General features: G+C 61.9%; 46 protein-coding genes and 5 pseudogenes. 24 read left to right on the top strand and 27 right to left on the bottom strand.

Translation table 11 applies throughout. The annotated features are described in order from the left end of the window. Positions 1–143 precede the first annotated feature (143 nt). A pseudogene (locus EN745_RS36770) lies at positions 144–382 on the bottom strand (P-type conjugative transfer protein TrbG); the annotation flags it as partial. On the opposite strand from EN745_RS36770, the pseudogene EN745_RS02940 reads away from it, so the two are divergent. The 3 pseudogenes from EN745_RS02940 to EN745_RS02930 all read left to right on the top strand — a co-directional run. Further along, positions 379–1,055 (top strand): annotated as a pseudogene (locus tag EN745_RS02940) (class I tRNA ligase family protein); the annotation flags it as partial. The pseudogenes EN745_RS36770 and EN745_RS02940 overlap by 4 nt on opposite strands. 13 nt (positions 1,056–1,068) lie before the next feature. Continuing rightward, a pseudogene (locus EN745_RS02935) lies at positions 1,069–1,954 on the top strand (MFS transporter); the annotation flags it as partial. Positions 1,955–2,720: 766 nt separating this feature from the next. Beyond that, positions 2,721–3,691 (top strand): annotated as a pseudogene (locus tag EN745_RS02930) (aldehyde dehydrogenase family protein); the annotation flags it as partial. A gap of 47 nt (positions 3,692–3,738) precedes the next feature. Here EN745_RS02930 and EN745_RS02925 read toward each other — a convergent pair. Genes EN745_RS02925 through EN745_RS02910 form a run of 4 tightly spaced genes read right to left on the bottom strand, consistent with a single transcriptional unit; the run spans position 3,739 to position 6,868 of the window. Then, a complete protein-coding gene (locus EN745_RS02925) occupies positions 3,739–4,986 on the bottom strand; it encodes an ATP-binding protein (protein WP_127420514.1) in 1,248 nt (415 codons plus the stop codon). Beyond that, positions 4,983–5,495 carry a hypothetical protein gene (locus EN745_RS02920; protein ID WP_145991974.1) on the bottom strand — a complete coding sequence of 171 codons (513 nt, stop codon included), beginning with the start codon at positions 5,493–5,495 and terminating at the stop codon, positions 4,983–4,985. Before EN745_RS02920 ends, EN745_RS02925 begins: the two co-directional genes overlap by 4 nt. A gap of 34 nt (positions 5,496–5,529) precedes the next feature. After that, positions 5,530–6,234 carry an FkbM family methyltransferase gene (locus EN745_RS02915; RefSeq protein ID WP_127420512.1) on the bottom strand — a complete coding sequence of 235 codons (705 nt, stop codon included), beginning with the start codon at positions 6,232–6,234 and terminating at the stop codon, positions 5,530–5,532. A 4-nt stretch (positions 6,235–6,238) separates the two neighbouring features. Next, complete coding sequence (locus tag EN745_RS02910) at positions 6,239–6,868, bottom strand: response regulator (RefSeq protein ID WP_126092765.1); 630 nt, start codon at positions 6,866–6,868, stop codon at positions 6,239–6,241. Positions 6,869–7,012: 144 nt separating this feature from the next. Here EN745_RS02910 and EN745_RS02905 point away from each other — a divergent pair, with 144 nt between their 5' ends. Then, entirely contained in the window at positions 7,013–7,360 is a 348-nt protein-coding gene (locus EN745_RS02905) for a hypothetical protein (protein ID WP_127420511.1), read from the top strand. Here EN745_RS02905 and EN745_RS35910 read toward each other — a convergent pair. Genes EN745_RS35910 through EN745_RS02895 form a run of 3 tightly spaced genes read right to left on the bottom strand, consistent with a single transcriptional unit; the run spans position 7,357 to position 8,697 of the window. Then, entirely contained in the window at positions 7,357–7,521 is a 165-nt protein-coding gene (locus EN745_RS35910; RefSeq protein ID WP_189362939.1) for a hypothetical protein, read from the bottom strand. The genes EN745_RS02905 and EN745_RS35910 overlap by 4 nt on opposite strands. Next, complete coding sequence (locus EN745_RS02900) at positions 7,518–8,018, bottom strand: thermonuclease family protein (RefSeq protein ID WP_127420510.1); 501 nt, start codon at positions 8,016–8,018, stop codon at positions 7,518–7,520. The genes EN745_RS35910 and EN745_RS02900 overlap by 4 nt, the downstream gene beginning before the upstream one ends. Positions 8,019–8,055: 37 nt before the next feature. Next, a complete protein-coding gene (locus tag EN745_RS02895; protein WP_127420509.1) occupies positions 8,056–8,697 on the bottom strand; it encodes a hypothetical protein in 642 nt (213 codons plus the stop codon). 67 nt (positions 8,698–8,764) lie between these two features. Here EN745_RS02895 and EN745_RS02890 point away from each other — a divergent pair, with 67 nt between their 5' ends. From EN745_RS02890 to EN745_RS02835, 12 genes are all read left to right on the top strand, one after another. Beyond that, positions 8,765–9,442, top strand: coding sequence for a lytic transglycosylase domain-containing protein (locus EN745_RS02890; protein ID WP_127420508.1), 678 nt, complete (start codon positions 8,765–8,767; stop codon positions 9,440–9,442). A 17-nt stretch (positions 9,443–9,459) separates the two neighbouring features. Next, positions 9,460–9,774, top strand: coding sequence for a TrbC/VirB2 family protein (locus tag EN745_RS02885; RefSeq protein ID WP_127420507.1), 315 nt, complete (start codon positions 9,460–9,462; stop codon positions 9,772–9,774). 3 nt (positions 9,775–9,777) lie between these two features. Then, complete coding sequence (locus EN745_RS02880) at positions 9,778–10,071, top strand: VirB3 family type IV secretion system protein (protein WP_127420506.1); 294 nt, start codon at positions 9,778–9,780, stop codon at positions 10,069–10,071. Then, a complete protein-coding gene (locus EN745_RS02875; RefSeq protein ID WP_127420505.1) occupies positions 10,068–12,470 on the top strand; it encodes a VirB4 family type IV secretion system protein in 2,403 nt (800 codons plus the stop codon). The genes EN745_RS02880 and EN745_RS02875 overlap by 4 nt, the downstream gene beginning before the upstream one ends. After that, complete coding sequence (locus EN745_RS02870) at positions 12,454–13,614, top strand: lytic transglycosylase domain-containing protein (protein ID WP_127420504.1); 1,161 nt, start codon at positions 12,454–12,456, stop codon at positions 13,612–13,614. The genes EN745_RS02875 and EN745_RS02870 overlap by 17 nt, the downstream gene beginning before the upstream one ends. Positions 13,615–13,625: 11 nt before the next feature. Further along, positions 13,626–14,360 (top strand): type IV secretion system protein, encoded by a 735-nt coding sequence (locus EN745_RS02865; RefSeq protein ID WP_127420503.1) that lies wholly within the window; start codon positions 13,626–13,628, stop codon positions 14,358–14,360. A gap of 220 nt (positions 14,361–14,580) precedes the next feature. Continuing rightward, positions 14,581–15,573 (top strand): type IV secretion system protein, encoded by a 993-nt coding sequence (locus tag EN745_RS02860; protein WP_189362938.1) that lies wholly within the window; start codon positions 14,581–14,583, stop codon positions 15,571–15,573. 81 nt (positions 15,574–15,654) lie between these two features. After that, entirely contained in the window at positions 15,655–16,365 is a 711-nt protein-coding gene (locus EN745_RS02855; protein WP_127420501.1) for a type IV secretion system protein, read from the top strand. Then, positions 16,362–17,165 (top strand): TrbG/VirB9 family P-type conjugative transfer protein, encoded by an 804-nt coding sequence (locus EN745_RS02850; RefSeq protein WP_189362937.1) that lies wholly within the window; start codon positions 16,362–16,364, stop codon positions 17,163–17,165. The genes EN745_RS02855 and EN745_RS02850 overlap by 4 nt, the downstream gene beginning before the upstream one ends. Further along, positions 17,166–18,638, top strand: a complete 1,473-nt coding sequence (gene virB10, locus EN745_RS02845) for a type IV secretion system protein VirB10 (RefSeq protein ID WP_127420499.1) — start codon at positions 17,166–17,168, stop codon at positions 18,636–18,638. Then, positions 18,635–19,657: a P-type DNA transfer ATPase VirB11 gene (gene virB11 / locus EN745_RS02840; RefSeq protein WP_127420498.1), complete on the top strand. Its 1,023-nt coding sequence runs from the start codon at positions 18,635–18,637 to the stop codon at positions 19,655–19,657. The genes virB10 and virB11 overlap by 4 nt, the downstream gene beginning before the upstream one ends. Before the next feature lie 12 nt (positions 19,658–19,669). Then, positions 19,670–21,835 carry a type IV secretory system conjugative DNA transfer family protein gene (locus EN745_RS02835; RefSeq protein WP_127420497.1) on the top strand — a complete coding sequence of 722 codons (2,166 nt, stop codon included), beginning with the start codon at positions 19,670–19,672 and terminating at the stop codon, positions 21,833–21,835. Between the two features lie 227 nt (positions 21,836–22,062). On the opposite strand, the gene EN745_RS02830 is transcribed toward EN745_RS02835, so the two are convergent. From EN745_RS02830 to EN745_RS02815, 4 genes are all read right to left on the bottom strand, one after another. After that, entirely contained in the window at positions 22,063–24,318 is a 2,256-nt protein-coding gene (locus EN745_RS02830) for a relaxase/mobilization nuclease domain-containing protein (RefSeq protein ID WP_127420496.1), read from the bottom strand. Continuing rightward, entirely contained in the window at positions 24,315–24,728 is a 414-nt protein-coding gene (locus tag EN745_RS02825; protein WP_127420495.1) for a hypothetical protein, read from the bottom strand. Before EN745_RS02825 ends, EN745_RS02830 begins: the two co-directional genes overlap by 4 nt. Positions 24,729–25,223: 495 nt before the next feature. After that, positions 25,224–25,631, bottom strand: a complete 408-nt coding sequence (locus EN745_RS02820; RefSeq protein ID WP_127420494.1) for a hypothetical protein — start codon at positions 25,629–25,631, stop codon at positions 25,224–25,226. Beyond that, positions 25,628–26,365, bottom strand: coding sequence for a ParA family protein (locus tag EN745_RS02815; protein ID WP_127420493.1), 738 nt, complete (start codon positions 26,363–26,365; stop codon positions 25,628–25,630). Before EN745_RS02815 ends, EN745_RS02820 begins: the two co-directional genes overlap by 4 nt. A 28-nt stretch (positions 26,366–26,393) precedes the next feature. On the opposite strand from EN745_RS02815, the gene EN745_RS35815 reads away from it, so the two are divergent. After that, entirely contained in the window at positions 26,394–26,594 is a 201-nt protein-coding gene (locus EN745_RS35815; RefSeq protein ID WP_145991972.1) for a hypothetical protein, read from the top strand. A 10-nt stretch (positions 26,595–26,604) separates the two neighbouring features. Beyond that, positions 26,605–27,036 (top strand): hypothetical protein, encoded by a 432-nt coding sequence (locus EN745_RS02810; RefSeq protein ID WP_245487614.1) that lies wholly within the window; start codon positions 26,605–26,607, stop codon positions 27,034–27,036. Between the two features lie 284 nt (positions 27,037–27,320). Here EN745_RS02810 and EN745_RS02805 read toward each other — a convergent pair whose 3' ends face one another. From EN745_RS02805 to EN745_RS02795, 3 genes are read right to left on the bottom strand one after another with little or no spacing between them, the layout of a single operon-like run. Beyond that, positions 27,321–27,668 (bottom strand): hypothetical protein, encoded by a 348-nt coding sequence (locus tag EN745_RS02805; protein WP_127420492.1) that lies wholly within the window; start codon positions 27,666–27,668, stop codon positions 27,321–27,323. A gap of 26 nt (positions 27,669–27,694) precedes the next feature. Next, entirely contained in the window at positions 27,695–28,009 is a 315-nt protein-coding gene (locus tag EN745_RS02800; protein ID WP_127420491.1) for a single-stranded DNA-binding protein, read from the bottom strand. Positions 28,010–28,064: 55 nt separating this feature from the next. Continuing rightward, positions 28,065–28,640, bottom strand: a complete 576-nt coding sequence (locus EN745_RS02795) for a hypothetical protein (protein WP_127420490.1) — start codon at positions 28,638–28,640, stop codon at positions 28,065–28,067. Positions 28,641–28,743: 103 nt separating this feature from the next. On the opposite strand from EN745_RS02795, the gene EN745_RS02790 reads away from it, so the two are divergent. Further along, positions 28,744–29,301, top strand: coding sequence for a helix-turn-helix transcriptional regulator (locus tag EN745_RS02790; protein WP_127420489.1), 558 nt, complete (start codon positions 28,744–28,746; stop codon positions 29,299–29,301). A 60-nt stretch (positions 29,302–29,361) separates the two neighbouring features. Here EN745_RS02790 and EN745_RS02785 read toward each other — a convergent pair whose 3' ends face one another. Next, positions 29,362–30,111: a hypothetical protein gene (locus EN745_RS02785; protein WP_127420488.1), complete on the bottom strand. Its 750-nt coding sequence runs from the start codon at positions 30,109–30,111 to the stop codon at positions 29,362–29,364. A 432-nt stretch (positions 30,112–30,543) separates the two neighbouring features. After that, complete coding sequence (locus EN745_RS02780; protein WP_127420487.1) at positions 30,544–30,870, bottom strand: DUF736 domain-containing protein; 327 nt, start codon at positions 30,868–30,870, stop codon at positions 30,544–30,546. Positions 30,871–31,568: 698 nt separating this feature from the next. Between EN745_RS02780 and EN745_RS02775 the strand changes: the two genes are divergently transcribed. Continuing rightward, positions 31,569–31,823 (top strand): WGR domain-containing protein, encoded by a 255-nt coding sequence (locus EN745_RS02775; protein WP_127420486.1) that lies wholly within the window; start codon positions 31,569–31,571, stop codon positions 31,821–31,823. Positions 31,824–32,054: 231 nt separating this feature from the next. Here the strand turns inward: EN745_RS02775 and EN745_RS02770 are convergent, their stop codons facing one another. Continuing rightward, complete coding sequence (locus tag EN745_RS02770; RefSeq protein WP_127420485.1) at positions 32,055–32,753, bottom strand: RES family NAD+ phosphorylase; 699 nt, start codon at positions 32,751–32,753, stop codon at positions 32,055–32,057. Further along, complete coding sequence (locus EN745_RS02765; RefSeq protein ID WP_127420484.1) at positions 32,747–33,160, bottom strand: MbcA/ParS/Xre antitoxin family protein; 414 nt, start codon at positions 33,158–33,160, stop codon at positions 32,747–32,749. Before EN745_RS02765 ends, EN745_RS02770 begins: the two co-directional genes overlap by 7 nt. A gap of 431 nt (positions 33,161–33,591) precedes the next feature. Here EN745_RS02765 and EN745_RS02760 point away from each other — a divergent pair, with 431 nt between their 5' ends. Beyond that, positions 33,592–33,909: a hypothetical protein gene (locus tag EN745_RS02760; protein ID WP_189362936.1), complete on the top strand. Its 318-nt coding sequence runs from the start codon at positions 33,592–33,594 to the stop codon at positions 33,907–33,909. Between the two features lie 356 nt (positions 33,910–34,265). On the opposite strand, the gene EN745_RS02755 is transcribed toward EN745_RS02760, so the two are convergent. Continuing rightward, positions 34,266–34,667 (bottom strand): single-stranded DNA-binding protein, encoded by a 402-nt coding sequence (locus EN745_RS02755; protein ID WP_127420483.1) that lies wholly within the window; start codon positions 34,665–34,667, stop codon positions 34,266–34,268. Between the two features lie 248 nt (positions 34,668–34,915). On the opposite strand from EN745_RS02755, the gene EN745_RS35905 reads away from it, so the two are divergent. Further along, positions 34,916–35,092 carry a hypothetical protein gene (locus EN745_RS35905; protein WP_189362935.1) on the top strand — a complete coding sequence of 59 codons (177 nt, stop codon included), beginning with the start codon at positions 34,916–34,918 and terminating at the stop codon, positions 35,090–35,092. Positions 35,093–35,410: 318 nt separating this feature from the next. Here the strand turns inward: EN745_RS35905 and EN745_RS02750 are convergent, their stop codons facing one another. Continuing rightward, complete coding sequence (locus EN745_RS02750; protein ID WP_066991432.1) at positions 35,411–35,689, bottom strand: DUF2285 domain-containing protein; 279 nt, start codon at positions 35,687–35,689, stop codon at positions 35,411–35,413. Between the two features lie 97 nt (positions 35,690–35,786). Continuing rightward, positions 35,787–36,713, bottom strand: coding sequence for a zincin-like metallopeptidase domain-containing protein (locus EN745_RS02745; protein ID WP_127420482.1), 927 nt, complete (start codon positions 36,711–36,713; stop codon positions 35,787–35,789). A 1,301-nt stretch (positions 36,714–38,014) separates the two neighbouring features. On the opposite strand from EN745_RS02745, the gene EN745_RS02735 reads away from it, so the two are divergent. Together EN745_RS02735 and EN745_RS02730 are read left to right on the top strand one after the other, a co-directional pair. Next, positions 38,015–38,317 carry a type II toxin-antitoxin system Phd/YefM family antitoxin gene (locus EN745_RS02735; RefSeq protein ID WP_065006339.1) on the top strand — a complete coding sequence of 101 codons (303 nt, stop codon included), beginning with the start codon at positions 38,015–38,017 and terminating at the stop codon, positions 38,315–38,317. Next, complete coding sequence (locus EN745_RS02730) at positions 38,314–38,787, top strand: type II toxin-antitoxin system VapC family toxin (RefSeq protein WP_127420480.1); 474 nt, start codon at positions 38,314–38,316, stop codon at positions 38,785–38,787. Before EN745_RS02735 ends, EN745_RS02730 begins: the two co-directional genes overlap by 4 nt. An 81-nt stretch (positions 38,788–38,868) precedes the next feature. Here the strand turns inward: EN745_RS02730 and EN745_RS02725 are convergent, their stop codons facing one another. From EN745_RS02725 to EN745_RS02705, 5 genes and pseudogenes are all read right to left on the bottom strand, one after another. Continuing rightward, positions 38,869–39,456, bottom strand: coding sequence for a hypothetical protein (locus EN745_RS02725; protein ID WP_065006341.1), 588 nt, complete (start codon positions 39,454–39,456; stop codon positions 38,869–38,871). Positions 39,457–39,934: 478 nt separating this feature from the next. Beyond that, a complete protein-coding gene (locus EN745_RS02720; protein ID WP_127420479.1) occupies positions 39,935–40,267 on the bottom strand; it encodes a hypothetical protein in 333 nt (110 codons plus the stop codon). Then, on the bottom strand, positions 40,264–41,151 hold the full coding sequence (locus EN745_RS02715) for a hypothetical protein (RefSeq protein ID WP_127420478.1): 888 nt from the start codon (positions 41,149–41,151) through the stop codon (positions 40,264–40,266). The genes EN745_RS02720 and EN745_RS02715 overlap by 4 nt, the downstream gene beginning before the upstream one ends. After that, positions 41,151–41,621, bottom strand: a complete 471-nt coding sequence (locus EN745_RS02710; RefSeq protein ID WP_127420477.1) for a hypothetical protein — start codon at positions 41,619–41,621, stop codon at positions 41,151–41,153. The genes EN745_RS02715 and EN745_RS02710 overlap by 1 nt, the downstream gene beginning before the upstream one ends. A gap of 90 nt (positions 41,622–41,711) precedes the next feature. Then, positions 41,712–42,141: pseudogene (locus EN745_RS02705) on the bottom strand (plasmid partitioning protein); the annotation flags it as partial.

Below are 42,141 nucleotides of genomic sequence, written 5' to 3'. Positions count from 1 at the left end.
TTGCCCGAATCCAATCCTATTGACCTATAACAGACACGAATTCTAGTATGGCTCAATGGTATTTTGTTTCAAAAGTCCCGACGGCACCGAGGAGCCAGCCTCAGTTCGCCCTAGGTGATCATGGAAGAGCGCACCGCTCGAATAGGATAGATTTGCACGGCGTTGATGAAGCCGGCGCGCACCGGCTGATGCGGGCCGCGGAATTGGCCCGGTTGACACGCACAGTTGGATTGGCTGCTTCAGGGGTCGTCTTGCCACCCGCTAGCGGCTTCAACTGCCCGGGCTGCGGCAAGGGCTTGGGCAACTCGACGATTTTGACCGGCGCTGGCGGACCGGCGGTGAGCTTCGCCGGTGCTGCGCTGTCATAATCGATGTTCGGCGGACCCGACTGCCGGAACGGGCGCAGTCAAGATGACCCCTGCGCATGATTTCAACGACTTTGAAGTTGGCAAGCGTTGCGGTCTGCGTCTGGTCAACATCCTGACACCCGAGGCGCGGATCACCTTCAAGGACAATAGGATTTCCTCGAAGGTCTCGATCGTCCCGCCGCCCTGCATGGCGCCTGGGATGAACTGGAGGGCAAGGATCGTTTCGAGGCTCGCAAAATCGTCGTGCGCATCATCGAAGAGGCAGGCCTGCTCGACAAAGTCGAGCCGCACAAGCACATGGTCCCGCATAGGGACCGCGGCGGCGTGCCGATGGAGGCCAGGCTGACGGAACAGTGGTTCGTCGATAACAAGACCTTGGGACAGCCCGGGCTGGAATCGGTGCGCGAAGGACGAACCAGGTTCGTACCGCGCAGCGGGAGAACACCTATTTTAACTGGCTGGAGAACAGCCCTGGTGGACCTCGCGCCAGCTCTGGTGGGGTCACCAGATACCGACATGGTATGGACCGGACGGCCAAGTCTTTGTCGAAAAAACCGAAGAGGCGCTGCAGGCGGCGATCCAGCATTACTTGGCCTCGAAGGGCCTTGGAAGGCCTGGGTCGAGGACAAGCTCAAGAATTTTCAGCCGGGCGAAATTCTGACCCGGGACGAAGACGTGCTCGACACCTCCAGCCTCAAGGTTGGTCCGCGACCAGCTGGCGGGCGGCCCCATTGTTTACGGCGTCCTGTTGGCCGGCTTCGGCGCTGGCCCTTTGTCGCGGGTGACAGCAACGGCCACTTGAGACGCATCGCTTCGCAAGAACTATTGATCGCGCTTTCGTGCATAGGCTGCGCAACGTGCTGCCTTTTTGCTGGCCCTCACCTCATCGGTGGCTGTCGCGGCGATTGCGCTCGCGATCGGTGGCGCAGGCTGGGTTGTGACCTGGACCGGAACCGACGTGTGTGCAGTTGGCAAGCCCCAGGTGGGTCGTTGGTCGTACCCTATCGATCTACTACGCTTTGACCTACGGCGGCATGGCAGCTGGCAGTTGGGTCTGGGGTGCTGTCGCGCAGAACTATTCAATCGCGTGGGCTTTCGAAGGCGCTGCAGTGGCACTGCTGCTGGTCGCAGCAGCGGGAAAGATATTGCCCATCCGACTTTGGGAAGAATCGGATCAGGGCGCGTCCGAGTTCACTCCACCAGAACTGGCACTCACTGTCAGGCCGAGGAGTGGTCCGATCGTGGTCAAGGTGGAGCATTCGATCCCCGAAGCCAACATCGAGGCTTTCCTGCGTTGCATGCACCAAAGGCGGCGCGTCCAGAGCCGTGCCGGTGCGCGCAACTGGACGCTACAGCGAAACCTTCTGAAGCCGACGCTGTGGACCGAGACATGCCGGACGCCCACATGGAGGGATTATCTTCGTCTAAACCACCGGCTGACCGTGGCTGACAGGGAGCTGCGCGAGCGCCTTGCCGCTCTGCAGGTCGGTGATTGTCCTCCTCGTTTGACACTTTCCATCGAGCGGTCGACAAGCTCGGCCACCGACAGGCAAGTTCAGCCTGTGCCGTTTGTGTCGCGTCCCTAAGTTCGTCCGAAAGAGCACCACTCTCGGCGGGAAGGACTGCCGTTTCCCCATTTTTAGAGTCGCTGAAAAAGCCCTTCGCCTAAAGCGGATTATTGTGGGTCTCTGTCGTATTTGCAATGCGCATTGCCGGGTAGAATGATGGCAGTGGAACCGCTCAGAAAGGGGCAATGGGGCAGCTAGCCGCCCCGACAGCTCACAGCTGGCCATTCATTCCGCAGCCCAGGTAGTGCCGTTGGGAAGCGGTAACCAGCGGTAAGGCGGCTCAGACCGTCACGCTCCCACAGCCATTCTCCAGCGGGATGATCATCATCGGCCCGGAGGTCAGGAGGGTCAGCCGCTGAAAGAGGACAATGGCAACCCCGCAATCACAAGACCGACGGTACGATACGGCCAGTTCACGGCTCGCCTGCCAAAATGGAGGGCCGGCTTCGGAATCGGGGCACCGTCACGTGCTGTTCGCGGCCCCGGAGGCTTTGCGGCCTGCTATCCCCAGAGCGAAGCCCGCAGGAACTGAGCCTTGCCCGTTTCGTGCGCCAGCATTTTGTGTGGGGCCAGCCAGATCGGCCGAGAAACGCTCCGCTAGGTTTTTGGGTTTCATCTCCGGTGATCGCCACCTCGGTGATCGCGCCGCGCTGCGTGCGGAGAGCCGTCGGTTGGGATTCCCAGCCCGACCTAAGTTACCAATATCTGTCGAAGGGGCTTTCCGGCAGCGAGATCGTGAGTTCGGACGGTGCGGAGGAGCATCCCGTTATAATCGGATTGATTAAAGCCTTCGGAGAAGACGTCGCTGACTGCCCTCGCATCGCAGGCGATCCTCGAACGCGCGATCGCGCGCTTCGGCGAAGCTCCGGCGAACCTCTCCTTGTCGGCGACCGCTCCATAGGCGAGATCCTCTTTGATCACCCGACGGTGGCGCTGGTTTCCGCAACCGGGTCGACCCGCATGGGCAGAGAGGTTTGGCCCCGCCTGGCGCATCGCTTCGCACGCTCTATCCTTGAGCTCGGCGGCAACAACGCTGGCATCGTATGCCCGTCTGCCGATCTCGACATGGCGCTCAGCGCGCTAGCGTTCGGGGCCATGGGTACGCCCGGACAGCGCTGCAACGCTGCGCCGCCTGTTCGTGTAGGAGAGTGTCTACGATAAGCTGGTTCCGCGCCTGACGAAGGCTTACCAGAGCGTCTCGGTAGGCAACCCCCTGGAAACGTCTGCCCTCGTCGGTCCTCTGATCGATAAGCAAGCGTTCGAAAACATGCAGAAGGCGCTCGCTTCGGCGAAGGCCGAAGCGGTTCGGTGACCGGGGGCGACCGTGTCTTCGATGCCGGCAGCGACAGCGCCTATTACGTGAGGCCCGCGTCGTCGAGATGCCGAGGCAGTCCGGACCGGTGGTCGATGAAAGGTTCGCGCCGATCCTTTACATTATGAAGTATTCCGATTTTGACCGGGTCATCGCGGAACACAATGCGGTAACCGCCGGCCTCTCGTCCTCGATCTTCACGCTCAACATGCAGGAAGCCGAACGCTTCCTCTCCGCCGACGGCTCGGACTGCGATATCGCCAATGTCAATATCGGCACCTCGGGAGCCGAAATAGGCGGCGCGTTCGGCGGCGAAAAGGAGACGGGCGGCGGCCGCGAGTCCGGCTCGGACGCCTGGAAGGCGTACATGCGGCGCGCGACCAATACCGTAAACTGCTCCAATGCACTGCCACTCGCCCAGGGTCTTGTTCGACATCGAGTGACACGCATGAAAGGGAAGAGCCAGGCCTATGCCCCATGAGGCCAACCATTATGCACCGATTGGAATGCGGACCTTGACGACAGTGCCCGCTCCGGGTTTGCTATCGATGAAAAGCCTCCCATTGAGTGTGGCGACCATCTGGGAACAGCCGGTGAGGCCCAGGCCGACGTGATTCCCGGCCCGGGTCGAAAAGAAGGGCGTCTTTGCTTTGCGCAGGACTTCTGGCGTCATGCCGACACCGTTGTCTGCGACCTCCAGGAACAGAACGTTGCGGCGAAAAAAAGGCCGGTGCACGACCGATGCCTTTACGACAACGCTCGGCCTGTCGGTGTTTTCGACCGCCGTGAGCGCGTTCTGCACGAGCTCGCTCAGCACCAGTTGAAACTGGGTTGCCGGCACGGCTTGTGTTCCCGCCTCGGAATCGACTGACAGCTGCACGATGCCGTCCCGACCTTTGAGGTCCAGCAAAAGCTTGGCGAGCGGCAGGACATGCGAATCTCGTTGCAAAAAGGCGATCTTGAGCAAACCGTCATTGATGGATTCGAGCTCATTCGCCGCACTGCGGGCAGCCTTCAACATCTCTTCTCTCGGAGGTTGCTCCGAACCAGTGCCCTCCAGAAACAGTCGCAAAGCGGTGACGCGGGAGCGCGTCATATGCGCGAACAGCGAGGCGAATGAGCGCATGTGTCGATCGCGACGGCTGACGTAAGCGTGACGCTGATGGGTTATGAGATAGAAGATCGCGATCAGTCCCAGCGCAATCGCGAACATGAACCAGTTGCGGGATGCGGCTATATCGATTTGAGCAGTTTCCTGGAGCGTCGTGCTGTGATCAACGGTGGCGCTAGAGATCTCGTACATGTCCTGTTCGAGATTGGTCATGTGGTCGAGGGCATCCGCATAATTGGAACCAGCTTCGACGACCGGCGCGACGTTTTGCTCGACTGTCCGACGCACGTTTTCCAGGAGTTCGATGTCTTTCTGCGGGAAGAAATGCTGCAGGTACGGCAGCGCCAGAAGCTGAGCGATGTTGACGCTCACAAGAGCCATTTGCCGGTTGATGTCAGGATCGAGCTTGCCGGCTTCGTCGGCAAGACGGATATAGCCATGGACCCTGACAAGCCGCTCGCGCACCTGGGTCGCACGCCACTGAATCTCGTAGGTCTGGTTGAGGATCTCGTCCGTCTCTTGCCTGTAGCGGTCCGATCGGACGAACGCCCAAGTGCTGAGGAGGAGGGCGAGCGCCAGCCCGAGATAAGGCAAGGCAGCAAAAAAGCGGCTGGTTCCGAATCTCATTGGTCCGCGCGCAGCACCACCGGGAAGAAGACCCAGATAGCATTACGGGCTGGGACATAGGAGGCGGGCAGGCGATCGAAGGGCCAGACCATGAAGATCGGGCCTTTCTCGTTCATGGTGATGGGGCGGAACTGCTGATCGCCTTTGCATTGTCCTTGGCTTCGGTCATCCTTTGTACATTGGCGCTCGACCGCCAGGATAGGCGCATATGACTGGATCTCGTCCATGCGGAGTTCAGACACGAAGTCGTCGTAGGCGACCACCTTGACTTTAGCGACCTTGGCGAGCCCGGTTTTCGCCCATATGTCCTTCAGCAGGGGCCCCCGATAGACGATCTTCTCGTCCTCTTTCGTCCAGGGCGTGCGCGTATCGTAGGTCTGTTGCGGAAATTCGGTCTTCAACTGCTCGACGGTAAGGGTTTGGATGGCCTTGCCCGATGCATCTTCGAGCGTGAGTGTATCGGGATCCGCGAAGGCGCCGTTGCCGGCCGTTGGCCCGGCAACAGTCATGGCGACTGCGAAGGCAAGACAAGGAGCAAGAGTATCACGCCGCATCTGGTTCAACCTCTTCATATTCGCGTGGGCCGTCGTCCTTGGCGAAAAGCACGCACGGTCCGCGGGAGCCGCGGGGATCATAGGCATAGCCTTTTAGCGCCAATGCCTGGGTGATATCGCGGATTCCGTCCAGTCCATACAAGTGATCATGCAATTCCAGGAAGACGCGCTCGATGCCCGGGAGCTTGGCGTGCTGCAAGAGTTCCCTTTCGGCGCCTTCTATGTCCATAACAAGGACGTTGGCGCCGTGCTGGACGATAAAGTCGTCGGCGTCAGTCGAGACAATCGTCATTTCGCGCTCGTACGGCCCCTGATCTTTGTCCATCGAGGACATCCAGAGGTCCTTGCGGAGATAGAAGGTGAATGGGCGTGGCGGACCGGCTGCAAGAATCCCTTCCAGTAGGACCACGTTGTCCAGATCGTTGGCGTCAACGACGCGCTTGGCAAGGGCGACCGACGCCGGATTTGCTTCGAAGGCCCACACCTGAACGTCCGGGATCTGAGCGATAAGCGAGGTGATGATGCCTATGCCTGAGCCGAGTTCCAGAACCCGATCACCGGGCTTCACGGCCTTCGATATCCACTTGGCTTCCTTGGCTTCATAGGTTTCATTATCGAGGGCCTGCCAGATGACAGGCGAGACGTCGTCGGGGCGCAGGGGCACCTTGATCCCATGGACGGTCATCAATGACATTCGGTTATAGGCCCTGCGGTAGCCTGTGGCCGTTCTTCATTAATTTTGCCCGCGCCTGTTTGTAGTATTTTTCCGCCGAGCTGGGATCGATGCCCAGGCGACCTGCCATCACTTGGTAAAACTGCGTACGCGTCATGCCTGGCTCGCGACGGGTCATCATGTCGATAATCTCCTGTTCTCTTGGCGTCAGGACGGAATAGCGAACGTCGGGCATGGTCATCGCCACACGCGAAAGCCGAACTGCAAATCCGTTGGTGGAAATGTCGTCGAGCACGTCATTGAACACGCCGGGCTCCAGCCCGGTCTTACCGAGATAGCCGGCCGCGCCTATTTGCCGAAAAATTTCGGCCTCAGAATCTTTGTCTGAGCCTGTTACGACGATGTGGATCGCGCTTGGCGAGGCTTCGATGATTGTGCCGACGACGGCCACGCGATCAGCGTCCAGCGTCGGGTCGAAGCCGGGAAGTCCCGGATCAATGACGACCAGATCGAACTCAGCGCTCCGAAGCTCGCGCGCAGCGATTTCCAACGTCTCGGCCCCAAGGACGACACAATTTCCGAGACTCGCCCGAATCTGGTCCATAAGCGCCAGCCGCATCAGATTCTGATCTTCGACAACGAGCGCACGAAACACTGGCAGCAGGTCCTCACTGATCGCTTGGCAGGCAGGTTTTCATCTTTCGCGACAGAAAAATAGGGATGCCATCATCCCTTTTTTCCCCGGCGGGACCGGGACAGTCTTGTTATGCGGGAGGAGCCGAACCACTCGGAGCAGTCGATGCCGATCCAACTTGTGTGCAGCAGCGATGGCGAGCCACGAGAGGCTGATGGAGTCTTGGATCTGATCGCGGCGCACCGCCGCGCCATTTCAGAGCTGCAGTGTCTTGGAAAACGTTTGATGCACGCCGGAGAGGCCGAGGCGGAGCTGATCGGTCCGCGGCTTGACGCTGCCATGAAGAACGAGACGATTATTCGACGGCAGGCAGCGATGGCGCCGGTGGCGGATGTTGGCGAGCTGAAAATCAAAGCCGCATATTTTAAGCGGCTCATCAACAACGGTTGGTGCGACGTGGATGCGGACGACCTGCATGAGCTGCTGCGATCGTTCGCCGAGTTGCCGACCTAAGAAAAGAGAGCGGAAATCCAAGACATGAGCGCATGCCACGCGGCGTAGGCCAGCGCCGGCACCACGATGATGGCGATGAATGCGACGGCGCCGACTATCGCACCGTCCGTGCGGCCCTCGACAGGGTAGTAGTAGCGGCTCGATTGATCCTCGTGGTTCATTGCTTGCGCTCCCCTGCCCGTCTCAGCAGAAGTTCAATGGGATGTTGAAACGTCGTCGCCCACAGACCATCAGCTTTCATCTTCGCGTTGAGCTCAGCCACCAGATAGTTGGCGCTGACGGCGTTTCCTTTCGCATCGGTGGCGGCGAAGGCGTAGCCGGCCGCGATGAGGGCGGTGCCGAGGTCGATCGTATTGCCGTCGAGTTTCGCGCCACACACCACAAAGGTCGCTCTATCGAGCGCCAAGGCAATAGGCTGACAAGTCACGGCCGTCGTCGAAAACAAGGCGGCCAGGTGGGCGAGCGAGACGTTGCCGCAATCGAGCTCTTGGCCATTGGCATCCAGGGCGACCGTGCCGCGCAAGCATGATTGCACGCCATAAAGCCGGTAAAGCTTACTGCCGTCGCGCCACGTATCTCCGGTCAGCAGCTCGACGCTTTTCGACACCAGGAAGGGCGCGGCTGTCGGGCTTGCTGGCACGGCGTCTTCGGCGCTCACGGCGTGGGCGGTCGCGAGTATGATAAGCGCTGCGAGGCTAGTTCGCTTCATCGGTCTGGAACTGCTTGCCGAGATCTAAGGCATGTTCGAGATCCGGTCGCAGCGATTTGCCGTCCTTGTTGCGGCCGATCGCAGCCATATCGAAGAAGACCATAGAATCATCGTCATAAGAGACCGAATAGGGGTCGTTGGCATTGCCAGCCCCGACGAGCGCAAAGCATGAAACCGCGTCCGCTACCCCGGACTGGCTTTTGAGGACCAGCGTCTTGCACAACACGACGGATGCGCGGCTGTTATAGACAGCGTCGTCGTAGTCCCGCACGGCCTTCGTGCAATCCCATTTCTCAGCCTTGTAGGTGATATTGGGTTTCGGGCAGGCCGCGAGCCCACGCAGCCTGTAGATGACGCCGTTGATGACGCGTTCCGTCGCGGACGTGATCTCCACCGGTTTTGCGAGCGGTGTCACCTCGCGCTGAAAAAGGCCTCCGCGTGCGTCATAGCGCTCGTAGACGAAGGTCTTTTCGCCAGGCTTGGCGAACTTTTGCAGATACGCGGTCGAGGGCTGCTCGAACGGATGCGGCTCGTTGGTGCCCAGATCGGCGGCGCGAACGACGGTGCTGTGGAGCAACAATGCCGCGAGGAAGAAAAACAGCTTCATCGGAAAATTGGCCTCGATCATGCTTCTCGTATTGACACTTTACTTTGGCTCCATGTACCCATAGTAAAGTGTCAACCTTGGTAGCGCAATGAAAAACCGGATCGCGCTTGCGCTTTCTCTCTCAGCCGTCATGGCGCCATTCGGCGCCCATGCGGATAACACGAGTTCGACGCGCATCGCGGCGGCGTTTGCACTGCCGGCCCGCCTGGCGGTTTCGACCCGTTCGGCCGCTGAGAACGGTTCGCCGATCGGCGGCGGGTGTGCGCCGACGGATCGCGGGCGGGCCACGGCCTTGGTGCGCCAGATTGCTGAGGAAGAGGGCTTCGATCCCGATCTTACCGAGGCGGTTGCGTGGGCGGAAAGCGACATGGGCGGCAATCAAGGCCCGTCTCGCGCGGGCGCTCTCGGCATCATGCAGCTCATGCCGGCGACAGCGTCGCGTCTCGGTGTGACCGACAGATGTGACGCGAAAGCCAATATCCGTGCCGGCGTCCGCTATCTGAAAGCGCTTTATGACGAGTTCCATGATCCGCTTTTGATGTTGGCGGCCTACAACGCAGGCGAACAGAACGTCTATAAGGCCAAGGGCATCCCGGGGAACGACGAGACCACGAAATACGTGGTCAAAGTGCTCAATCGCTGGAAGCTCGGCAAGCTGATCAAGGCTCCCATACCCAAGCACGTTGACGATCATCACGCAGCCGCGACCGGCGCGGTCGATGGCGTCGCCTGGCAAGACGGTCACGTCATCGATTTTGGCAACTGAATAGGAGTGAGACGAGGATGGATTACAAAAAGGCGGGCAAATTCGCCCTGCAGTTTATGGCCGCCGCGGCGATCGGAATGGCGCTGGCGCCGGCGAGCGCATACGCGCAATCAGCTGCCCCGGTCGAGGGCGTGCTGGAATGGTTCGTCGGCGTGCTCCAGGGCAGCATTGCTCGATCTTTCGGGATCATAGCAGTTTGCTTTCTCGGCTTCCTCGCCATGACCGGGAGACTGGTCTGGATGATGGCGCTTTCGATCATCATCGGCATCGCTCTGGTCTTTGGCGCCGCAGCTCTGGTCGATTCCATCCGATCGACCGCTGGAGGCGCGTGACCGATGGAGGATGAAGAGGTCTATGTCGAACCGGTAAGCCTGCCTTTTACGCGCCCGCCGATGAAATGGGGTGTGCGCTACGAGGTGTTCGCACTTAACGGCATGGCTGCCGTCATCGGATTCATCGCGACCAGCAGCTTCACGCTCGGCCTCGGCCTGTTCAGCGCGACGCATCTGATCAGCGCCTATCTGTGCCAGCGCGACCCATACATTTTTCACATAGTCGAGCGCCGGCTGTCGAAGCGGGGCGCGGTCGCCAACTCAGGCTTTTGGGGCGCGAGGAGCTATTCGCCGTGACCGTAACCGCCGACCTGAAATTCGCTAAAGCGCGTAAACGGGAAAAGCCTGTCGAGGCGCATGTCCCCTATTTGCGCCATATCGACGACAATCTGGTGGTCACCAAAAGCGGCTTTCTCGTCGGGGTCATTCAGCTCAGCGGCCTGCCTTTCCAGACCATGGATCAGGCAGAGCTCAACAACCGCCTGTTCAATCGCAACACGACATTCCGGAATCTCTCCACCTCCCGTTTTGCCGCCTATGCGACCATCATCCGGCGTCACGTCACACCGGAGATCGAAGGGGATTTCGACAACCCTTTCGTGGCGGAACTCGATGCCCGCTACATGGACGAGCTGGGCTCAAAGAACCTGTTCGTCAACGAGGCCTTTTTGACGCTGATCCGCCGGCCGATGGTCGGGCGTGTCGGCTGGGTCGACAGGGCGCTCAACGCGTTCCGCATCAGCACGGCCGGCGAAGAGACACGTGAAGAGGCCATGGCCGAACTGCACGATGTCCTCAACGGCGTGGTCAAGGACTTTTCCGCCTATGGCGCGCGGCTCTTGGGCGTGGTGACACGGCGCGACAGCCTGTTTTCCGAACCCGCCGAATTCATCGCCAAGATCCTTGCCGGCGGCGCTGATGTCGAAATGCCGCTGCCGCGCATGAGCTTGGCGAGCGCCTGTGCGACCCGGCAAATCTTCTTCGGCAAGTCCGCTCTGGAGATCAGTGGAGCGCAGCCAACCAAGATTGGCGCCATGGTGTCGATCAAGGAATACCCTCCCTTCACGGCACCCGGGTCGCTGGACGGTCTGTTGCGGCTGCCGCATGAATTCATCCTGACGCAGTCATTCGCGATTGAGGATCGCGTGACGGCCATGCGCCGCATCAACACGATCTCGAACCAGGTCAGCGGTTCGGATGAGGCCGGGACCACGGTCGAGGATTCGGTGCACGCCGGCGCTGACAAGCTTGCCGGTGGCGAGGTTGTTTTCGGGCAGCACCACATGACGGTGATGGCGCTGGCTGCCGACATCCAAGGGCTCAACCGCTCCCTGTCCGACATCACGGCCGAACTGGCGCGCATGTCGATCGTGCCGGTGCGGGAAACGCTCAACACCGAACTTGCGTTTTGGGCACAGCTGCCCGGCAATTTCAGCTACATTGCGCGCCGCGCCCTCATCTCGTCGCTGAACTTTGCCGGGTTGTTCTCGGGTCACAATTTTCCCTCAGGCCAGCGTGAGGGACTGCACTGGAAGCGGCCAATCGCGCTGCTCGAGACGACCAGCCAGACAGCCTATTATTTCAACTTTCACGTTCACGACGTCGGCCATTTCACTGTTTTCGGTCCGACCGGTTCGGGCAAGACGGTCGTGCTGTCGTTCCTGATGGCGCAGGCAATGAGGATTTCGCCGCGACCGCGATGCGTCTACTTCGACTATATGCGCGGCGCCGAGCTTTTCATTCGCGCGCTCGGCGGCCGCTACGAGGTCATGGAGCCGATGCAGGCCACCGGCTTTGCGCCGCTCCAGTTGGAAGACACTGCAGAAAACCGCACGTTTCTGGAAGGGCTGCTACGCTACTTGCTCACCCCTGACGACGCTTCGCTCGACGTGGCGGAAATGCGCGTGATCAACACGGCCGTCGACAAGGTCTACAAGATCCCGCGCCAACAGCGCACGTTCGAGTTGCTGCCGGAAGTGCTGCGCGGCTCGCTGGCGCCAGGAATGAACGATCTCGCGGCGCGGATTGAACCGTGGCTCGACCCTGGCGACAAGGGCTGGCTTTTCAACAACCCCGTCGATCTCGTCGATTTCTCGAAGCCGGTGGTCGGGTTCGACATGACAAAAATCCTGGCCGACAAGAAATTGCGCTCGGCCGCCCTGCTCTACATCTTCCATCGGCTCGAAGAGATCATCGATGGCACGCCGCTTCTGATGTTCCTCGATGAAGGCTGGAAGCTGCTCGATGACGAGGTGTTTTCCGCCTTCATCAACGAGACGCTGAAAACGATCCGCCGGCGCAACGGCGTCGTCGGCTTTGGCACCCAGACGGCCGAGGATGTGGTCAACTCGTCGATCTCGTCCTCGCTGATCGAGCAGACGAAAACCAACATCTTTTTCCCCAATCCGAAGGCGAGCAAAGATACCTACATGGCGCGCTTTTCGCTGACGGCGAAGGAGTTCGAATTCGTGCGCCGTACGCCCAAGGAAACGCGCACGTTCCTGGTCAAGCACGACAGCGATTCCGTCGTGGCGAAGCTCGACCTCTCGGCCATGCCCGACCTCGTCAAGGTGCTGTCGACCAACGAAGCCAGCATCAAGGAATGCGAACGGCTGCGCGAGACTTACGGGCAAGAGCCGGAAGCGTGGCTGCCATACCTTTGCGGATGGGAGAGAGAGCATGAAGAAGCGGCTTAGCACCCTGATCGCCGCTGCCGCGATCATGCCTGGGCAGATGGCGGCTCTCCCGGCGCTGGCCCAGATCGCCGTCATCGACAATTCCAATCTGGATCAGCGCGCGCAGGACGAAGAGCACAGCACGAAGTCGGAAGAAACCAAATCCGACGAGAAGGAGAAGAAAAAGAGCCTCGTTTGCACCTATACGAACAAGTACAGGTCGCAGATGTTCAGCCGCTCGCCTGGCGAGGCGCTGAGCCGCGACGCCGAAAACGCAAAGCTCATCCGTCACTATGCGCAAAAATATGGCGTTCCGGAGGGGCTGGCGCTGTCGGTCGCCTACCAGGAATCCCGCCTGGACAGCTGTGCCGGCTCGCACACCGGCGTCAAGGGCGTGATGCAACTGACAAAAGGAACTGGCAGGCAGCTCGGCTTCGATCGCGACATCAACGAGCAAAACATCGAGGGCGGCGTCAAATATCTCGGCAAAGGCGTCGCGCAGTGTGGCGCCAGCAACTACAGCTGCCTGGCGAGTTTCTATAACGGCTCCAATGCCGCCGAACAGGCTGAGTGGGCCTCGGGCGTCGGCCGATGGCACGGCACCTTCGACAATTACGTCTCCAGCGGACAGGCGCCGCCGGCGGCCCCGCCGGCGGTCAGCATCGTGACCTCGAGCGGACCGGGCGGGGCCGCTCAAAGCGGCGCCCTCGATTCCGTCTCCACAGCCGCGGCCGACCTCGACACCAGCTCCGCACAGGTGTCGGCCAATTCCTCGCGGATCGACGCGCTTGCCGGCGGCGTCGGACAGGTGGGTGACTACAAGGACGCCTGGGAGCTCAACTCGTCCGCTCGAAGTCTTAATGCCGGTGTGACCGGCCAATATATCGGTCAGGCCTCGGACTTCACCGCCCTGCTCGGTCAGTTTCTTTCGTTGAACAACGTCGGAGCCTCGCAGACCGCGCGGACCATCACGCCGCCGCAAGGTGGATCCCCAAATCCATTTTCATGCGACCCGGCCGAGCTGCAACGGCTACGGATCGATCGAAGCCAATGGCTACCCTGTGCGGGCCTGGGCGCCGAGGGCGTTTCGGGGAACGCGCAGTCGGTGCAGATCAACGCCGATCCGACCGGCGCGGCGCGCGCGATTGAAGCAATCCAGGAATAGGAGGTCTGAGAGTGAGAAAAATCTTTATCGCAGCAGGGATGGCATTTTTGGCGAGCGCCGCTCATGCGCAGATCGCCGTCATCGACAATGCGAATTTGGACATTGCCCGCCAGAACGCGGACAACACCAATTCGATCATGGGCTCCAACAAGGACATCCTCGAGAAGAGCAATCAGATCCTGCAAGCGTTGACGGGCAGCCGCAACGGCTCTCTCGGCATCGGCCAGATGGGCCTGGGCGGCAACATGTCGATTGCGCAAGCGCCGAGCTTCGGATCGATCCTCAATGGCGGCGCGCTGTCTTTCGGCGGGCTGTCGCCGCAAATCCAGAAGATCGCCGGCGCGGTCATCAACGGCCTGCAGCTGGTCAAGCAACTCCAGCAGATCAGTGGCAACGGCAGCAGTGCCGTCAACACTGCCTATAGTGGCAGCGTCAACGTCGCCTCGCTGTTGAGCGCCCTCACCTCGCAGGCCTCACAAGGCGTCGCGCAACGCGAACAGTCGTTGCAGTCGGCCAGCGGCCAGATCGGACAGTCCGAGGACGTCAAAGGCTCGGTCGATCAAAACACGCGCATGCAGCTCGAGAACGCACGCGCGGTCAACGAGCTCATCGGCGTCCAGAACGGCGCCGTCGCCGCGCTCAACGAGGAAATGAAGACCCGGCTGTTGCGGCAAAGCCAGGTGCAAAAGCTGATGACGCCGGCGCAAGTCAATCCGTTCGAAAATTTCGGCACAAGCGGGAACTGATCGTGAGGTGCCGAGCGAAACGGATGCCAGCCTGGTGGCGGCGGGTCGGCGTGATCGCCGCAACGGTAGCGAGCGTCATGCTGGGCGGCTGCGCCGGGCCAGGTCGCGAGCTCAAGGCGCCTTGCGCGCCGTTGGCCTATGCTGGCGATACGAGCTGCGGACCCCTAAAGCCGGTCAACGCGCCGCTCTTCGATCGTGTTGTCGAGGCTGGATGAACGGGTTGGCGACAAGCATTCTGGGCGGCATCGATGACGTCGGACGGGGCTTTGTCTCCAGCGTCTACATGCAGCTCGGCTATGCGCTGGGGAATGTCTTCGCGCTCATGCTCACCCTCTATATCATCTGGTGGGGCTACTCGATCCTCAGCGGCCGCGAGGCGATCTCTCCGATCGAGTCGGCGTACCGCCTCGGTCGTGCGGTCGTCATCTATCTGCTGCTGAATGGATGGGGGACGTTCTCCGAGACGATCTACAAGCTCGTGCAAGCCGTGCCGAGCGAAATCGGCAAGATCATCGTCGGTGCCGTCTCGCGCGCCACCGGCAACCAGCTCTCGGATCAAGATGCGATCCCGGCACTGATCGACAATCTCTACCGCGGTGCCCAGGATGTTGCCAATGAGGTCTACAGCGGCACTTTTTACGACATATTCGGCGCGCTGCTTTCCACCATCGTGCTTCTGGCCGCCATCATCTTCTCGGCGCTTGCCATCGCGGCAATCATCGCGGCCAAGATCATGCTGTTCATCACTTTGGCGCTGGCGCCGGTCTGGATTGTGCTTTGGCTCTACCGGTGGTCAACCCGGATGAGCGAGGGATTCATTTCGCTCACCACCTATCTGATTATCCAGCAAATCCTCATCTACGGCTTCCTGGGCTTTTATTTTTCGCTGGTCAATCTGGCCTTGAACACTGCCACCTCGGGAGGCGCCAGCGTCGACAACAAGATGTCGATGGTCCTGCCACTGGTCCTGGTCACGATCATCGGCATCTATGTGCTGATGCAGATCCCGGCGATCGCCTCGATCCTGAACGGTGGCGGGTATCTAAGCACCGTCGGCGCATACCGCTCCTATGGCAATGTGCCCGGCAATGTCGCGCGTGGCACGCGGTTTGTCGCCAACCGGTGGCAGCGGCTGAGATTATCCCGCACCAGCGAGGCGGCGCGATCATCCATTCAGCAAGCGGCGCGCGATAACGCGAGGCCGTTGGCCTAGAGGCGCAAACATCCGCCTGAGAAGTGCTGCTCGAGGGCCGCAGTGGGAGCTTGGACGTGAGGCTAAAGTAAAGTGACAAAAATGCAGGCAAGCATCCCCGCCGAGACCGGCAAACTCGTTGACCAGCGCTACTATCAGGCCGGCGCAACATGGGAGGACGACACACACCGGTCTATCAGACGTTCGCGCACGCTGGCGTGGCTTGTCAGCGGCGTCGCGAGTGTGGTTGCGGGCCTGTCATTGCTAACGCTCGTGCTCATCCTTCCGCTCAAGCAATTCGAGCCCTATGTCATCGAGGTCGACAAGACGACCGGATATCTCGAAGTTGCGCGCGCGCTGAAACCCGGCGATCTGTCGCAGAATGAGGCGGTCACGGCCGCCAATCTCGTTCGCTATATTCGCGCTCGCGAAACCTATGACGCGCGCGAGATCAAGCAGAACTACGATCTGGCGCAGCTTTATTCGACGGGAACGGCGTCCAGCGATTTGACTTGGGCTTACACGCCGTCCAACGCGCAGTCGCTCGACAAGGTCTACGGGCGCAACGTGACCATTTCCGTCGACGTCAAGTCGGTGTCGCTGCTCAACAGCACGACGGCGTCGGTGCGGTTTTCGACCACGACGCGCCGCGAGAATTCTTCCACGACCGACAATTGGGTGGCCGTGGTCAAATTCCGTTACACGACGACGCCGATCAAAAACGAATGGCGCTTCGACAATCCGCTTGGCTTTCAGGTGACGGAATACCGTCGCGATCAGGAGTCCGCGCCGACGGCAGGGAGCGCGCAATGAAGACCCACATTGGCGCCGCCCTGTCGCTGCTGATTTTGCTTGGCTCGGCCAGCTCCGCTGCCGCGCGGGACTATCGCATCCGCTACGTGCCTTTCGACAATGACAATGTGACCACGGTCAACGCCGCGCTCGGCGTCTCGACGATGATTGAGCTCAGCGCGTCCGAGGTGATCGAGACCGTTTCGGCTGGCGACACGAAAGGCTGGTCGATCGTGCCCAAACGCGGCTCGCGGTTTCTCTTCATCAAGCCGCTTGAACGGGATGCCTGGACGAATGTCAACGTCATTACCGACCGGCGCGTCTATTCGTTGCTGCTCAAAGCCACCGACAGCGAGCGCGATCGTGCGTCGTTCCAGGTCCGGTTCAAATACGCGGATGAGGATCAAAACGCGCGCCTGCTTTCCGAGGCCCAGCAAAGTGCTGCCGATCCCGATCTCAAGAACCTCAACTATGCCGATCTCAACTACGATTACGTCTATGCCGGCGATGATGGCCTTAAGCCGCGCGTTGCTTTCGACGACGGCACCAAGATGTTCCTGGAGTTCACGGGCGACATCCCGGCCATCTTCGTCGTCGACGAAAAAGGCCATGAATCGCTGGTCAATCAACGGACCCAGGGAAAATACACGATCGTCGACAAGGTCGGCCGGCAATTTACGCTGAGGGCCGACGGCAAAGCGCTCTGCCTCTACAATCGAGCCCGGCCGTCCAAGGCGGATCCCGTCTCCGCCGTCTACGGGCCGAAGAAGCTGGTGCGCGGGTCCGGCCCCTTCACTTCCCCGACCGCGAGGGGACGATAGATGAGCAACATCGACTATAACGAGCTTGATGGCGGTCCGACCGTTGCGAGACGCTATGCCGGAACAGGCACAAAAGTCGCCATGGTCGCCGCGGGGCTGATCGTGGCCATCGCGCTCATCTGGATCAATTGGCCCCGCGAGCCGCGTTCTCGCGATGCGGCCTCGGATGCCAACGACAATTTCAACCCGCCTGAATTTCGCCCGCCGGCGCTGGCCGAGACGCCACAAGCGGCTGACAAGACAATCGATCAGATTGTCGTTCCGCCGCCCGTGGAAGGCGAAGCCAACAAGCAACAGGCCGACAATGTCGATCAGACGGTTGAGCAGGGCGCCGATCTCGACGCGCAGCGGCGCGCGATCGAAGCCCAATTGGCGGCCGAGCAGGCGCGCCGCAAAGCCGAAGAAGAGGAGGCCCGCCGCAAGCAAGCGGCCGACGAGGAGGCGCGCCGGAAGGCGGAGGAGGCTGAGCGGCAAAAGGCAATGTGGGAGCGCCTGCGGTCAAACCAGATGATTACCAGCGAGCAAGCAAACCCGGCCGCCGGGCACGATCAGCCGGCCCAGGCACAGATCGCCGCCGACGGTCAGCTTGTTCCAGTGCCGGGCGCCGACAACGATCCGAACAAAGCCTTCCTCGCGCAATCGGAAACCCATTCGAACGCGACGGCGAAGGCGCGGGTTTTCCGTCGCACCGATGCGTTGATCCCTGAAGGCACGATGATCCGCGGATTTCTGGAAACCGCCATCAACACCGATCTGCCCGGCATGGTTCGCGCGGTGGCGCGCGAAGACGTCTATTCGCTCGACGGCCGCCGCATTCTGATCCCAAAAGGCTCTCGGCTCACCGGCGAATATCGTTCGGGAATCGCGCGCGGGCAAAAGCGTGTGTTCATCGTCTGGAACCGGGTCATACGTTCCGACGGCGTGTCGGTCGACATTGCCTCGCCTGGCGCCGACCGTCTCGGACGGGGCGGTCTCGGCGGCCGCGTCGATACGCATTGGCTCGAACGCTACGGCAACGCGATCATGCTTTCGGTCGTTGGCGGCTTTTCGGAGTACCTGTCCTCCCTTGCCAACAATGGCAGCGACAGCCAGGAACGGCAGGTGACGACCGTTGACCCCGTCACAGGGCAGACGGTCACGACCACCTATGGCGGCTCGGGTTCACAACGCGATGTCCGCGGCATCGCCTTCGACAAATCCTCGACGGCGCTGCAGCAGCTGGCGCAAGAGGCGTTCCGCGACACACAAAACATCCCGCCGACCATCTACGTTGACCAGGGCACGCCGATCATCGTCTTCGTGCGCCGGGATCTGGATTTTTCCGAGCTCTATGCCGATCCAGTAGAAGAGGAGCTGGCTCGACTGAAGCGCGGCGGAAAGCCGGCAAAGGCGCTCGATCCGACGCCGCTCTTCATGACGCCGAAGGCTGAGGCTGATCCGGACTATCCAGAGTATGGGACTCCGGCCAGATGAATGTGCAGCCTGTGCCGAACCCTTGGGCGCGCGCACCGGTGCTGCGCGCAGAACTCGAACCGATCTGGCCCTACATGGAGGAAGAAGCGGTTTCTGAAATCGCCATCAACCGACCCGGCGAAGTTTTCATCGAGCGCCTGGGTACAAAGGAGATGGAGCACGTCGTCAAACGCGAGCTCACCAGAAACTGGATTCGCTCGGTCTCAGTCGGCGTCGCTTCGGCCACCAACCAGGTCGTCAACGAAGTAACGCCGGTCTTGTCGGCCGCTCTCCCCTCGGGCGAACGTTTTCAATGCGTGCTGCCGCCGGCGGCACCAGATGGCGGCGCGATCTCCATCCGCAAGCAGGTCATCATGGACATGACGCTTGGCGACTACGCAAAAATGGGCGCCTTCGAACAGACCGAGATGGGCAGTGGCCTCGCGCTCTCCGCTGAAGAAAAGCAGCTCGCCGAGATGCTCAACGACACCTCGCCGTTTGAATTTCTGCAATATGCGGTTCGCAATCGCATTTCATTGATTGTCGCCGGCGGCACGTCGACCGGCAAGACAACCTTCCTCAATGCGTTGTTGAAGATCATTCCCTCTCATGAGCGCATCATAACCATCGAGGATACCCGCGAACTCAAGCCGGCGACTGGCAACACCGTGACGCTGCTCGCCTCGAAAGGCGACCAGGGCCTTGCCAGGGTTACGCCGCAACAGTTGCTCGAGGCGTCATTGCGCATGCGGCCCGACCGGCTGCTGCTTGGCGAGCTGCGCGGTGCCGAGACATTTTCCTTCCTGCAAGCCATCAACACCGGCCATCCTGGTTCGCTGACAACCGTTCACGCCAATTCGGCCCGCTCGGCCTATGAGCGCCTGGCCCTCATGGTTATGCAAAGCAATGTCGGGCTCTCTCGCACCGAGATCCTTGACTACCTGCGCGAGGTGATCCCGGTGGTCGTGCAAATGGTGCGCGGCGAAGGCGGAAGCCGATCGATCAGCGAAATCAAATTCACAAAGGCTGAGACGATCTGACGGGGGCGCACTATGGAAAAGATCGCCGGCAGGATCTTCCTGGCCTTGATGGCCGTGGCGCTGGGCGCCTTGCTGTTTGTGGTCGCATACGCGGCGACCGACTGGTACAGGACCGGATCGCATTTTCTCTTCGACAGCATCAACGCGGACCCGCGGCCAGTCTTCGGCTACGCCTGGACGGACCTGAAAGCTGGTCGCTTCGCAAAGCTTCAATATGCCGGCGCCGCGGCCCTATTCGGCTTCGTCCTGCCACTCGCCGTCGCATTCTTTATGCGGCCACCCAAGCGCAACGACGCAAAATTCATGTCGATGGCGGACGTTCGCCGGGCTGGCCTGCTGAAGCCGAGGGGCATCTTCATCGGACGCGCCGGCGGCAGACTGGCCAACGTCTTCGCCCCGCACCGCGATCGGCGCACCGGCAAATTGCGCCTGACGCGCCCGAAAGTTCGCGGTGGCAAGAAACTGTGGATCGACGGCGATGACGTCGGCGGCTTCGTCATCGGACCGCCAAGGTCGGGCAAAGGCGCAGCGCTGATCATCCCCAACGCGCTGATGTGGCCCCATTCGCTGGTCGTGCTCGATCTGCGCGGCGAGACCTATGAAGCCACGGCCGGTTATCGGGCCACCTTCAGCCAGGTCGTCCGCTTCGCGCCGGCCGACCGCGACGGCAACACCGCCTTCTATAACCCGATGGACTTCATTTCGCTCGATTCGGCCCAGCGGGACATCGACCTGCGCAACATGGCGGCCGCGCTCTTTCCGCGACCGCCTGCGAACGCTGATCCCTATTGGGTCAACGATGCGCGCCTCCTCTTCACCGGCATCGCCTCTTACGTCATGGAGTCCCCGCAGATCGCCGACGAAAACCGCAGCTTTGCCACCATCCTCAGGATCATGAACGGCGCCGATGAGCCGATCCTGGAGTTCCTGGCAAGCCTGCGCGACACCCGCCGGCAGGAAGTCTCGAATTTCACGCTGCAGACGCTTCTGCCCTACGCGGATATGGCGGAGAAGCAGTTTTCCGGCCTCTATGCTGGCGTGCGCACCGGCATGGCGCCATTCCTGAACGAGCGACTGATGCGGGCAACTGCGCGGAGCTCCTTCGACATCCGCAATCTCAAGAGCAAACGGGTTTCGCTCTATCTCGATTTTCGGCGCGAGCAGATGGCTTCGCTGGGCCCGCTGTTCAACGTGCTCATCACGCAGATGATGAACTTCATGTCCGAATCCATGCCGCGCCCCGGCGAGCACCAGGTGCTTGTCCTGCTCGATGAATTTCAGAACCTCGGCAAGCTTGAGAATGTGACGGACATGGCGACCGTGCTTGGCGGCCACGGCGTGCCGATGTGGTTTTTCGTCCAGTCGCTCAAATCGATCGACGAGATCTACCGCAAGGAAAGCCGCGAAACGCTGATCAACGCTGCCCGTGTCCAGATCTTCTTCGGCGCCCAGGAGACCGACGATCTGCGCTACGTCTCCGAGCAGATAGGCGAAACGTCCGAACCCCAGAAGGACGTCACGAGGACGCAGGCCAGCCTTTTCGACACCTATTACACGCGCTCCGTTCACAGCAAGCAAGTGCGTCGGCCACTGATGCGTCCGGACGAGATCCGTACCATGGACAAGAGCAAGGTCGTCATTCTGCCGCGCGGCGAAAACGCAATCCTTGCAACCCGGAATTTCTATTTCGCGGATCGGGAGCTCTCCAAGCGGGCTTTCATGGTGCTGCCGGAAAGGACGGATGCAAAGGGAACCAAACCCGTCGCTGCCCCCGCTGCCCTCCCCTCCCGGCCCGTCCAGTCGATCGTGCCGGTTGGGCCACGCTACCGCTCCGGCATCACACGGTCGCGGCTGCAGCGCGGTGCGACGTTCGCTGCAAAGGTTGGGCGTGCCGAGCCGCCAGTCGCTCGCCGTCGCTTGTCCGCCTCGCAAAAGGCAGCCGGGATTGAGGCGAGCCATATCCCGTCGGCAGCGGCGCCCGTTGCTTCACAGGCTGTCGACTTTTCGGCTTTGGCTGCCCGGGCGGCGGCGACCAGGATCTCGCCGCAAAAAGAGGCCATGATTGCGGCCATTCTCGCCGAGGCTAAATCTTTCCGTCCGCAGTCGGCCGATGCCGAAACTTTCGACCGCAATTTAAGCGTCGTCGCGGAAGCATTGCCGGATGTCGTGGACGAGTGATCCCGTCCGACAACCGCGCGGCGGCGGTCATTGTTGGTGGTCCAACAAGCTCCGTTTCCGCTGAGAAGAGTTGACTTTAGGCGGCAAAGACCCGGCCATTGGGTTTGGCGGCGCGCGGTGGCCGCACATAAAACAGGGCGCCTGAAAAGGACTCGCGCGCCCTGTCTAAGGGCTTGAATTAAGCATGTCTTCTCCCGAAACCGGGCCTACCTTCGAAGGATAAGCGCTCAGCGCTCGTATTCGTTGTCCTGGCTGCGCTGTGTCTTGCGGTCCTGATCATCGGCCTGCCGGCCCTTTTGCTTAGCTAAGTCTTTCTGCTGCTGAACGCGTTGCCCCTCCTTCTCGGCATGTCGCGCCGAGGTCTCGGGCTGACGCGTGTCTTCTCGGGCCGGCAAATCGCGGCCGCGCGCCTCTCTTTCAGGCGCGGCCTCCCCACCTCCGCCCGCGCCCTTTTGCTGCTCGAACTGGAGCCGGGCGAGACGATCGTGCATTTTGTCGCTCACGCCCTCGCGGTATTGCTCGAAACGAGGTTGCTCAGCGTTTGGGAGCGTGTCCCGCATCTGATCCAATGCCTGGTTCACACGCGCCATCTTCTGCCGCATTTCCAAAGGTGTCTGCGCCATTTCGGTAGCTCCTATCAGCCTGGTCAATTCTTTCATGCCGGGATGGGACAAGAACGACGGGGTCCGCCCCGGTCCTCCGCCATCTTTGGAGACGCCAGCAGCAGGCTTCTCGCCTGCCCTGCGCGCATGAATCTGGAGGATAGTGTTGCCGATCGCCTCGGCTGCAGTCAGGGCTTGGCCGGTGACGCCAGCCGCCCGCATCACGGCGGCCGTCTGCTGCCACACGACGGCGATCACTCCGCCATTGGCGACCAGCAATCCGCGATCCATTCGACGCTGCCGTTTGTCCTCCACGCGCGCGACGGTCTTGTCACTGACCTGGTAGCGCGGGTCGTTCTGCGCGCGCTTGTAGGCGCCCGCATGTTCCTTCGTATACGGTCGGCTCATTGCGTGATCGTACCGGCGGGTTGCGACCATCGCTATGCCATGTTCGCGCGCCTTCTCCGCGTAGGCTTCCCGCCAGGCGTGGAGATCCGCCTTGTAGAATGTCAGCCGCTCGCCGTCGGCCGACCGCGCCTGCACCATGGCGTGGATATGGACGTGCTTCGTCTCGGCATGGTGGGCGAGCACGAATTTGTGCCCGGGCGCGCGCTCCTCGAGCACCGCCCGCGCGACCGCCATGATGGCTTGCGCGTCCGTACCAGCCCGGGCAGAGAAAAGCAGGTGATAGGCATTGCGCCGCTCCCGGCCGGAAAGTTGTGGCCGCCATTGCTCATAGATCGTCGCGGCCGCCTTCGTCGGCTGTTTGCTGGAAACCGCCTGTCCATTCGCCTGGCGAACCTGATCGTGCGATCGAATGAATTTTTGCAGAAAGTATTGCGCCTTGCGCTCGTTACCGACGGCTGCGGTCACTTCCGCTGCCGCGCGAATTCCGGCCTTCCCCATGGCTTCGTCCAAGCCGGCTTCAATCTTGTCGAGCGCTTTGCTGCGCGAGTTTGCACGCCCCGCGGCCAAGATCTTGGCAAGCGGTCCGGCGCGTTCTCCTGTGTGGCCATAAACGGCGACGCTGTCGCCGGTGCGAGCATAGACGAAGGGCTTTGATCCGAAGGCCCCATTCAACGCCTGGCCAAGCGCTTGGTCCGTGACGTCGCCGGGGAGCTCGAACCGCACCTCAATGAAATTCGTATTCTCAAGCTGCGGCTCGAAGGTCTGGCTGAATTGGTGCAGGAAGCCGCGACGGTCCTGCGCGTTGGCGACCCCCTGTCCGCTATCGGTGAAGATCTCGATATCGCGCTTCTCGCCCTGTTCATTGGCGCGTGTGCCGATATAGGTAAGCAGGGCGCCAGCCTGTTTACCATTGGCCACGCTCGAAAGAACCTTGAACACGGCCGGCTGTGCCCCCGCGGCATAGGCCGCTCGCGCCGCAACCGCTCTCGCCTCAAGCGTCGACCGGGCGAAGTGTCGAGCGGACGGGAGCGCGCCCGACCTTCCGCCGCCCCCGCCACGGCGCCGCCATTCTTCTTCCTCTTCCTTGACGAAAGCGCCGAGTGCGAGGTCGAAAATCGCTATGGCGCCTTTTGCGTCGCTGGTTGAGCGCAAGCTCCCGCTGGTGCCCACAGACGGCGGTTTCGCGCTGGGCGGTCCGCCTCGACCTGAGGACGAAACAGGTGCCTTCGCGACGCGGGGGCTCGCTCCCGGGTGCCTTGCGCTCGCCGTCGACCATTGCGCACCAGCCATAGGCGACGCCGAGAGGGCCGGGGCGAGCCCGCTCGCACGGATGTTCATCGCTTGACGATCGGCCGTCTCCCGGCCGGCCGATTGCAAAGGCTTATCCTCCTCGAGGTCCTCGAGATCGCCGGCGCCGGGTACGCGCAAATAGCGTTCGATCTCGGCAGCGTATCCGACGAGACGGCCACTCATGCCTTGCCCTCGCTTCGCTTGCGCGGCCTCGCAATCATCGCCTTTAGTTCTTCGCGGAAACGACGCACGAGCTCGCCAACGGCGATCAAGGCGTGCTCGAGGTCTGCGTCATACGGCACCCGGCCCTCGTTCATCGCGCGGACCGCCTGGTTGAAATTCACACCGACACGGCGAAGCTGGTCGGTGGCCTCCTCGATGGATGGTCGCAGTTCCCCCGTCGCTGCCGGCAGAAAGCCCGCCTCGGACCTCACAAGGCGGCGAACGACTTCGCTGACCGTCACCGATTCCCCATCAGCCATAGTGCGCAGCCGCTCCAGTTCGAGGCTTGAGAAGCGCACATGCAGGACTTCGCCATAGCGACGGGATGCGTTCTGACTTTCTGCTTGGCCACTGTTGGGTCTCATCTTCAAGCCCGCTTGCGGGCGCTAAGGCCCTTGGGCCGCGCCGCTATTTTTTCGTGTGTAACACAAAAAAGGCTATCCTGCCAAAGACAAAAACCAACATTACAGAAATACCTTTGAGGTCTCATTCTGGCTGCCCAGAGCTTTCCTTTCGAAATAATCTGTAAACATTAGCAAGGAAACACGTTTCCCCAGAGACATTTTGCATTTTCAACTTGGAGACAAGCCAACTTAGCGACATGTCTCTAACTCAACATGTTGCCTTGCTGCGGAAATATCATGCTAACATGGAGACAAATCGCATAGAGCAGGGAACGTGAGCGCGAGCGACCGGGAATCGCGGGACCCTTGTGGGTTAGGTAAAGCGCATAAGCTGAGTCACGCGCCCCAGGCCGGCGAGCACGGCTGATTTGCCCCGGGCCGAGCATCGATGGCCCGGCCTCGGCCGTGTGGCCCGCAGCGCTCTCTGGAACCTTGTGGGGACATGCCCCGGGGCGGGCTGTCCTAATCGTTCGGCAGCTTGTGCTTATGGGCCTTGATGTAGTCCTGCACCGCTTGGCGCAGCAGCTCGGTCATGCTGTGGCCGTTGCTGATGGCGAGCAGCTTAAATTGCCGCTGTTCGCCGGCCGTAAGGTAATAGCCGCAGCGCACCATTTCCTCTTCGCGGATCTTCTTGCCGGCAACCGGATCCTTTTTCTGGCCCTGTCGCAACATTTTACGGAAGTCCGGCCGATGAACCGCCGGCGCAGCTTCAGCCTCCGATGCCACCGCAGATGCGGCGGCAAGCGGCTGGGGGGCGGAATCGGATTTCGGAGCGATGAACATGCTCGGAAGCGCCGGCGGCTCAGTTATCGCTCGCATCATGCGAGCCTTCTTGTCGTTTTGTGTGTCCGGGAGGCCTTTCTCGGTCATGCCGCCTGCCTCATTGCTTCGGTGAAGGTCTTGAGGACATCGTCGAAGACCCCTTCACTTTCGGCAATCGCCTTCGGGTCGGGCTGGTCTGGGCTGTAGAGTGTCTGGCCGCTTTGCAGGTCCCGATAGGCGACACGGTTTTGCAGCGCATGGTCGGCGATCGGCGTGCCGTTCGCCTGAATAATTGCGCGCAGTTCGCTCAAGGCTCTCGCCTTCGCATCGATGATGGTCTGTTTCGTCAGGACAAACACGGCTGGCAGCGGTCGGCCGCGTGTTTCGACCGCGAGCGGAATGTAGTGGTCGGTGATCTGGATTGCTGCGGTCACGTCATCGAGCGCGAAGAAGATCGGCACCACCACGATATCGGCGGCAAATAGCCCGGCCATGAGGTTGTCGTTCGTGGTGCCTTCGGTGTCGATCAGCACCACGCTACGCTCGCCATTATGCAGTTCTGCCGCCTCCAGGATCTCGCGCGGCGTCGTGGCGCTGACGAGCTGGAGTGTCTCGGGACGATTGCCGGCCTCCTTGAGCATCTGAGCCCACCGGCTCATGTTCTGGCGAACGTCGCCGTCGATGAGTGTCACCGCGTAGCCGCGATTAAGGGCGACCGAGGCGAGCGCGCGCAGCAGGGTCGATTTGCCAGTGCCACCTTTGGCGATAGCGGCAGATATGATCATAGCTCGGGGTCCTCGATGAACCGCTTTTATGCCAACCGCCTGCCCGGCGATTGTCATAACTGAACCCAAAGTGTAGTGTCAATTTATGAGCGATCAGCCGGACAGGACAGTGATGTTCAGGGCAGCATTAGCCGAGATCTCGACGCGAAACGGCTGCGAGGCCGCGCTTGATGCGGCAGCCGCCACGCTGGCGCATTACAGCGCGCTTGCCTCCGTCGGCATGATGCGCCAGCGCGAGCTGATCTTGATGGTGCCGAACAGTAAGGTGTGCGGAACGGATGATTAGGGCAGTATTGGTGGCCGTAGCGGCGGCTGCGAGCGTCGGCGCCGCCGCTCCAGGGGATCAGTCCAAGGCGACCGGCAGCAATCCGATGTGGCCCGCCGGGCTGCGATGGGATTGCGCTACGGCAGCAAAAATCGTGTGTGAACGCGACGGCTCCTGCAAGGTCGCAAAAGGGGATGCTTCATTCCTGCTCAACTACGACAACAACAATATCGAGTTTGCGAGGGGCGATGTGCGCATCAAGCGGCATTATCAACAAACGGTGCAGGCAAGCCCTCTGCAAAGCGAGGTCAAGGTGGAGCTTGCCGACAACCGCGTCATCTGGCTGACGGCGGTGGACGCCAGTCGCACCTATTCCGACGCCTGGGTGGGTGCCCTCACTGAATTGAAGGGTGGCGCCGTCCTTTTGGAATCCCAAGGCGTCTATTGCACCCCACACAAGTGAACGCCGCGAACCGGGCCCGCGCCAGGGACGGCAGGGCTTCCTGCCAGCGGCCCGTTATCTCCGGCCTCCGCCGTCCCTACGGCGCTATTGGAGGCGCGCTCCGGCTCCGGCTCTTTGGGCATGGGAATTGCGGCGACACAAAAGAAGATGCTTCGACGGGACGGACCGGATTGCGGGTCAGATAGGCCCGGTGCCACCAGCGGGCGATAACCGCAGGAAGGATTTGGAGGGGCGTACTGATCGACCGCAGAGCTGCGCCGAATCCGGACCTTCGCAGGCAGACATTATTGCAGCTGCACTGCTTGCCAGCCATCCGGTCCCCTGGAGAACGCGACAACGCCATCACCTTCGCCTTTCCAGGATGTGCGAAGCTTGTACTTCACGGCGCATTGCACGCCAGGTCCCATGATGTTCTTCGAGCACTCTCCGATGCGCAACGTCGCTTGATCAGTATTTTTCGCTCGCCGGAAAGCGCCCAAAGCCTCGGCCGGCGATGGAATCTCAAGGCCGGACGCGGCCAGTTTCGCACACAGTGCCGGCTCGGACGCAATCGCCGCGGAGAGCTGGCCTTGAGTCGGATAGAATGCGAGCGCGCCGCCTATGCCGACCAATGTTCCGGATGCCGCCGCCATGATAAGGGCCCCCGCATTGAACATGATTACGGCTTCGGAAAAACGTTGAACGTCGACGCGATAAGGTCCGTCGTATAGACGGTTTCGCCGTTGCGCTTGAAAGAGTTGTTGCTGATGCGGCCTTCGACCAAGACCACATCGCCGGGCTTGGCGTTCTCCGCCACCCAGGCGGCTTGCTTCTCCTCCAGGACCGTCACCTGGACCCAATCAGTGGCTTCCTTGGGATGGCCTTGTTCGTCGCGCCAATTGCGATTGGTGGCAATGTTGACCCTCGTGCTTTTGTCGAAGGGCGCTACCGACCCGACATTGCCATGAATGGTGAACCTGTTGACGCTTTTCATCGGGGTAACTCCCTCATTTCGTGCAACTAATTTAGCCAGCCGGAGTGACTCGAGCTTACGGTCTGCTAAGGTTGAACCAGGTGCGCTGCCGCAGCCCGTTCGCGTCGTCGTAGTCGATGTAGTAAGGCTTCGCGCGGCGCGGGCGTTGAATGTCGTAATAGGTGGTCGTTCGATCGTTATGTGCTCCGCTGGAGACATTGGTAAGCTGGACCGGCACGGTGCGGTCGCCGAGCTGGATTGTCCCCGTCAAGCGTCCATCGGCCTGACCGTGCCGCGCTCCAAAGCTGGCAGGCTGACCGAGATTGCCGGCCGCGATTCGGCACATGCTGGCCTGGCCTTGTCCCGGCCGGTCGCTGGCCGGCGCGTAAGGCGTCCACCCCTGCGGGCAGGCCTCATACGGGTCGTAGCCGGCGCCGGACGAATTGGTCTGCGGGCAAGTCGGCCACGAAAACCCGGGCAAGCCCATGGCGTCGATCAGCCGATCTATCGGCGGATGACAAGAGGGCGTGCCCTGCCAGTCACCAGACAGACAAAGCAGGACCTGACACCCCCACTCGGATGCGAATGTTTGGGACGGAACAGATGCGGTGCCCGCGATCGCGGCAGCGCCCACAACGAGACATTTGAGCATGGTGAGGGCTCTTTTCCTCTGAGGGTTTTTGACACTTTACTATGGTTTTTGGCCCAGGAGAAGGGCAGACCGAACAGGCGGGTTCGTGCGAATACATAGATTCATGCTGCCAAACGAAGCGGGCGAGGTGAACAACCCGCTTCGGGACAATATCGCGTGGTTCCTCGAAGCCGAGCGCCAGAAGCGAGAGCTTCCCCATCAACACATGGCGGAACTGTTCAAGACGTCGCCGGGTCAAGGTCTGGCATACCGCACCTACATTCGCACCATGAGAAAACGAAACAACGTGACGCTGCGCACAGTCGAGCAGATGGCCCAGGCGCTCGAGGTGTCGATCGCGACAATTCTGGTCGGCGGCGCCGAGCTGGAACCGTGGGCGCACAAGCTCACCGAAAAATCGATCCGCGCGCGCCTTGCCGACATCATCAACAGCGAGCGTGAGCGCCGCAATCTGCTCCGCTATCAAATGGCGGAGTTACTGGGCGTCTCGGAGATCACTTTCACAAAGCTTGAGCGCGCGGCTGGCAATATCAGTGTCGATACGATCGCCGCCGTCGGCGATGCGCTCGGTCGCGATCCGGCAACCTTTTTGTTTCAGGAACGCCGACAGCCAGCACCAACCGGCTTGAACAGGCGCGGCCGATTGCCAAGGCTGCTTTAAAAACAGCCGCGTGCAGCCTTTAGGGGTTCGGCGGCAGGCGTGGTTTTGGCGACTAAGGCGTCAGCCGGTCGGCAATGCGTGACTGGGGAGTGGCTTCGGCCCATCCGGCGGCCAGTCGGATCGGCTGCCAAACGGTCGTCCGCTCTGTTTATTGCGGGAGCTTCCTGTGGACGCCGCTTTTTTGAAGCCTGTCGGATAAAATTTGAGGCCGAGTTTGGGCCGAAATTTCGCGATCCAGTCGATCTGACGCCGATGCACGACAACAATGTGATTAGTGAGGTTCCTGGCACGCCATTGCCGGCGCTCGGTGACGCGCAGCAGACCGAGCGTGCTTGCTTTGCGAAGCGCATTGCGCACCGTGGTCGGCCCGACGCCGGCGCGATCGCCGATTTCCTTCACCGATCGGTCGCATCTGCCATGCTGCCGGCAGTCCGACATGACGATGTAAAGCGCCGCGCTCTCCCCTTCAGTGAACGCGCCGGCGAACTCTGGCCGGACAGCCTGCATGCGGGCGAGACGCCGCTTGCGCCCCCACCGCACAGGATCTCGGTGGCCGCGGGCAGCCTCGCGCCGGCTTCGCTCGCTGCGCGCGCGTTGCGGATAACAGGAGCGAGGCAGCGCTGTCCCACCGGCACGGGCCTTTTTGAGATCGCAACGTTGTCGTTCAGCCTTCTCGCAAAGCCGCTCCGCATCGTCCTCGACCAGCGACTCCTCGCCGTAGAGCTTCCATATCTGCCGGCAAAAATCGTCCAGCTCGGCCAATGACCGAATGTTCGTGAGCCATAGGCTCAACGTTGAATAGAGATCCATTTCTTTCCCTTCGCCAGGTCGTGCAAAGCCGTGGCGCGGAAGCGCAATTTCTCTTGCAATGCCGGGAAGGTCGGGCTACGGTCTCGCAAAATCTTCGGGCGAGATCAGGAGCGCCAACTCCTGTAGCCTATTCCCTGGAAAAGCCGGCCTCCGCGCCGGTTTTTTTGTGCTCGATTTTTCCTCCGCTCAGACTCACTCGGCATGTTTGCAAGGCGCAACGCCCGAAGTAAAGTATCAAAAATACACGGGCGGTCGTTGAGATCGCCGCCTGACTGGGCAAGAATTGCCCGGGCTCAGCATGCAAGCCGGTTCGTATCTCCTACGGTTTGCCCGAGGTCGCTCCCATGCACGTCCAGCTATCGACCTGAGGCGCTGAGCGGCCGGGCCATCTGAATGGCGCCCCGCCGTTTGCGGAGCGCCATCGGGTCTTCGTCAGTCGCCGTTACGACGGTTCGGCCGAGACCAGATGAGGTTGTAGCTCTGGCTGCCTTCGTCGGCGAGGAGGTTGGCGTAGATTGGGGCGGTGAAGCTCGGATCGTCGAGCTTGAGGCCCAGATAGGCGCGGCCCTCGTTGGACTGTTTGGACCAGCCGGCCCCGATTTCGACTCGACCGACGAGCACGCGGTGGCTGGGTGCGTTTTCGCCGCTGGCGCACGTATCGGGAACGATACGGACCTTCTTGGCCTGGAGGGAAAAGGTAACGATCTCGCCGTGAAATTCGTTTTCGCCGGCCTGCTGGAAATTGCCGATAATAGCCATGTTCGTTCTCCTGACTGGTTTGTCCGAAGCCGCCCTGTGCGGCCTCGATAGCTGTCGTGAGACGACGGCCTGGCCGACTGCATCCACTGGGCCGCAGCGGAGCGGAGGACGGCGAAAGCCGAGCTTGTTGTCCCGCGAGGAATGCGGCGAAGCCGCAGGGGAAGAAGGTTGGCGAAGCCGTTGCAGGCAACGGCCGGACCGGCGTCAGACCCAGCCCTAAGAGAGGCCGTTCAGGGAGGGTCCAGGCATCCGTTCCAGAAGAACGATACTGGCGATATCGGAATGTCCGCCATGCATCCGGCACAAGCGGCACGATCGATCCGCCCCGAAATCAGAGGCACGAGGTCTGGGCCTACCCGGTCGCCGCTCCATCGGCCGCATCTTGATTCCGCCCCGCCGCCAAAGGTTCAGGCGATGAGAGCAGTCTTTGATGTCGAGAATTAACAGCAACGGGTCGCCTACTTGGTTCCGGCGGGGCTGATCAGGCCCAGGCGCCGAATTGCCACGCGCTTGCGTCGTCACGGTCCAACGCCTGCGCCTTCGATCACACATAGTGCGACGACGAGCTTGCTGGTCACCGCGGTGATCATGACCTCCTGAAGCGATCGCGCGCACTCATAACCGCAATGAATCGGTCGAGCCGGTTGGATTCAAAGAACTCGTTGGACGCCGCTTCCAAGCCAAGTGAGGCTGCGGCCATGGAAAACGAAGAGGCAAGGCCCGTTCATCTTCGGCGCATCGGCCCATCTAAGAACATGCGGCGGTTTTATACGCTTGCGATCCAACCGACCTTGTTCGGCGGAGCATCCGTCATCCGTAACTGGGGCCGTATCGGGGCCAGCGGCCAGTCGATGATGGAAACCTTCGATAGCGAAGACGGTGCGGCCACCGCATCAATGAAGCTTCAGCGCGCCAAGCGCCGTCGCGGATATCGCAACTGTGATCCGGACTAGCGGCTGGCGACATCGCGCAAAGGATCGCAGGCGAGCACCGCCTGTGACGGCGTGTTGGAACATAAGGCAGTGCAGCGCCGCGACTATTCGGGCACGGTTGTCAGCAATATGACGCGGCTCATCGAGACGGCAATGACCCGCGCACCAAGACAGCAATAACCCCTGCTTGAGGCGGCCATGCCGCGACATTCAGGACTACGCGCGGTCAAGGTGCCCCAGCCGCATCAGGCCTCAGGAAACCGCAAGCACGGTGCTGGTGTCATACCGGCGGACGAAGTCCACGCACGAGCCGTTCCAATGGTAGCAGTAGTGCCGTCCCTGCTTCGGAATACTAACGACATCTGGCCAGAAGGCGCCGATGCAGCTTCCCCCTCGCATCCTCACGCTGTTCCACGTCAGTCCGTCGCTCCCAGCCGCCCGCAGTCCGCGCCCCTCGACTTGCGAAGGGCCATAGTCGTTCGGGTGCAAGACTTCGGGAACGGCGTTCACGTCGTCAAGGCTCAGGTCCACGCTCCCGATCAGGACCCGGAAGTCCGAAGTCCAGCCAGGATCCTCATGGGTGGCGGCCATGAATCTCTCGTGATGATGGATGGTCTCGGCCAGCGCCACCTCCTCGCTGTCGCCAGCATAGTAGATGCCGTAGGTCCCGTCGGTGAACCGCCCGGGTCGCAGCGGCGAGCAGTGAACGAAAGGAGCCATGACGTAGCTTGCGCCGGGTCCCGCGACTCGCCGGTGAGCAGGGACCTTGCCTAGGTCGCCGATTTCGAGCCTAACGCGCGGATTGGTCTTTGCCTCGACGGAATCAAGCGCCTCCCAGTCCTTGGGGTCGGCGATATCTTCGAAAAGGTCGATCGGCGGGTGGATAGACCGGATGATGCGGTAAGTTTGCTGCCATTGGACCCAGCGGCGCACCGCCAGTCCGCTCACCACGCTCCGCGCTCCGCGTCGAGCCACTCGCGGAGCGCCGCGAGGTCCGAAATCTCGCCTCGCAGCAAGAGCTGCAGCGCTGACTGGTCCCCAAACGCCGAATTCGGTTTTCTGATCCAGGCGTATCCGCGGGTCGGCTCCTTGAAGAGGTAGCGCAGGCCCTTATGGATGCCCATCAGGTGGGCCATCCTGGTCCGGAGGTCGCGGTCGATCCTTCCGTGCGCGCCGTCCTTCCAGCGCGCCCATGTGCGAGCGGACATGCCGCCGAGCAAAGTGCATGCTTCCGCGTCGGTCAGGCCCCACGCCTTGAACAGGTTGACGGTGGTGCGCGCAAGGGCGTCAGCCTCGTCATCGGAGATGGCGGGGCTTGCCGTGCTGGCGGGGGGGGTGACAATGCGCTGTAGTAGCATGGCTGCCTCCATTTGGCAGATATATAGCAGGTTGCTGCCATTTGGCAAGCAGGGCAGCGCGAAACAAAAAACTCTCCGCTCGTCATTCCGACACTCTGTGCGGCGCGGCGCAAAAGCTATCCGGTCCTAAAACCGTCTGGCGATGCGCGTCGGCGCGGCAGTTCAACGGTTGGTGACGCTTGCTACCGAATAGCACATGAACCTTAGGCTGCGGGAGTTTCTGACAGTCGCGCCGTGACACAAACCGAGTGCGCCCCAATCGACCTCGTCCAGCTCATGTCCCGGTATCGCCCGAAAACCAACACCGGCTAGTCTTACGACCATTGAGATGGCGCGCGTGTCGGATTCACCAGCCGACGAGCATCGGTTGAGCCTTCGTTTTATGTGAAAAAGCGCTCTATACTGCACACTCACGATCAGGGAACACGAAGATGATCGCGACCAACACCAGCAAGGCCTCGCGAGGCCAGGCTTCGGAAAAAACGCGTCCGGTCACCAGGGCGCCAGAGCTGGCTGCGGCGCTGGAGTGCGCCAGGCAGGCATGCCTGCTCGATGATGAGAGAACCGAACATCTTTCCTTCCGCGCACCGAAGGCCTTGATCGAGGCGGCCAAGCGGGAAAGCGGCATCCAATCGCCGACCGAACTTGGCATTCTCGTGCTGGCCACCCTCGCCCAGCCTGACCCCGTGGCTTCGTTCCTCAAGCGCACGCATGCTAGCCTTGGCCCGGGCCAGAAGCTTGACGTCTGATCTGCGCGCGGCACGTTGGCGCTACATGTCCGACGAGGAAAGAACCAGTTGAAGCCGCGATCACGAAACAGGCTGATCGCGGTTGCGGACGTCGATCTGGCCGGCGCCGGTCCTCGTGCCGAACACCAACGTCTGCATCCTGTTCGCCTCAGGGAAATTGCCGGACGCGGGCAACTATCCCATCAGGGCGCAAATGACTCCCGTCAATGCCATGCAGGCGTTCACATTCGCCGATCATGTCTCGATATGCCTGCGGCGATATCGCAGCCTCCAGGCAGTTGATCCTCCGTCGGCGGAAGCATCGAAACATCGCCGATCATGGCCCCGCCTTGCAGGCGGGGCCATTCACTGCTGGCTCAGAAGGGAATCTCATCCCGAGCTTCGGTCTGGTCGCCGGCGCCGTCGCGCTGCTTCGGCCAGGCGAGGAAGTCGATGCCGTCGGCGATGATCTCAGAGCTGTAGCGCTCGATCCCGTCGCCATCGGTCCACTGGGTGTAGTGGATGCGGCCGCGGACCGCCACCTTCATGCCCTTCACGCAGTGCTTCTGCACCGTCTCGGCCAGGCCGTTGAAGCACTTGATGCGGTGCCATTCGGTGTCCTGCTCGGCGTAGCCGTTCTCGCCCTTGACAACCTTGCCGTCGATGCGGCGGGGGCGGGAGGTTGCGAGCCGGAAGTCGGTGATCCTGGTGCCGCCGCGGCTGGTCGCGGTTTCGAGGTCGTTGCCGATGTTGCCGGCGAGAAGAACGATGTTGGTCATTTCCTGTCTCCTTTGCTCGTCCGGGGGAGAAGTCCCTCCGAACGAGACCCGGCCAAGGCCGTCGGGAGCCGCCTGCAACCGGAGCGGAACGCGCCAGGCTTGCCCCCAAGGCCCGGAGTGGTGCGGGCAGGCGCGAAGCGCCAACACGGTCCGGCGCCGCGGGGGTTGCGCTCGGAAACCGAACGGACTTAGGGGCTTATTTCGTTTCGGAGGGATTTTTTTGCACCGGCAGCGAAACCGGAGACAGGATGGCGGTGAAGGATCGACGCCGGCACCATCGCGGCGACGCCTTCGATGCCGGGCGCGGCGCAGCGGGGTTCATCGCTTCCGGCGACCTCCCGATCCCTGCCCGAGCGATGGCGGCTTTGTTCGAGCGAACGGCAGCGTCGCAGCAGGCCGAAGGCAATGCGCCACGCTCAGCCTAGTGGCGAGGTGCCGAACGTCTCCACGGAAAGGCCGAACGGATCCCGGCTCCGCGCATGCAGCCATTCCGAAACCGGAGAAGGGCGTCGCGGCGCGTTGCGGAACCGCCCCGATCGAGCCAGGCCTCCGTCGCTCGCCGGCGGACTCGCACCAGCCCAACACGACCCTGCGACACCCCATCCTGCCCGTGCGCGGATCGCCCCTCTCCGCGGGGCTGTCCGACGCTTCGAACCGACGTTCCCGTCATCCGGTGCGTCAGTGATGCGGGCCAATGACAGCTCTGCTTCCGCATCGCGTGCCGGCGCGACCGTGATGGCGCTTTACTGCAGGGGGTCGCGATCGCCGGCAAGGAGTTTTCGGTAGCCGGTTGTCGTCATCCATTTTGCCCGTCTTAAATGGTTTTCCCAACAATGGCGGGTGCGCTCTGGCTCGGCCACAGGGTCACGGTGAAGGACAATCCGGGCGACCTCCTGCCAGTCAGCGCCGTCCGCCTCGGCATCGAGAAGGCGCATGTAGATCACCTTGTGCCGGTCATCGTAAGGGGTGATCCTGTCGGACCAGGGCACTTCGTCAGCAACATGCGGGTCTAGCTCAGGCATCAGCTTTCCTTTTCTCGGGTGCTCTCGTCCACAGAGATAGGACAAACTTGGGGACCATTGGCCGACATACCACACCCAGACGGAGAAGAATGGAACATCAGGCCGCGTCACCCATCGTCTGAGACTGCGGCTGCAAACCGTGCAGGTAGGCGACGGCGCGCTGTGCATGCGCTGCAGCTGTAAAGATCGCTCGGTGGTCCCCGTCGAGCAGCTTGAGCCACGAGGCCACGTAGCTTGCGTGATCCGGCCGCGGCTCCAGCTCAGGGACGATCCCGAGGTCCGCGCAGATCATTGCACTCCCAATTTCCACCAAAAGCTCTTCGCGCGCCCTGTCCGTGCAATCCTTGTGGTATCGGCTCAGGTCCCGATTGAGACGATCGGGAGCCGCCGTCCAGTGCAGGGTTTCGTGTGCCCTCACAGCGACGAAAGACGCCATGTCCCTGAACAGCTCCGGCCGAGGCAGCTGCACATGATCGGTGACCGGGGAGTAGAACGCCTTGTCGCCGCCATAGCGGACCACCGCGCCGGTATTGTCGAAGAAGCGATCGGCATGTTCGATGCGCTCGACGGGCCCAGCCGTGGGCTCCGCTGCTGCGTAGTAATGCGATGGCAGCTCGTCGATCTGGTCCACGCAAAAGACCGTATAGGTTTTGAGATACAGAATGCCGCGCTCGACCTCGTCGCCATTGGCATCGACTTCGGTCTTGCTGAAGCTGCCGGCATACACGACCGTGGTTCCGGTTTCGCCCTTGCGGACATGGCCGCCCAGTTCGACCGATTGCTTGAATGTCATCCAGTAGGGTGAAACAAAGCCCCGCGTGACCGCTTCGGACCACAAAAGCAGCGTGTTTATACCCTGATAGGGCAGCCCATTGTGGCGTAGCGGCCTGGTGACGCTGCCACTCGGATGACCCGCACTCCATGGCTTGACCCAGGGGCGCACACCCTTTTCGAGATCGGCGACGATCTTCTCGGTGATCTTCGCGTAGATATCGGCCCGTGATCCTTTTTCTTTCCTGCTCATTTTCCTGAACCTCCATTCTGGAGGCCGCGTCCATCGCGGCCCCGTCACGGCGGTCCGTCAGCCGGGGCGATCAGGAGGCGCGGGCACCCGCAGGGCCGAAACGACTGTGGAGGACGGCGAAGCCGTTGCGTGCGGCGCCGGACCCGGCAGGAGCGACCTCCGGGACGGGGCGCGAAGTGCGGACAGGCGCGAAACGCGCCAACACGATCCGGAGCCGCGGGGCTTGCGAGCGCCGCGCGAACGGACTTAGGGACTCAATTCGTTTCGGAGGGGCTATTCCACTGGCTGCATGACAGTAGATGGGATTGGCACACCGGTTTCCGCGCCGGCAAACATCGTCGGAGCCTCGATGACACAAGCAAATCCGGTCCGATCCCGGCGGCCTGCGGTGGTCACCTGTGGCTTGAGAATGGCGCAAGGCAAAGCGGCACGCCAAGGATAGCAGGCGGGGCTAGGTGCAACTGCAGCAGGGCCGCCAAGTCGATACGGCCAGGCCGAGCGTCGGCCGGGTGAAGTTTCGAGGCGGGCCGGCCCGTGAGACAGGTCAAGATGCCTGCGGCGTGCCCTGCGGTCGGGCTCTTTTGCAAGCGTATAGACCTGCTTGCATCTTCTGCCACGTGGGAGCACGATCGCGGTGCTCCATCAACAGGGGGCACGGCCCGACCTGCTCACGTTGTGTCACTCCTCCCGGATAAGCAGGCCGGGCCTCGTATGTCCGGCTCGTCCAGCCAAGCTTTCGTGACGGAAGAGCTCTGACCTGAGCGTGGCGAAGAATGGCAGCTCGCCGATAGCGCGACAGCGCCCAGGCTACTTCGACGACAAGACCTTCAGCTCGGGCGACCGCAAGATAACGCGGGTGGCATCAGGCTCTCCGCCTCTTCGAAATGGCCCGTAGCAGGTCCGCTTCGTCCGTGACCCCGTCATCGAAAGCCTGGAAAACTTCCCTGGCCAGGTATTCCCGCTGTTCCCTGTCTTTCTTGGCGAGACGGCGCTCGTTGCACAGCCGATCAAATACCCGCTGGAGCATGTCCAGCTCAGCGGGCCAGTAGATACCGCGGTAGCGCGACAATGACATTGCTGCCACCCCAAACGCCGGCTGGGGAATTATACCAGGACAGGCATCATTTCGAACCAACTATCTCATCGTGTCTGGGACGTTGGATGCAGTGTGCAGTTTGCGATAGCCCGAGCAGCGGACGTGCTGGCGGCCTCGGTGTCATCTGCCTCCGCTGCGACCGAATACGCTGGCACGAGCGCTTTGCGCGCGTTATATATCTGACCAGCTGACTAGGTATGAGATTATGGGCAAGCGGACAGAACTGACGAAAGCGAAGCGGGCAGCGCCCCGCGCGGCGACAGGACGATGGAAACTCGAGGACGCTAAGGCGCGCTTCAGCGAGGTGGTGCGGCACGCCCGCGAGGAGGGGCCGCAGCGGGTGAGCGTGCGCGGCCATGATGCGGTCGTGGTGATGAGCGTCGAAGAGTTCGAGCGCTTGGCGCCTGAGAAACCCCGTCCGCCGTTCGTGCAGTTCATGGAGAGCCTGCATCTCGGCGGGCTCGATCTCGAGCGCGAGCTGGATCACGGGCGGGATGTGGAGCTGTGAGGGGCTGGCTGCTCGACACCAATGTCGTGGCCGCCCTCATCAATCCGCAGGGCGCGCCGTCTGTGAAGCGCTGGGCCGAGGGACAGGACGAGGAGACCTTCCACATCAGCGTGCTGACGCTTGCCGAATACGACAAGGGCATCCACAACCTTGCCGCCGATCACGCCGAGCGGCCGCGCTATATAGCGGCCCGCGATGCGCTGGCGGGGCGCTTCGGCAGGCGCGTCCTGTCGCTCGGGGACACGATCGTCCGGCGCTGGGGCCGGATTTCCGGCGAGGTCAAGCGCGTAAGCGGACATGCGCCGCCGGTCATCGATACAATGCTCGCTGCGAGCGCGCTCGAACACGATCTTTATCTGGTCACGCGCAACGTGAAGGACGCGCGGTCTTCCGGCGCAATCGTCTTCGATCCGTGGAATGACGACGCGCAAATGTTCCCACTCAGCCCGCTGAGTGGCAGGGCGAGATAGCGGCGGAACAAAAGACGGTCCCATCAGGAACGGCCCAGCTTGCGGGATGGTGGGCGAGGCCTCAGCCTCGCCCTGGCGGGCTCAGCCGAGCGCCGCCAGCTGGAGCTCGGCGGCCTTGCGGTCGACGCTCTGGCCCGGGTTTTCGATGGCACGCTCGAAGGGCTTCCAGCGCTCGCCGACGACCTGCTCGTAGGCGGCGACCGCGCCCTCTGCCGCCATGCGCAGCGCGTGGGACTGGACGCCCATGTCGGCTGCGAACTCGCGCTTGCGCTGGGCGGCGCTGTCGAAACCGACCGGACCGTCGAGATCCTCGTCGCGGGTGTCGTTGGCGGCCTTGGCGGTTGCGTCTCGGGCCTCGGTCACCGCGCGGCTGTAGAACTGGCCGGCGCCGTGCGCCGAGCCGACGAAGGCGCCGACGATCCGCTGCAGGTGGATCTGCATCGCCCTCTCGCCCAGGCCGTCATTGAGGGCCTCGGCTGTGTCGATGATGAGCCTTTCGTGAAGATCGCGGATGCCGTCGCTGTCGAGAATGGGCAGGCCGAAGCTTTCGGCAATCAGGCTGGCCTGGCTTGCGTCTGGACAACAGAGCCGGACCATTTCGAGGGTAGTGCCCTTGCGCAGCGGCACGACGCGGGCGGACTGACGGGAAGTGCGAGCGGTCTTGGTCATGGGATTTCCTTTGCTTCGGTTCCGCCGAAGGTTGTCGCCGGCTCCTTGGCCGGCCCTCCCTTCGGGCGCGGTCCAGACAAAACCGGCGGAAAGACGGGCGCTTCAGGGTCCGGGAGGGCCAGATCGAGCATGGTGGGTTTGCGTCCAAGCAGGGCTCACCAGCCCTTGCGCGGGACGCGGGCCCGCCATGTCGAGAGCGGCTCTCCCGGCCGCCCCGCGGCGCGGAACGCGGCCTTGAAGCGCACGGCCGCCGGTTTAGGACCGCACACCGAACGAAGGGAGCGCCGGCCAAGGAGCCTGACCCTCGACATGAGAACAGAAGCACAGCTTGCCGTGACACCACCGCCTCCGCTGCAGTCTGATGGGGAATTGTGCCGGTCGCGTCACCACAAGATGAGCCGGCTTGTGCCCCGACAATTCGGCCGAGGCCGCTGCCGAACAAGGCACCTACCTCCCCTCGCGGCAGACAGGCTGATTCTCACGCCGCGCGACCATCGAGACAACCGCCATGCCGCTCGAGGAAACGGGCGATCGCAAGATCCTGTCGCGCGAGCTTTCGGGACAGCGCATCGATCTCCGGCTGGCGCTCCGCCGTGAGGGCGGCAAGATGCGACCGGTAGCGCTCGAGAAAGGCGCTCCCATCCCGATCCTTCCCTCGACGATAGCTCGACTCGCGCGACCGCAGTTTCGGCATCAGTGCCGTCATGCGTCGATTGATCTGCCGGTCGATGAGGTCGAGCTGCCGCTGGACCTGTCGGCGGGCTTCCTGCATGCGCGAGAACTCGGCGCGGCGGTGGGACGGCAATCTCATGATCTTCGCCTGCCCTGCCAGCCGGCAAAGCTCGACGGGCCGCCATAGACGACGTGGCGGTCAGGATCGATGACGAAGCCGAACCGGCCGATCACATACTCGTCGGCGGGGACGAGGAAGCGGCGTTCCTCGCTGCCGACGCCACGCCTGCCACCCGGCGTGGCGATGACCTCGACGAAGCTCTTTTTGTAATCCGCCCTGATTGCGGAGACCACGATCCAGTCGGCGGCGTGTTCCGCCTCGAAGGCGCGTCGATCTTTCTCGCGGGATTGGCCGGCCGCAAGCACGTTGCCGGTGATCTCTTCCCACGCATCCGGAAAGCTGTCCTTGATGATGCGTTCCGCGCTTCGACGCTCAAAGCTGGTGAAGAGATCGGGGAAGGTGAAGGCGACGATCGCCCAACACTCGTCTTCTTCATAGAAACCATCCGCCGCGCGCAGCCGGGCGTCGACCTTGCAATTGCGTTCGGGCGAGAGATGGAACCCCCCATGGCTCGCGGTCGAATGACAGGTAACGCCGTCGGCGAAGACGGTGGCGCCCTGCGATGGCCCCCACGGCGTTTGCGCTGTGGACCTGACCTCCTGTCGTGCAAGCGCACGCTTCTCTCGGGCGTGCTCCGCCTGCTCCAGAACCTTTGCCCGGAACGCCGCCTCGTCGGTGAGCTCGCCGCAATGACCGTAGAAATCCGAGCGCGTCCACTCGACGAGCGGACGGCGGATACGCCAGCCGGTCGCCAGATAGTGCCGCCCCTCGCTCGCGGGCAGCATGGCAAACGCCGTATCGCCCACCCCGGCGACGAAGAAGCCGCCAGCGCTGCGGCCGAACTCCACCTCCGGAAAGCCGGAGGTGGAGTTTTCGTGCGAACGTCGAGGAGTATCGGTCATCACGCGGCCCTCCCCGCGACATGGTCCGCCGCGATCTCATCCGCCGTGATCTGATCGAGCACCGCGTTCGGATAAAAGTGCCGCGTCAGCCATTCTTCGGCATCGGCGCGATTTGGGGCGAGATGGACCAGCTCGGCGTCCTCGCCGGGCCGGTCGAGCACGCGGACCGCGCCCATGGCCGGCCGTTCGAGAAGCGTGAAGCGTAACCGGCTGTCCAGCGAAAACGTCCGAAGCACGCGCACGGCGACGACACCGCCCGAACCGTAATCGGCCTCGTGCAGCGTGAAGCTCGCCGGCAGGCTGATAGTGCCAACGACTGCTTCACCCTGCTTGCGGATCAGACGACCCCTGCTGTTGTTGGTCTGCCATTGCGACAGCTTCTTGCGGTGCCGTTCCGGCGGCTGCGGCGTGGCGTCGGACCAGGCGATGAGCGAGCCGATTGGGGCCCGGAAGATGCGATGCGCGGACATGCGTGTCCTCCATGTGCTGATTGTCAAAACAGGACCGCCGCCGGCGTTTGCCGGCGGCGCGATGGCGATCGGAACGAAGATGTGGGACCGCTATTCGGCCGCTTCGCGGAAAGCGTCCTCGCGCTCAGCGCCGCCAGCAACCTCAGCCATCTGCGGATCCTCGCCCTGAGCGTCGGGATCGTCTTCCTCGCTGGCCGCCTTGCTGGTCAGCCAGGACGAAAGTTTTGCCTTGTCCGGCGCGAACAAGGCCGCCGGATGGATGAGGCGCCCCTCCCTGAAATGCTCGACGAGTGCTGCACGGGTGTCCTTGACCTTCTGGCGCGGCAGGACCGGCGTGTCCTTGCAGGATGCTTCGAGCGCCGAACGCGACAGGCAGGAGAGGAATTCCTCGCTGCCCATGTTCGGTAGAAAATCGTCCGCGCCGATCGCATCGCCCGCCACGCATGCGACAATGCCGCTGTTCGACCTGTTTTCGCGGCAGGAGAGCACGTCAATCAGCAGCGACCGCACCGCCGCGCGC

The sequence above is a fragment of the Mesorhizobium sp. M4A.F.Ca.ET.022.05.2.1 genome, from assembly GCF_003998845.1.
Lineage (GTDB): Bacteria > Pseudomonadota > Alphaproteobacteria > Rhizobiales > Rhizobiaceae > Mesorhizobium.
This window is presented reverse-complemented; position numbering and strand designations above follow the sequence as displayed.

Excerpts from the sequence above, each read along its gene's own strand:
- EN745_RS02925 (WP_127420514.1), bottom strand. The coding sequence starts at position 4,986 with ATGAGATTCGGAACCAGCCGCTTTTTTGCTGCCTTGCCTTATCTCGGG.
- EN745_RS02920 (WP_145991974.1), bottom strand. The coding sequence starts at position 5,495 with ATGACTGTTGCCGGGCCAACGGCCGGCAACGGCGCCTTCGCGGATCCC.
- EN745_RS02915 (WP_127420512.1), bottom strand. The coding sequence starts at position 6,234 with ATGTCATTGATGACCGTCCATGGGATCAAGGTGCCCCTGCGCCCCGAC.
- EN745_RS02905 (WP_127420511.1), top strand. The coding sequence starts at position 7,013 with ATGCCGATCCAACTTGTGTGCAGCAGCGATGGCGAGCCACGAGAGGCT.
- EN745_RS35910 (WP_189362939.1), bottom strand. The coding sequence starts at position 7,521 with ATGAACCACGAGGATCAATCGAGCCGCTACTACTACCCTGTCGAGGGC.
- EN745_RS02895 (WP_127420509.1), bottom strand. The coding sequence starts at position 8,697 with ATGATCGAGGCCAATTTTCCGATGAAGCTGTTTTTCTTCCTCGCGGCA.
- EN745_RS02890 (WP_127420508.1), top strand. The coding sequence starts at position 8,765 with ATGAAAAACCGGATCGCGCTTGCGCTTTCTCTCTCAGCCGTCATGGCG.
- EN745_RS02885 (WP_127420507.1), top strand. The coding sequence starts at position 9,460 with ATGGATTACAAAAAGGCGGGCAAATTCGCCCTGCAGTTTATGGCCGCC.
- EN745_RS02880 (WP_127420506.1), top strand. The coding sequence starts at position 9,778 with ATGGAGGATGAAGAGGTCTATGTCGAACCGGTAAGCCTGCCTTTTACG.
- EN745_RS02870 (WP_127420504.1), top strand. The coding sequence starts at position 12,454 with ATGAAGAAGCGGCTTAGCACCCTGATCGCCGCTGCCGCGATCATGCCT.
- EN745_RS02855 (WP_127420501.1), top strand. The coding sequence starts at position 15,655 with ATGCAGGCAAGCATCCCCGCCGAGACCGGCAAACTCGTTGACCAGCGC.
- EN745_RS02850 (WP_189362937.1), top strand. The coding sequence starts at position 16,362 with ATGAAGACCCACATTGGCGCCGCCCTGTCGCTGCTGATTTTGCTTGGC.
- virB10 (WP_127420499.1), top strand. The coding sequence starts at position 17,166 with ATGAGCAACATCGACTATAACGAGCTTGATGGCGGTCCGACCGTTGCG.
- virB11 (WP_127420498.1), top strand. The coding sequence starts at position 18,635 with ATGAATGTGCAGCCTGTGCCGAACCCTTGGGCGCGCGCACCGGTGCTG.
- EN745_RS02835 (WP_127420497.1), top strand. The coding sequence starts at position 19,670 with ATGGAAAAGATCGCCGGCAGGATCTTCCTGGCCTTGATGGCCGTGGCG.
- EN745_RS02830 (WP_127420496.1), bottom strand. The coding sequence starts at position 24,318 with ATGAGTGGCCGTCTCGTCGGATACGCTGCCGAGATCGAACGCTATTTG.
- EN745_RS02820 (WP_127420494.1), bottom strand. The coding sequence starts at position 25,631 with ATGACCGAGAAAGGCCTCCCGGACACACAAAACGACAAGAAGGCTCGC.
- EN745_RS02815 (WP_127420493.1), bottom strand. The coding sequence starts at position 26,365 with ATGACAATCGCCGGGCAGGCGGTTGGCATAAAAGCGGTTCATCGAGGA.
- EN745_RS35815 (WP_145991972.1), top strand. The coding sequence starts at position 26,394 with ATGAGCGATCAGCCGGACAGGACAGTGATGTTCAGGGCAGCATTAGCC.
- EN745_RS02805 (WP_127420492.1), bottom strand. The coding sequence starts at position 27,668 with ATGGCGGCGGCATCCGGAACATTGGTCGGCATAGGCGGCGCGCTCGCA.
- EN745_RS02800 (WP_127420491.1), bottom strand. The coding sequence starts at position 28,009 with ATGAAAAGCGTCAACAGGTTCACCATTCATGGCAATGTCGGGTCGGTA.
- EN745_RS02795 (WP_127420490.1), bottom strand. The coding sequence starts at position 28,640 with ATGCTCAAATGTCTCGTTGTGGGCGCTGCCGCGATCGCGGGCACCGCA.
- EN745_RS02790 (WP_127420489.1), top strand. The coding sequence starts at position 28,744 with ATGCTGCCAAACGAAGCGGGCGAGGTGAACAACCCGCTTCGGGACAAT.
- EN745_RS02785 (WP_127420488.1), bottom strand. The coding sequence starts at position 30,111 with ATGGATCTCTATTCAACGTTGAGCCTATGGCTCACGAACATTCGGTCA.
- EN745_RS02780 (WP_127420487.1), bottom strand. The coding sequence starts at position 30,870 with ATGGCTATTATCGGCAATTTCCAGCAGGCCGGCGAAAACGAATTTCAC.
- EN745_RS02775 (WP_127420486.1), top strand. The coding sequence starts at position 31,569 with ATGGAAAACGAAGAGGCAAGGCCCGTTCATCTTCGGCGCATCGGCCCA.
- EN745_RS02765 (WP_127420484.1), bottom strand. The coding sequence starts at position 33,160 with ATGCTACTACAGCGCATTGTCACCCCCCCCGCCAGCACGGCAAGCCCC.
- EN745_RS02760 (WP_189362936.1), top strand. The coding sequence starts at position 33,592 with ATGATCGCGACCAACACCAGCAAGGCCTCGCGAGGCCAGGCTTCGGAA.
- EN745_RS02755 (WP_127420483.1), bottom strand. The coding sequence starts at position 34,667 with ATGACCAACATCGTTCTTCTCGCCGGCAACATCGGCAACGACCTCGAA.
- EN745_RS35905 (WP_189362935.1), top strand. The coding sequence starts at position 34,916 with ATGGCGGTGAAGGATCGACGCCGGCACCATCGCGGCGACGCCTTCGAT.
- EN745_RS02750 (WP_066991432.1), bottom strand. The coding sequence starts at position 35,689 with ATGCCTGAGCTAGACCCGCATGTTGCTGACGAAGTGCCCTGGTCCGAC.
- EN745_RS02745 (WP_127420482.1), bottom strand. The coding sequence starts at position 36,713 with ATGAGCAGGAAAGAAAAAGGATCACGGGCCGATATCTACGCGAAGATC.
- EN745_RS02735 (WP_065006339.1), top strand. The coding sequence starts at position 38,015 with ATGGGCAAGCGGACAGAACTGACGAAAGCGAAGCGGGCAGCGCCCCGC.
- EN745_RS02725 (WP_065006341.1), bottom strand. The coding sequence starts at position 39,456 with ATGACCAAGACCGCTCGCACTTCCCGTCAGTCCGCCCGCGTCGTGCCG.
- EN745_RS02720 (WP_127420479.1), bottom strand. The coding sequence starts at position 40,267 with ATGAGATTGCCGTCCCACCGCCGCGCCGAGTTCTCGCGCATGCAGGAA.
- EN745_RS02715 (WP_127420478.1), bottom strand. The coding sequence starts at position 41,151 with ATGACCGATACTCCTCGACGTTCGCACGAAAACTCCACCTCCGGCTTT.
- EN745_RS02710 (WP_127420477.1), bottom strand. The coding sequence starts at position 41,621 with ATGTCCGCGCATCGCATCTTCCGGGCCCCAATCGGCTCGCTCATCGCC.